Origin of the sequence: Streptomyces sp. G-G2, from assembly GCF_030063135.1 — a bacterium.
Classification (GTDB): Bacteria; Actinomycetota; Actinomycetes; order Streptomycetales; family Streptomycetaceae; genus Streptomyces.
The window spans coordinates 1-57,671 of the sequence record NZ_JASISO010000031.1 but is presented as its reverse complement, the minus strand read 5'-3'; the positions used below and the strand labels follow the sequence as shown (position 1 = coordinate 57,671).

Below are 57,671 nucleotides of genomic sequence, written 5' to 3'. Positions count from 1 at the left end.
TCCGGCGGCGCCCACGGGTCGTTGGGCTCGGGGCTGTGTTCGGTCATGCGGCGCCCCCCTCTCGTACAGCCATGCTACGGGCTGCCACCGACAGGGCCCGGGCTGCCTACGATGAACTCCGACCTGCCCGCACGCGCGCCCCGACGGAGACCCCTCATGCCCGATCTGCACCCCTTCATCGCGGGTCTGCCCAAGGCAGAACTCCACGTCCACCACGTCGGTTCGGCCTCGCCGCGCATCGTGGCGGAACTGGCCGCCCGGCATCCCGACTCGAAGGTCCCGACCGATCCAGAGGCGCTCGCCGACTACTTCACCTTCACGGACTTCGCGCACTTCATCGAGGTGTACCTGTCGGTCGTCGACCTGATCCGCACCCCGGACGACGTACGGGACCTGACGTACGAGGTCGCCCGGGACATGGCCCGGCAGAACATCCGGTACGCCGAACTGACCATCACCCCCTACTCCTCCACGCGGCGCGGGATCGAGGAGAAGGCCTTCATGGAGGCCATCGAGGACGCCCGCAAGGCCGCCGAGAGCGAACTCGGCGTCATCCTGCGCTGGTGCTTCGACATCCCCGGCGAGGCGGGCCTGGAGGCGGCGGCCGAGACCGCCCGCCTGGCCGTGGACCTGCGCCCCGAGGGCCTGGTCTCCTTCGGCCTCGGCGGCCCCGAGATCGGCGTCCCGCGCCCGCAGTTCAAGCCGTACTTCGACCAGGCGCGCGCCGCCGGTCTGCACAGCGTGCCGCACGCGGGCGAGACCACCGGTCCGGAGACGATCTGGGACGCCGTCCGCGAGCTGGGCGCCGAGCGCATCGGCCACGGCACCAGCGCCACGCGGGACCCCGAACTGCTGGCGTACCTCGCCGAGCACCGGATCGCGCTGGAGGTCTGCCCGACGTCGAACCTCGCGACCCGCGCGGTGACCGACCTCGACCGGCACCCGGTCAAGGAGATGGCCGCGGCGGGCGTGCTCGTCACCATCAACAGCGACGACCCGCCGATGTTCGGTTCGGACCTCAACAACGAGTACGCGGTCGCCGCCCGCCTGCTGGAACTGGACGAGCGGGGTCTGGCCCAGCTCGCGAAGAACGCCGTGGAGGCCTCCTTCCTGGACCAGGCGGGCAAGGCGGAGCTCAGCGCCGAGATCGACACGTACACCACCGCGTGGCTGGCTCCCTGACCGCTGCGGAGAATGGGGATCATGCGCACTCTGACTGCCGTCGGCCATCGCGGCGATCCCTACCGTGTCCGTGAGAACACCCTGCCCTCCCTCCGCTCCGCGTTCGCGCGCGGAGCGGACGCCGTCGAGATCGACGTACGCCTGACCCGTGACGGGGTGCCGGTGCTGCTCCACGACGAGACCCTCCAGCGGCTGTGGGGCCACGACGTACGGCTCGACGCCGTCACCGCCCCGCAGTTGCGCGAGCTGACCGGGGGCGGGGTTCCGACCCTGCGGGAGGCCCTGATGGCCACCGGCGCGGGGCGGGTGATGATCGACCTGCCCGGCGCGAGCACGGAGGCGGTACGGACCGTGGTGGGCCAGGTGCGCGAGTGCGGGGCGCGCGAGCGGTCGTACTACTGCGCGGGCCCGAACACGATGCTGGCCGTCCGGGCCGCGGACCCGGGCGCGGAGATCGCGCTGACGTGGACCACCCTGAGCCCGCCGCGCCGGGTGCTGACGGACGCGGTCGCGCCCGCTTGGCTCAACTACCGCTTCGGGCTGGTCGGCCGGGAGCTGGTGGACGCGGTGCACGCGGACGGGTTCCTGGTGTCGGCGTGGACCCCGGACACCAAGCGGTCGATGCGCGCCGTACTGGCGGCCGGGGTGGACTCGGTCACCACGAACCGGGTGGACGTGCTGGCCGCCGTCAGGGCCGAGCGGGCCGGCTCCGGCGGGTGATACGCACCTGGGAGCAACGGGTGCGGCGCGCTGGGGGGAACGGGTGCGGCGCGCCGACCCGCGGTGGCAGGACCTGGGGCTGACGGTGCTGCTGGCGCCAGGCCGCCTTCAAGCCGTAGCGGCCGCGGGTACGCCGTCCAGCGCCTCCAGGCGCTTGATCATGCGGCGGAGCACCAGCAGGGGGATCACCCCGAAGACGCCGAAGGACATGTCGATGACGCTCCACCAGACGGGGATGCCGCGGATCGGCCCGCAGATCAGGGCCAGCGGGACGATTCCGGCGCAGGCGATCATCCCGGCCTCGACGATCCAGATGTTGCGGACCGGGTCGCGGTGGACTCCGTAGAAGAACACCGCGATCACCAGGTGGGCGAAGGCTAGCCAGTCGGTTCCGTAGAGCAGGAAGGGGTACTGCGCATCGGCTCGCTCCAGTCCGTCACCAACCCGCAGCAGCCACTCGTCGGCCACCAGGGAGTTGGCCCAGTGCAGCTCACTGACCAGGGGGAAGGCCGTGAGCCCGCTGAGGACCAGGCAGACGATGAACAGGGCCAGCCAGGCCCGGATCCGGCGCAGGAGCACGCTTCTCTCGCTCATGGGACGAAGCGTACGCGGATTTCTGAACGCGTTCAGCCAACATACTGAACGCGTTCAATCTCAGAGGCCGACGATGGCGTTCCAGCGCTTCGCGAAGGACTGCCGCTCGGCGGTCGAGATGTCCCGGGCCACCACTAGCCGCTTGCGCATCTCGTCGTCGGGGAAGATCAGCGGGTTCGCGGCCAGTTCGGCGGTGTCCTTGTCGTCGGACCCGGCCAGCACCTCGCGGGCGGCGGGCACGGGGCAGACGTAGTTGACGGACGCGGCCAGCTTGGCGGCGATCTCCGGCTGGTAGTAGTGGTCGATGAGGGCCTCGGCACTGGCCTTGTGCCGGGCGAGGTTCGGGATGAGCAGGCTCTCCGCCCACAGCTCGGCCCCCTCGTCCGGGACGACGAACTCGATGTCGGGGTTGTCCGCCTGGAGCTGGATGGCGTCGCCGGAGTAGGCCTGGCAGGCGAGCACATCGCCCTTGCTCAGGTCCGAGGTGTAGTCGTTGCCGGTGAAGCGGCGGATGTGCTTCTTGCGCACCAGCTCCTCCACCTGATCGCACATCCGGTGGAAGTCGGACTCGGTCCACCGGGTGACGTCCGCGCCGTTGCCCTGCATCAGCAGGGAGAAGGACTCGTCGAGGCCGGAGAAGAGCGTGACCTTGCCCGCGAGGTCGGGGTGCCACAGCTCCTTGGTGGACCTGATCTCCCGGCCCAGAGCCTTGCGGTTGTAGGCGATGCCGGTGATCCCGGACTGCCACGGCACGGTGTGCAGGCGGCCCTGGTCGAAGGCGGGCGAGCGCAACTGCGCGTCGAGGTGCTTGGCCACGTTCGGCTGGGCCGCGCGGTCCATGGTCTGGGCCCATCCCAGCCGGACGAACCGGGCCGCCATCCAGTCACTGACCACCACGAGGTCGCGGCCGGTCTCCTGGTGGTTCATCAGGGCCGGGCTGACCTTGCCGAAGAACTCGTCGTTGTCGTTGATCTCCTCGGTGTACTTCACCTCGATCCCGGTCCGCTCCGAGAAGGCGTCCAGCGTCGGGCGCTTGGTCTCGTCCTCCTCGTCGGTGTCGATGTAGAGCGGCCAGTTGGCGAAGGCCAGGCTGCGGTCGTCACCGGATCGGTCCGGGCCTACCCGTCGGTCCTCCGGGACATAAGCGGCGGGCACACCACAGCCGGCGAGGCCGGCCAGCAGGCCCGCGGCACCGAGGCCGCGCAGCGCCGCGCGGCGGGAGAGAGCGAGTTCAGGCATGCGCACAGACTGGGCGAAACGCGAAGGGGCGGGCAATAGACATGTTGTCTACTGCCCGCCCCTGGAGCGCACGGCGGTGAACGATGCGCCGACGGGTCGGCGACCGGTCGAACGCGGCGCGGCACGGATCAGCCGCGGATCAGGACCGGATCAGTACGGGCACAGCCGTCGATCAGCCCGGGCACAGCGGTCGATCAGCCCTGACTCAGCCGTCGATCAGCCGTCGAGCGAGGTCATCACGTGCTTGATGCGGGTGTAGTCCTCGAAGCCGTAGGCCGACAGGTCCTTGCCGTAGCCGGACTTCTTGTACCCGCCGTGCGGCATCTCGGCGACCAGCGGAATGTGGGTGTTGATCCACACGCAGCCGAAGTCGAGGTTCTTTGACATGCGCATCGCGCGGCCGTGGTTCTTGGTCCACACCGAGGAGGCGAGGGCGAACTCGACGCCGTTCGCGTACTCCAGCGCCTGCGACTCGTCCGTGAAGGACTGGACGGTGATGACCGGCCCGAAGACCTCGTTCTGGATGATCTCGTCGTCCTGCCGGAGACCGGAGACCACGGTGGGGGCGTAGAAGTAGCCCTTCTCGCCCACCTGGTGGCCGCCCGCCTCGACCTTGGCGTGCGCGGGGAGCCGCTCGATGAAGCCAGCGACCTGCTTGAGCTGGTTCGGGTTGTTCAGCGGACCGTAGAGCACGTCCTCGTCGTCCGGCTGGCCGGTCTTGGTGTCGGCCGCGTTCTTGGCGAGCGCCGCGACGAACTCGTCGTGGATCGACTCGTGGACGAGGACGCGGGTGGCCGCGGTGCAGTCCTGGCCGGCGTTGAAGAAGCCCGCGACCGCGATGTCCTCGGCGGCCTTCGCGAGGTCGGCGTCCTCGAAGACCACGACCGGGGCCTTGCCGCCCAGCTCCAGGTGGACGCGCTTGACGTCCTTGGCGGCGCTCTCGGCGACCTGCATGCCCGCGCGCACCGAGCCGGTGATGGAGGCCATCGCCGGAGTGCTGTGCTCGACCATCGCCCGGCCGGTCTCCCGGTCGCCGCAGACGACGTTGAAGACGCCCTTGGGCAGGATCGAGTCCATGATCTCGGCCATCAGGAGCGTCGAGGCCGGGGTGGTGTCCGAGGGCTTGAGGACCACGGTGTTGCCCGCCGCGATGGCCGGGGCGAACTTCCACACGGCCATCATCATCGGGTAGTTCCACGGCGCGACCTGCGCGCAGACGCCGACCGGCTCGCGGCGCACGATCGAGGTCATGCCCTCCATGTACTCGCCGGCGGAACGGCCTTCGAGCAGCCGGGCAGCGCCCGCGAAGAAGCGGATCTGGTCCACCATCGGCGGCAGTTCCTCGCTGGCCGTGAGGCCCAGCGGCTTGCCGGTGTTCTGCGACTCGGCGGCCACCAGCTCCTCGGCGCGCGCCTCGAAGGCGTCGGCGATCTTGAGGAGCGCCTTCTGGCGCACGGCGGGGGTGGTGTCGCGCCAGCCCGGGAAGGCGGCCGCGGCGGCGGCCATGGCGGCGTCGACGTCGTCCTGCCCGGACAGCGGGGCGGTGGCGTACACCTCGCCCGTGGCGGGGTTGACCACCTCCGTGGTCCGGCCGTCGGCGGCGTCCTTGAACTCTCCGCCGATGTAGTTGCGCAGACGACGCAGTTCGCTGGTCACTACAGCCACACTCCTGATCACATGTCCAACGGTTGAGACAAAACCCCAGCCTAGCCCCTCGGGAGACGCTTTCGACAGAGCCGGACGCCACCAACTACGAAATCCGCGCAATCAGAGACCCCGAACAACGAATTACATCGGTCAAGGCTTGCGGAACAGACGACTCCTCGTGCACAGTGAAGCCGTGGCCAGTCGAAGCGCAGATTCCCGGAACAGACAACCGTCCCCTTCGGTCGATGCTGTGTCCCTGGCGATCATCGAGCAACTGCAGGAGGACGGACGCCGTCCTTACGCGGCGATCGGCAAGGCCGTCGGCCTTTCCGAGGCGGCTGTGCGCCAGCGCGTACAGAAGCTGCTCGACCAGGGCGTCATGCAGATCGTGGCCGTCACCGACCCACTCACCGTGGGCCTGCGGCGTCAGGCGATGGTCGGCATCAATGTCGAGGGGGACCTCGATCCGGTGGCCGACGCGCTGGCCGCGATGGCCGAGTGCGAGTACGTGGTGATGACCGCGGGCTCCTTCGATCTGATGGTGGAGATCGTCTGCGAGGACGACGACCACCTGCTCGACACGATCAACAAGAAGATCCGCGCGCTCCCCGGCGTGCGATCAACCGAAAGCTTCGTCTACCTGAAGCTGAAGAAGCAGACCTACATGTGGGGAACCCGATAACCGTGAGCCAGGACCTCTCCAAGACCGCGTACGACCACCTGTGGATGCACTTCACCCGCATGTCGGACTACGAGAACGCGCCCGTCCCCACCATCGTCCGGGGCGAAGGCACCTACATCTGGGACGACAAGGGCAAGCGCTACCTGGACGGTCTCGCCGGACTGTTCGTGGTCAACGCCGGTCACGGCCGCAAGGAACTGGCCGAGGTCGCCTACAAGCAGGCGCAGGAACTCGCGTTCTTCCCCATCTGGTCGTACGCGCACCCCAAGGCCGTCGAGCTGGCCGAGCGCCTCGCGCACTACGCCCCGGGCGACCTGAACAAGGTCTTCTTCACCACCGGTGGCGGCGAGGCCGTCGAGACCGCCTGGAAGCTCGCCAAGCAGTACTTCAAGCTGCAGGGCAAGCACACCAAGTACAAGGTCATCTCGCGTGCGGTGGCCTATCACGGCACCCCGCAGGGCGCCCTGTCCATCACCGGTCTGCCGGCCCTCAAGGCCCCCTTCGAGCCGCTGGTCCCCGGCGCGCACAAGGTGGTCAACACCAACATCTACCGCGCCCCGATCCACGGCGACAACCCGGAGGCCTACGGCCGCTGGTGCGCCGACCAGATCGAGCAGGAGATCCTGTTCGAGGGCGCGGACACCGTCGCCGCCGTCTTCCTGGAGCCGGTACAGAACGCCGGCGGCTGCTTCCCGCCGCCGCCCGGCTACTTCCAGCGCGTCCGCGAGATCTGCGACCAGTACGACGTACTGCTCGTCTCCGACGAGACGATCTGCGCCTTCGGCCGCCTCGGCACGATGTTCGCCTGTGACAAGTTCGACTACATCCCGGACATGATCACCTGCGCCAAGGGCATGACCTCGGGCTACTCCCCGATCGGTGCCTGCATCATCTCGGACAAGCTCGCCGAGCCGTTCTACAAGGGTGACAACACCTTCCTGCACGGCTACACCTTCGGTGGCCACCCGGTCTCCTCGGCCGTGGCCCTCGCCAACCTCGACATCTTCGACAAGGAGGGCCTCAACCAGCACGTGCTGGACAACGAGGACGCCTTCTTCTCGACGCTGAAGAAGCTGCACGACCTGCCCATCGTCGGCGACGTCCGCGGCAACGGCTTCTTCTACGGCATCGAGCTGGTCAAGGACAAGAGCACCAAGGAGTCCTTCACGGACGAGGAGACGGAGCGCGTGCTCTACGGCTTCCTCTCCAAGGCGCTCTTCGAGAACGGCCTGTACTGCCGCGCCGACGACCGCGGTGACCCGGTCATCCAGCTGGCCCCGCCGCTGATCGCCGACCAGGGCACCTTCGACGAGATCGAGGGCATCCTGCGCTCGGTGCTCACCGAGGCGTGGACCAAGCTCTAAATCAGGTCGCCGCTCAGCCGGTCCACACGGCCCGGATCCTCCGTTCGAGTGAGAACGAGGGGGTCCGGGCCGTGTGCTGTAGCCAGCCAAGACGTTCATCTCTTTACATCTCATTGCGGTGCCAGTGACTTCAGCCGGCTCCGCTTCGTTCCCCCGGACGGAGGTGTACGCCATGGTTGCTCCACCGGACAACGACGTGCTCTGGGCACGCTCTCTGCACTACTCCCACAGCGGTTCGCCCGGCCTCATCGGTGTCTCGGTCGGCGTGCGGCGCGGCGAGGTCCTCGCCGTGACCGGCCCCCGAGGCAGCGGCAAGACCACCCTGCTGCGCTGCCTCGCCGGGCAGCTCGTGCCCGAGCAGGGCGAGGTCTGGTTCGACGGGGTACCCGTGCACACCATGGGACCGTCGGCCCGGGAGCGCCTGCGCCGCGACCGGTTCGGCTGGATCGGCCCCGAGCCGGGCCTGCTGCCCGAGCTGAAGGTGTGGGAGAACGCCGCGCTGCCGCTGCTCATCGCGGGCGCCCCGCACCGCGCCGCCAAGCACGCGGCCTGCGAATGGCTGGACCGGCTCGACATCGGGGCCTTCGCCCGCAAGCGCCCCAGCGCCCTGACCCGCGCCGAGTCCCAGCGGGTGGCGCTGGCCCGCGCCCTGGTCGGCGAGCCCTCCGTGATCTTCGCCGACGACCCCACGGCCCCGCTGCACCGCGCCGAGCAGGCCAACCTGCTCCGCACGCTCACCACCGCCGCCCGCTCGCACGAGATCACCGTGCTGCTGGCCACCCACGACGAGCGGACCGCCGAGGTGGCCGACCGCCGGGTGGCCCTGCTCGACGGGCGCCCGGCCACGGCCCCGGGCTCCGAGGCCGAAGCCGACGCCGACGCGACCGCGACCGCAGCCGCAGCCGCAGCCGCCGAGACGAACGCGGACGCGCGGCTGGCGCTGACCACCGATGCGGAGGGTCAGGGCGCGTGCTCGCTCTCCGTCTGACCCGGGGCGCCCGGCCGCTCGTCCAGTTCCGGCGACTGCTGGTCGCGGCCGCCTCCGCCGGCACCGGCTTCCTGCTGCTGTACGTGCTCGCCGGGGCGCTCGACGGGCCCACCGGATCGTTCCCCCGGCTGCTGTGGGCCCTCGTACCGCTGGTCCTGACCGTGCACTTCGCCGTCGCGGTGGCCCGTACCGACCCGGCCACCCGGCCCCGCACGGGGATGGACGCGGCCGGGCTGGGGCCCGTGCGGCTCGCCCTCGTCGCCGCCCTCTCCACCGCCATCGCCTGCACCCTGGGCAGCGCCCTGGCGCTGGCCGTCTTCCTGCACCTGCGCGGGGAGGTGTCCGGACTGCCCTTCGACGGCGCCGGAGCCGCCCTGCTGCACGCGGACCAGCCGCTCCCGGTCGCCGCCGCCCTCACCCTGCTCGCGCTGGCGCCGCTGACCGCCTCGGCGGCCGCCGCGCTCGCCCTGCGGCCCCGGGCGCGGGCGCCCCGTACCCCGCAGGCCGAGCTGCCCTGGGGCATCTCGCTCACCGCCTGCGGACTGGCCGTCGAGGCGTACGCGGGACGCGGCAGCGCCGGGATGCTCATCGGCTGGGCCCTGACCGCGGCCGGGCTGTCCCTCGCCGGACCGGGACTCGCCTACGCCTGCGGAACCCTGGTCCAGGCGGTGCGCCCCGGCGCGCTGCGGCTGCTGGCCGGGCGGACCCTCCAGGAGGAGGCGCCGCGGTTCGGCAGGCCGCTGGGCGTCCTGTGCGCCGTGGCGGCGGCCGCGCTGAGCGCGCTCGCGCTGCGCGGCAGCGGCGGCCTGCACGTGCCGCTGGGCCCGCTGAGCGCACCGGCGGCCGCGCTGGTCGCCGTCTGCGCGGCCGGAACCCTGCTGGTCACCGCCGTCGAAGTGCGCCAGACCCGCGCGGGGGTCTACGAGAGCCTGCGCGGCCTGGGCGGCGCGGCCGGGATCCTGCGCGGGGCGGTGGCTCTGCGGACGGCGGCGCTGCTCGCCGTGTGCGTGCCGCTCAGCTGGGGTGTGGCGCAGCTGACGGTGCTGGCCCTGTCTCGCTGAGCCGGGGAGCCCTTAGTGTGGGCGGAATGGTTTTCCCAGACATCGAGATCGAGACCCTCGCCGAATTCGACCAGGTCGTCGCCCGCGGTGACCTGAGCGGCTACCGCGTCCAGTCGGTGAACCTGCTGGACCGGACCCTGGCCCTGCTGTCCTGCGACACCTCGGCCGCCGTGTTCCTCGGCTGCCCGATGGCGGCGGACGCGTCGGCGAAGGTGCGGGCCGACGGGGCGCTGGTCTTCCCTCCGGTGCCGGACCTGCCGTTCAACCCCTACCGGGGTCTGCTGTACACCCCGCAGGAACTGTTCGACGCGCTCCCCTCGGGTTACGAGGCCACCCCGGACGCCCAGACGTACGCCTGGCTCCAGGAGGCGAAGGCCGACGGGGACGTCTTCTCGTCCATGCTGCGCTCCATCCACGACGACGCGATCTCCGACGCCCTCGACGAGCACCTGACGGGGGCGCGGGTGGTGGGCGTGATGGGCGGCCACGCGATGGCCCGCGGCACCGCGGAGTACGCGGGCGCGGCCCGGCTGGGCCGGAGTCTGGCCCGCGCCGGTCTCACCGTGGCCACGGGCGGCGGGCCGGGCGCGATGGAGGCGGCCAACCTCGGCGCCTACCTGTCCCCCGCTCCGGACGAGGCCGTCGAGGAGGCGCTGGAGCTGCTGGCCAAGGCGCCGTCGTTCGTCCCGTCGGTCTCCGACTGGGCGCGGGCGGCCTTCGCGGTGCGCGAGCGCTTCCCCGCGGGCGGGGACTCGGTGGGCATCCCGACGTGGTTCTACGGCCACGAGCCGCCGAACGCCTTCGCGGGCCACATCGCGAAGTACTTCGCGAACGCCACCCGCGAGGACGGGCTCCTCGCCCGGTCCACCGCGGGCGTGGTCTTCCTGCCGGGCGCCGCCGGAACGGTCCAGGAGATCTTCGACAACGCCACCCCGAACTACTACGGGTCCCGGGGCGAGGCGACCCCGATGATCCTGGTGGACCGGGCGCACTGGACCGAGCGGCTCCCCGCCTGGCCGCTGCTGCGGGCGCTGGCCGCGGGCCGTCCGATGGAGTCCAGGATCGCCCTGGTCGACTCGGTCGACGAGGTTCCGGAGACACTCGCCGCATTCGGATAGTCGCGGGAGGCAACTCCGGAGCCGGTTCCCACGTCTGGCAGAGGTACGCGAAACCTGCCAGACGTGAACGGAGCCCTCTGTGCTCATCGGCCTGCTGACCGCTGTCGCCGCGTCCATCTGCTACGGCACGGGATCCGTCCTGCAAGCCGTCGGCTCCCGCAAGGCGGCCCGCGCCTCCGACATCGGCGCGGGGGTCACCCAGCACGGTGGCCCCAACCTCGCCTCCACCGCTCAAGCCGCGATGACCTGGGAGTTCATCGTCGGCACCATCCTGGACTTCCTGGGCTTCGGGCTCGGCGCGCTGGCCGCGCGGCTGCTGCCGCTGTTCCTGTCCCAGACCGTCATCAGCGCCAACCTGGTGATCACCGCCGTGCTGAGCGTGAAGATGCTCGGGATCAGGCTGACCCGCAAGGAGTGGACCTCCATCGGGGTGGTCTGCGGCGCGCTGGTGCTGCTGGCGACGGCCGCGGGCCACGAGGGCGGACACTACGCCCCGGCCGCGACGCACTGGTCGCTGCTGGCCGTGACCGTCCTGATCATCGCGGGCGGCACGGTGGCCGTACGGTTCCTGGGCGGGCGGGCCGCGATCCTGGCCGGTCTGCTGTCGGGCCTGGCGTTCGGCGCGCTGGGCGTCGGCGTACGGATCCTGGACGGGATCGACCCCTTCGACCTGGGCGCGCTGCTGACGGACCCGGCGCTGTACGCGATCCTGCTCGCCGGGACCGGCGGCATGTACCTGCACACGATCGCGCTGCAGATCGGCTCGGTGAACGGGGCGACGGCGGCGCTGGTCGTCGGCGAGACGGTGCTGCCGGGGGCGATCGGGGTCCTGTGGCTCGGGGACGCGTCCCGGCCGGGGCTGGCGTGGCTGGCCGTCCTGGGCTTCGTCCTGGCGGTCGCGGGCGCGGTGGCGGTGGCCTGGTTCGGCAACCACGAGGGGGCCGAGGCGGAAGCCGCATCCCCGGACCCGGTGCCGGTCGCCTGACCCGGCGGGGCCCCGGGGCTCCGGTCCTCGCCTGCCGGACGGGCTGGATGTGCCGCCGCGCGGCGCATCCGCCCTCGCCCCTGCGGAGCCGGGCCCGGGGCTACTCCGGAGCGGAGCCCGGGGGCTGCTCCGGCGGGAGGACGACCACCTCGGACGGGGTGAACGCGACCCGCACCCGGTCCCCCGGCGACGGCGCCCCGGCCAGCCCGCACTCGGCCTCCAGCCCCGGCCCGCCCCCCTCGGCGCGCAGCAGCAGCGCCACGTGCGTCCCCCGGAAGGTCCTGGACTCCACCGCGCACGGCAGCCCGTCGGGCCCCGGCACCACCCCCGCCGGGCGCACCAGCAGCAGGCACGGCCCCGCCGGGGACCCGGCCGGGACCGGGATCCGGCCCCACACCGTGTCGGCCACACCCCCCGAGACCACCGCCGGGACCACGTTCTCGAAGCCGAGGAACCGCGCCACGAACTCGGACGCGGGCCGCTGCCAGACCTCCAGCGGGGTCCCGGCCTGGGCGATCCGCCCGTCCCGCATGACCACCACCCGGTCGGCCAGCGCGAAGGCCTCGCCCTGGTCGTGGGTCACGGCCAGCACGGTCGTGCCGAGCCGGGAGAAGAGCCCGCGCAGCTCCAAGACCAGCCGCTCGCGCAGCCCCCGGTCCAGCTGGCCGAGGGGTTCGTCCAGCATCAGCAGCCGGGGCGAGGGGGCCAGGGCGCGGGCCAGGGCCACCCGCTGCTGTTCACCGCCGGACAAGGACGCCACCGCCCGGCGCTGCGCGCCAGGGAGGCCGACCAGTTCCAGCAGTTCGGCCACCCGGCCCTCGCACGACGGCCGCGCGTCGCCCCGCATCCGCAGCCCGAAGGCCACGTTCCCGCCGACGTCCCGGTGCGGGAAGAGCTGGTGGTCCTGGAACATCAGGCCCACCCCGCGCCGGTGCACCGGCACCGCGCGCTGGTCGGCGCCGCCGAGCCGCACCCGTCCGGCGGCGGTCTCCTGGAGTCCGGCGACCACCCGCAGCAGGGTGGACTTCCCGCTTCCGCTGGGGCCGAGCACGCACACGGTCTCGTGCTCGGCGACCGCCAGGTCGACCTCGTCCACGACGGCGCGCTCACCGAAGCGCACCGACACTCCGCTCAGTTCCAGCAGGGGCATCAGAACTCTCCGGAGGTGTTGTCGGGTCGCAGTCGCTCCAGCACCAGCAGGGACACCGCGCACACCAGCATCAGGATCGTGCTCAGGGCCATCGCCTGCCCGTAGTTCATCTCGCCCGCGCGCCCCAGCAGCCGGGCCACGGCCACGGGCAGCGTCGGGTGGTCGGGCCGGGCGATGAAGACGGTCGCGCCGAACTCGCCGAGCGAGACCGCGAAGGCGAATCCGGCGGCGATCAGCAGCGCCCGCCGCACCAGCGGCAGGTCCACCTCCCGCCAGGCCCGCAGCGGCGAGGCGCCGAGCACGGCGGCGGCCTCGCGCAGCCGTCCGTCCACGGCGCGCAGTACGGGCAGCATGGTCCGTACGACGAAGGGCACACCGACCAGCGCCTGGGCCAGCGGCACCAGGATCCACGAGGTCCGCAGGTCCAGCGGCGGCTCGTCGAGGGTGATCAGGAAGCCGAAGCCGACCGTGACGGCGGACACCCCGAGGGGGAGCATGAGCAGCGCGTCGAACCCGCGCACGAACCGCCCCCCGCGCCGGGTGAGTGCCGCGGCCGCGAGCCCCCCGATGACCAGGGCGATGGCGGTGGCGGCCAGCGCGTACTGGAGGGAGTTCCAGATCGCCTCCAGCGGCGGCACCAGGAACGTTCCGCCCCCGGCGCCCGCGTCCCCCAGGGCCCGGTAGAAGCCGAGGCCGTACCCGCCGGGCGCGTCGAAGGAGCGTTCCACGAGCACCCCGAGGGGCAGCACGATCAGCAGGGCCACCGTCAAAAGCACCCCGCCGAGCAGCAGCCGCTGACCGGGGCCGCGGGGCCGCCGCGCGGTCCGCGAGGGATCGACCAGGCGCAGCGCGGTCTCCCGCTTGCGCACGGTCCGGGCGTGCACGGCGAGGACGGCGCCGACGGCCACGAACTGCACCATCGTGAGCACGGCGGCGGTCGGCAGGTCCAGGAGCTGCGCGGTCTGCCGGTAGACCTCCACCTCCAGCGTGGAGTACGCCGGTCCGCCGAGGATCTGCACGACGCCGAAGGAGGTGAAGGTGAACAGGAACACCATGAGGGCGGCCGCGGCGACGGCCGGGCCGAGCGCGGGCAGCGTCACCCGGCGCCACGCGGCGAACCGTCCGGCGCCCAGCACCCGGGCGGCTTCCTCCTGGCGCGGATCGAGCTGCGCCCACAGGCCGCCGACCGTGCGGACCACGACGGCGTAGTTGAAGAAGACGTGGGCGAGCAGGATCGCCCAGACCGTGGTGTCCAGGCGTACGCCCCACAGCTCGTCCAGCATGCCGCCGCGCCCGACCAGGGCCAGGAAGGCGGTGCCGACGACCACGGTGGGCAGCACGAACGGAACGGTGACGACCGCGCGCAGCAGCTGCTTGCCGGGGAAGGCGAAGCGCGCGAGGACGTACGCCCCGGGCAGCGCGACGAGCAGGGTCAGCGCGGTGGAGGCGAGTGCCTGCCAGGTGGTGAACCACAGGACGTCGCCGATGTCGGGCCGGGCGAGCACCTCGCCGATCCGGCCGAACTGCCAGCCGTCCTCCGTCTTGAGGCCGCGGCCGACGATCGCGGCGACCGGGTAGGCGAAGAAGAGGGCGAAGAAGGCGAGGGGTACGGCCATCAGGGCGAGCCGCACCGCGACCGCCCGGCGCCCTTCGGCGCCGGGGGCCGGACCCCGCCCGGGACGCGCGGGCGGACCGGGGTCCGGCGCGCCGGACCCCGGTCCGGCGCCCCCCGGCGCAGCGCCGGACCCCTTCGCGGCGCTTACTTCACGACGAGCGAAGACCATGCCTTGACCCACTGCTCACGGTTCTTGGCGATGGCGTCCGGAGCGACCGTCTCCGGCTTCTCGATCACCACGCCGTGCTTCGTGAAGGCCTCGGGCAGCTTCGCGTCCTTGACCACCGGGTTCACGAACATCTGGAGGGGCATGTCCTCCTGGAACTTCTTGCTCACCAGGAAGTCGAGCAGGGCCTTGCCGCCCTCCTCGTTCTTCGCGCCCTTGAGCAGGCCCGCGAACTCGACCTGGCGGAAGCAGGTGCCGGTGGCCACGCCCGTGGGCGCCTCGGCGGGCTGCGGCTCGGCGTAGATCACCTCGACCGGCGGGCTGGAGGCGTAGGAGACGACCAGCGGACGGTCGCCCTTGGCCTTCTTGCCGCCAGCGGAGCCGGAGAACCGCTCGTTGTAGGCCTGCTCCCAGCCGTCGACGACCTCGACGCCGTTGGCCTTGAGCTTGGACCAGTAGTCCTTCCAGCCCGCGTCGCCGTACTTGCCGACGGAGGCGAGGAGGAAGCCGAGGCCCGGCGAGGAGGTCGCCGCGTTCTCGGTGACCAGCAGGTTCTTGTACTCCGGCTTGATCAAGTCGTCCAGCGTCTGCGGCGGGGCGATCTTCTTGTCGGCGAAGTACGCCTTGTCGTAGTTGACGCAGATGTCACCGGAGTCGACCGGGGTGACCCGGTGCGCCGTGTCGAGCTGGTACTCGGCGCCGACCTGGGCCAGGCCCTTGGCCTCGTACGGGGTGAAGATGCCGTTGTCGAGCGCGCGCGAGAGCAGGGTGTTGTCCACGCCGAAGAAGACGTCGCCGCGCGGCGAGCCCTTGGTGAGGATCTCCTGGTTGAGGGCGGCGCCCGCGTCCCCGCTCTTGAGGACCTTGACCGTGTAGCCGCTCTGCTGCTCGAACTCCTTGAGGACCGCGGGGGTCACGTTGAAGGAGTCGTGGCTGACCAGAGTGATCGTCTTCTGCTTCGGCGCGTCGCTCGCGCCCGTGGACGTGTCCTTGGCGTCGCCGCCGCCGCACGCGGCGAGCGTGCTGATGCCCAGCGCGACGGCGAGCGCGCTGCCCGCGATCTTCTTGGTGGTGTTCATGGAATGCTTCCTCCTGGGATGACCAGGAGAAGACGCGGCCCTGCCCGGCGCCTCGCGCCACAGGGGCGGGAGAGCGGTCGCCGGGCAGGGCGCAACAGCTTGAGTGATGACCGAACTTCCTACCCGGAATGACCCGGGCAAGGTTCAGAGGGTCTGCGGTGACGGTTACCGCACTCTCAGCGCTGTGGCGCTCCCCTGTCGGAATATGCAGTTGGTTCGGCCACAGGGTACCCCGTGGCCGAACCGCCGGAGGAAACCCGGAATCTAACGCTCCGATGCGGCGAGCTGGCCGCAGGCGCCGTCGATCTCCTGGCCGCGGGTGTCCCGTACGGTCACCGGGACGCCGTGGTTCGCGATCGCCTGGACGAAGGCCTTCTCGTCCTCGGGGCGCGAGGCGGTCCACTTGGAGCCCGGGGTCGGGTTCAGCGGGATCAGGTTCACGTGGACCCGCTTGCCCTTGAGCAGGCGGCCCAGCCGGTCACCGCGCCAGGCCTGGTCGTTGATGTCGCGGATCAGCGCGTACTCGATGGAGATGCGGCGGCCGGACTTGTCGGCGTACTCCCAGGCGGCGTCCAGCACCTCGCGGACGTTCCAGCGGGTGTTCACCGGCACCAGGGTGTCGCGCAGCTCGTCGTCGGGCGCGTGCAGCGAGACGGCCAGCCGGCACTTGAAGCCCTCGTCGGCGAACCGGAGCATGGCCGGGACCAGACCGACGGTGGAGACGGTGATGCCGCGCTGCGACAGGCCGAGGCCGTCGGGCTCCGGGTCGGTCAGGCGGCGGATCGCGCCGACCACCCGGTTGTAGTTGGCCAGCGGCTCGCCCATGCCCATGAAGACGATGTTCGACAGCCGCGCCGGGCCGCCGGGAACGTCGCCGTCGCGCAGGGCGCGCATGCCGTCGACGATCTGGTGCACGATCTCGGCGGTGGAGAGGTTGCGGTCCAGGCCCGCCTGGCCGGTGGCGCAGAACGGGCAGTTCATCCCGCAGCCCGCCTGCGAGGAGATGCACATGGTGACCCGCTCGGGGTAGCGCATCAGGACGGACTCGACGAGCGTGCCGTCGTGCAGCTTCCACAGGGTCTTGCGGGTGGTGTCCTCGTCGCACGAGATGTGCCGGACGACCGACATCAGGTCCGGGAGCAGCTCCTCCCGGAGCTTCTCGCGGGAGGCCGCGGGGATGTCCGTCCACTGCGCCGGGTCGTGGTTGTACCGGGCGAAGTAGTGCTGCGAGAGCTGCTTGGCCCGGAAGGGCTTCTCACCGATCGCGGCGACCGCTTCGCGTCGCTCCTCGGGGGTGAGGTCGGCCAGGTGCCGCGGGGGCTTCTTGACCCCGCGAGGGGCGACGAAAGTGAGCTCTCCCGGGACAGGACGGGGGGCCATGGCAGGTACTCCTCGGTAAAGACGAAAGGCGCACCGCAAGAAGCAGCGCGCCCTTCAAGGGTAACCGCCCGGGCGGTTCCGCCCCTCTCGGGCGGACTCTCCCGGTCCGTTCTCCGTGCCCGGTCCGTACGACCCGCTGGTCAGCCCGTACCGACGAACGCCGCCAGCAGCAGCCACACCACGGGCGCCGTCGGCAGCAGCGAGTCCAGCCGGTCCATGATCCCGCCGTGGCCCGGCAGCAGCGTGCCCATGTCCTTGATGCCCAGGTCCCGCTTGATCATCGACTCGCCGAGGTCGCCCAGCGTGGCGCTCACCGCGACCGCGAGGCCGAGCAGCAGGCCCTGCCACCAGGCTCCGTCGCTGATCAGGAACTCCATGCACAGCGCCCCCGCCAACATCGCGAAGGCCACCGCTCCGAAGAGCCCCTCACGGGTCTTGCCAGGGCTGATGCGCGGGGCCAGCTTGTGCTTGCCGAAGCGCCAGCCGACCGCGTAGGCACCGGTGTCGCTGACCACCGTCAGCAGCAGGAAGGTGACCACCCGCTGCGGCCCGTCGTCGGCGGTGAGCAGCATCGCGACGAACGTGGCGAGGAAGGGCACGTAGAACGCGGCGAAGACGCCCGCCGTGACGTCCTTGAGGTAGTCCTCGGGCGGTTCGGTCATCCGCCACACGAGCACCGCGAGCGCGGTGAGGGCCATCGCGACCCAGGCGCCCTCGGCCCCGCGGACGTATCCGGCGATGACCATGGCCGCGCCGCCGACCGCGAGCGGTACGAGCGGGGCCTTGATGCCCTTCTTCTCCTGGAGGCGGGAGGTCAGCTCCCACAGCCCCACGACGACCGCGACGACGACCACGCCGACGAAGACGGCCTTGACGATGAACAGCGAGGCGAAGATCACCGCACCGAGGCCGATGCCGACCCCTATGGCGGCGCGCAGGTCACGCCCGGCCCGCTTCTTCTGCGGGGGCTGCGAGGCGTCCTGCGGTGCCTGCGAAGGTGGGGTGGGCATGGGCTCCTGCGGCGGCGTCTCGGCGCGGAACTGGGGGCCGCCCGCTGCGGCGGCCCCCGGATCGCGTGCTTCCCGGTCGTCGAAGTCACGGCCGGCGGCATCGGGCACGATGGGCATGGGCCGAGTGTGCGGGCCCACCAGCGCATCGTATGCGGGACCCGCCGGAACCGGCTCCGCCCGCCAGGGAGAGTCGTTCATCAGACCTCGAGCAGCTCGGCTTCCTTGTGCTTGAGCAGCTCGTCCACCTGCGCGACGTACTTCGCGGTGGCGTCGTCGAGCTCCTTCTCGGCGCGGCGCACCTCGTCCTCGCCGGCCTCCTTGTCCTTCACCATCTTGTCGAGGGTGTCCTTCGCCTTGCGGCGGACGGCGCGGATGGAGATCTTGGAGTCCTCGGCCTTGGTCTTGGCGACCTTGATGTACTCCTTGCGGCGGTCCTGCGTCAGCTCCGGGAAGGTGACCCGGATGATGCGGCCGTCGTTGCTCGGGTTGACGCCGAGGTCGGAGTCGCGGATGGCCTGCTCGATGTTGCGCAGGGCCGACGCGTCGAAGGGCGTCACGATGGCCATGCGCGGCTCGGGCACCGCGAAGGAGGCGAGCTGGTTGATGGGCGTGATCGCGCCGTAGTAGTCGGCCACGATCTTGTTGAACATCGCCGGGTGCGCGCGGCCGGTGCGGATCGCCGCGAAGTCTTCCTTGGCGACGACGACGGCCTTCTCCATCTTCTCCTCGGCCTCGAGGAGGGTTTCTTCGATCACCACGTGCTCCTGCATGTCTTGAATGGATGGTTCAGGCTGGCGGGGCCGGCGCGGCCCCGGGCGCCCGTGTCAGGCCCGGGTGCCCTGGTCGCTGACGAGCGTGCCGATCTTCTCACCCTTGACGGCGCGGGCGATATTGCCCTCCGCGAGCAGTTCGAAGACCAGGATCGGCAGCTTGTTGTCGCGGCACAGCGTGATGGCGGTGGCGTCGGCGACCTTGAGGTCCCGGGACAGCACCTCGCTGTACTCCAGCGCGTCGAACTTCACCGCGTCCGGGTTGGTCTTCGGGTCGGAGTCGTAGACCCCGTCCACGCCGTTCTTACCCATGAGGAGCGCCTCGGCGTCGATTTCGAGGGCCCGCTGGGCAGCGGTGGTGTCGGTGGAGAAGTACGGCATGCCCATGCCCGCGCCGAAGATGACGACGCGCCCCTTCTCCAGGTGGCGCACGGCGCGCAGCGGAATGTACGGCTCCGCGACCTGCCCCATGGTGATCGCGGTCTGGACGCGCGAGTCGATGCCCTCCTTCTCCAGGAAGTCCTGGAGCGCGAGGCAGTTCATCACCGTGCCCAGCATGCCCATGTAGTCGGACCGGGCCCGGTCCATGCCGCGCTGCTGGAGCTCGGCGCCGCGGAAGAAGTTGCCGCCGCCGATGACGATCGCGATCTCCGAGCCGTCGCGGACGACGGCTGCGATCTCGCGTGCGATGGCGTGCACGACGTCGGGGTCGACGCCCAGGCCGCCGCCACCGGAGAAGGCTTCGCCGGACAGCTTCAGCATGAAGCGACGGCCCTTCTTCTCGTCGTCGCTCTTGTCGTGGGAAGCGGTGTGGGTGTCCACGCCCTGATTCATGGAGATCTCCTCGTGCACATACGAAGGAGGCCATTGCCGGTGGGTCCTCGCGGTTCCCTCTACGGCAATGGCCTCCTCGTCAGATCTGCGGTCGTCCGGCGCGAACGCGGACAACTGCCTCAGACCCTACCGGGGTCCGGTGTCCGCAGCGTACGGACGGACTCAGATGCCGACCTTGATGCGCGCGAAGCGCACCAGGGTGACACCGGCCTCGTCCAGAATCTTCTGGACGGACTTCTTGGAGTCCAGGGCGTAGGCCTGGCCAAGGAGCGTGTTGTCCTTGAAGAAGCCGTTGACGCGACCCTCGACGATCTTCGGGAGCGCGGCCTCCGGCTTGCCCTCGGCGCGGGTGACCTCTTCGGCCACGCGGCGCTCGGACTCGACGACGTCGGCGGGGACGTCATCCTTGGAGAGCCAGCGCGGGGAGAACGCGGCGATGTGCTGCGCGATGCCGCGGGCGACCTCGGCGTTCTCCTTGTCCAGCTCGACCAGGACACCGATCTGGAACGGCAGGTCGGGCATGGTGCGGTGCATGTACGCCGAGACGTAACCGCCGGTGAACTGCGCGAAGCGGTCCAGGACGATCTTCTCGCCGAGGGTGGCGTTGGCCTCGTCCACGAACGCCTGGACCGTCTTGCCGGGCTCGATCTCGGACGCGAGCAGCGCCTCGAGGTCGGCCGGGGTGGTCGCGGCGATGTGGGCGGCCAGCTGCTTGGTGACGGCCTGGAACTTGTCACCCTTGGCGACGAAGTCCGTCTCGCACTTCAGCTCGACGATGACACCGGAGGTGTTGTCGTCGGCGATGAGCGAGGCGACGGCGCCGTTCTCGGCAGAACGGCCCTCGCGCTTGGCGACGCCCTTCTGACCCTTGATACGGAGCGCCTCGATGGCCTTGTCGACGTCGCCGTCGGACTCGACCAGGGCGTTCTTGCAGTCCATCATGCCGACGCCGGTGAGCTCGCGGAGCTTCTTGACGTCAGCGGCGGTGTAGTTCGCCATGAGTCTGGGATTCTCTCTCGAAGTCGAAGATCTACGGACTGGGGGCCCCTCCCAGCGGTAGCTGGGAGATGGCGGAGGAGACGCGCTCGTGGCGCGGCTCCCCCGCCGTCATCGTCCGTGCTGGGAGTGCCCGGCGGGTGACCGCCGGGCACTCTCAGTGGGTCAGGCCTGCTCGGCGTCGGCGGCCGGAGCCTCGACGGCCGGAGCCTCGGCGACGACCTCGGCCTCGGCGACGGGCGCCTCGGCGGCCGGGGCCTCAGCCTCGACGGCCGGAGCCTCGGCGACGACGTCGGCCTCGACGGCGGCGGCCTCGGCCGGAGCCTCGGCAGCGTCGTCAGCCTTCTTGTCACCCTCGAGCAGGTCGCGCTCCCACTCGGCGAGCGGCTCGGCGGCGGCCTTCTCGCCCGGCTTCGAGTCGCCAGTGGCGGCACCGGAACGGGCGATGAGGCCCTCGGCGACGGCGTCGGCGATCACGCGGGTGAGCAGGGTGACGGAGCGGATCGCGTCGTCGTTGCCCGGGATCTTGTAGTCGACCTCGTCGGGGTCGCAGTTGGTGTCGAGGATCGCGACGACCGGGATGTGGAGCTTGCGCGCCTCACCGACGGCGATGTGCTCCTTCTTGGTGTCGACGATCCAGACGGCGCTGGGGACCTTCGACATCTCGCGGATACCACCGAGGGTCTTCTCCAGCTTGGTCTTCTCGCGCGAGAGCACGAGGAGCTCCTTCTTGGTGAGACCCGAGGCGGCGACGTCATCGAAGTCGATCGTCTCGAGCTCCTTCAGACGCTGAAGGCGCTTGTAGACGGTGGAGAAGTTGGTGAGCATGCCACCCAGCCACCGCTGGTTGACGTACGGCATACCCACGCGCGTCGCCTGCTCGGCGATGGCCTCCTGGGCCTGCTTCTTGGTACCGACGAACATGACGGAACCGCCGTGGGCGACGGTCTCCTTCACGAACTCGTAGGCGCGGTCGATGTACGACAGCGACTGCAGCAGGTCGATGATGTAGATGCCGTTGCGCTCCGTGAAGATGAAGCGCTTCATCTTCGGGTTCCAACGACGGGTCTGGTGACCGAAGTGGACGCCGCTTTCCAGCAGCTCCCGCATCGTGACGACGGCCATGGCCATCTCCTTGTTTCTCGGTTTGGTTCCTGACGCCCCACCGCGCCCTGCCCCCTGTCGAGGGGACCGAGAGGTGCTGTCACCTGGCCATGAGCGGCTGGTGCTGGGGCGTGCGAAGTCGACCCGGTGACCCGGATCGCCACAAGAAGTGTACGGGACCCGGCGGTGTGCCGGGTGACGCCGTTTTCCACAGTGCCCCGGCTGTCCACAGGCCCCCGCACGAGCGGCCCCCGCGCGGGAACGTGAGGGCATGAGAACCCTGATCCTGCTGGTCATGGCCCTGCTGGCAGCCCCCATGACGGCCCCCTCGGCGCTGCCGTCGCCCGCGCCCCGGGCCGGGCGCGGGGCGGTCCGCCCACTGCCCGCGCCCCTGGCCGTGGTGCGGTGGTGGGATCCGCCGCCCACCCCGTACGCGGCCGGCCACCGGGGCGTGGACCTGGCGGCCGCGGTGGGCGCGCAGGTCCGCGCGGTGGGTCCGGGGCAGGTGCACTACGCGGGTCAGGTGGCGGGGCGCGGGGTCCTCTCGCTCACCCTCCCGGGCGGGCTGCGCACGACCTACGAGCCGGTGCGCCCGCTCGTCGCGGAAGGTGACACGGTCAGCGCGGGCCAGCCGGTCGCGGTCCTGGAGGCCGGCGGGCACTGCGCCGTCCCGTGCCTGCACTGGGGGCTGCTGGCGGGCGGGACCTACCTGGATCCGCTGACCCTGCTGCCGCGCCCGAGCCCACGGCTCCTGCCCACCGCCCGGGGAGACGCCTCGGGCGGGCCCGTCGGGGCGGCGCTCAGCCCTGGACGCCCCGCAGGGCCATGGCGACGGCCGTCTCGGTCACCTCGGCCGGGTCCTCGCCCGAGCCCAGCTCGATCCGGCGCACGGCGGCGTCCACCACGCCCTGGAGCAGCATCGCGGCCATCCTCGGCCGCTCCTGCCCGAGGGCCGCCAGCGCTTCGACGATCATCGCGATCAGGCCTCCGTGGGCGGCGCGGATCTTCTCTCGCGCCCCGACGTCCAGCTCGCTGGCCGAGATCGCCACCACGGCCCGGTGCCGCCGGTCCCCCACCAGTCCCAGCTGGCTGCGGACGTACGCCTCGATCTTCGCCTCCGGAGTGGGGGCCCGCTCCATCGCGGCCTCGATCTCGGCGGCCCAGACGGGGAAGTCCACCGCGCACAGTTCCTCGACGACGGCCGCGCGGGAGCGGAAGTACTCGTAGACGGAGGACCGGGCGAGGCCCGTCCTCTCGGCGAGGGCGGGGAAGCTCAGCGCTTCGGTCCCGCCTTCGGACAGCAGGGAACGCGCGGCGTCCAGCAGGGCGCCTCGCTGCATCGTCCGGTGCTCGGCCACGGAGGCCGCTCGAATCCTGGGCACGCGACCACTCTACGGAGGTGCCGGGGACTCAGCGCCCGACATCCGCCAGCTTGGCCCGGAGCTGGAGGACCGACTTGGTGTGGATCTGGCTGACCCGGCTCTCGGTGACGCCCAGGACGTTGCCGATCTCGGCCAGGGTGAGGCCCTCGTAGTAGTAGAGGGTCACCACGGTCTTCTCCCGGTCCGGCAGGGTGTTGATGGCCCGGGCGAGCAGCCTGCGCAGCTCGCGGTCCTCGGCCACCTCGACCGGGTTGTCGGCGGCGGTGTCCTCCAGCGTGTCCATCAGCGAGAGGCGGTCACCCTCCCCGCCGACGTGCAGCAGTTCTTCCAGGGCGACCACGTTGGCCAGGGACAACTGGCTGAAGACCGCGTGGAGTTCCTCCAGCGCGACGCCCATCTCGTCGGCGACCTCACCCTCGGTCGGGGTGCGCCGGAGCTGGGCCTCCAGGGTGGCGTAGGCCCGCTCGACGGCCCGCGCCTTCTGCCGGACCGAGCGCGGGATCCAGTCCAGGGCGCGCAGTTCGTCGATCATCGCGCCGCGGATCCGGGTGATCGCGTACGTCTCGAACTTGATGGAGCGTTCGATGTCGAACTTCTCGATGGCGTCGATCAGTCCGAAGACTCCGGAGGAGACGAAATCGGCCTGCTCCACATTGGGCGGCAGGCCCACGCTGACGCGCCCGGCCACGTACTTCACGAGCGGCGAGTAGTGCAGGATCAGCTGTTCCCGCAGACGCTCGTCGCCCGATTCCTTGTACGAGCGCCAGAGCACGTCCAGGGACGAGGGCGCGGTGGTCCGCACGCCGCCACGGGCAGCGGGGGGCACCGCAGCGCGGTCAGACCCTGTGGTGTGCTGGGGCATGCTTCGCCTTTGCCGGAGCCGGAATCCTTGGGAGCGTAGCGTGACGAAAGTGTCGCGGTGCGCGAAGAGTACGGGATCGCGCGGGGCCATCGGGGCGTCCCGCCTCGCGCGGAAGGCCCGGGACCGGCGCCTCGCGCACGGTCCCGGCGACAGCCACCGGGAACACCGCGTCTCTCATCGGCTTCACTCTTTCACCGGAACGCCCCAGGTCAACGACCGCCTCGCCGGGCGCCACCGGTTTGAGTGGCTCCTCCCGTCGTGCGCACGGTCAACTGCCAGCCGTCGCCCTGCCGTTCGACGAACCCCAGAGAGTGAAGTTCGTACAGTCTGCCGATGACTTCATCGGTGCCGGTGCCCGTGGCACGTGCGATCCAGTCCGCCGGTACGGACCGCCCGGCCGGGAGTGCGTCGAGCACCAGGGCGGTCTCAGGGTGCAGCAGGTCCCGGGCGAACACCGGGCCGCGCCGCTCGGGAGCCAGCTCGCCCATTTCGCCGACGAGTTCGACCACCTCGTCGGCGTCGGTCACCAGCACCCCTTCCCCGCGCAGCAGTTCGTGCACTCCGGCCGAGAGCCCGCTGGTGGCGGGCCCCGGGACGCCCATCGTGAACCGGCCGAGCCGCTGCGCCCCCCGGGCGGTGACCAGCGAGCCGCTGCGGTGGGCGGCCTCGACCACCACGGTCCCCCGGGTCAGCGCCGCGATGACCCGGTTGCGCAGCACGAACCGGCTGGGGGTGGGATGGCTGCCGGGCGGCAGCTCTCCGATCACCAGGCCCTGCCCGGCGATCCGGCCGAGCAGCCCGGCATGCCCCCGGGGGTAGCCGACGTCCACCCCGCAGGCCAGCACCGCCGCCGTGGCGCCGCCCGCGGCGAGGGCCCCGCGATGGGCCGCGCCGTCGATCCCGTACGCCGCCCCGGACACCACGACCCAGCCCCGCTCGGCGAGTCCGGCCGCCAGGCTCTGCGCCATGTGGGCGCCGTACGGGGTGCAGGCACGGGCGCCGACCACCGCGACCGACCGCAGGGCCCAGGTCCGCAGGTCCGGGCCGCCCCGCAGCCAGAGCCCGACCGGGCGGGCGTCGCCCAGGTCGTCGAGCTGGGTCGGCCACTGCGCGGAGCCCGGGCAGACGAACCGTCCGCCCACCCCGGCCACCGCGGCCAGGTCCCGCTCCGGGTCCGCCTCCCGCGCCCGTCGGCGGTATCCGTCGAGCCGCCGCTCGCTCGTCCCGGCCGGTGGTGGCGGACCGGTGCCGGGCGCGGTCAGCTCCCGCAGCACGGCGACGGCCCCCCGCTCCCTCAGCCAGCGCCCGCCCAGCTCGTCCCCGGGCTCCAGCACCCGGGTGAGCGCGGCCCGCGCCCACAGCTCCTCCCTCCCCGGCGGGGCCGCTTCCGGCGGGCTCATGACCGGCGCCCCTGCCCGAACGGCACCCCGCGGGCGATGCCGGTGCGCAGTTCCAGGGCGACCGCCACGTCCCGGGCGTCGGGGCGGTCCCTGGCGGCCAGGTCGGCCACCGTCCAGGCGACCCGCAGCACCCGGTCCAGGCCGCGCGCGGTGAGCAGCCCCCGCTCCAGGTCCCGCTCGGCCTGCTCCAGGGCGCCGGGGGCGGACTGCCAGCGGGTGCGCAGCTCGTGCCCCGGCACCTCGGCGTTGATCCGCCAGGGGGTCCCGGTGAACCGCTCCGCCGCCCGCGCCCTGGCCTCGGCCACCCGCCCGGCCACGACCCCGCTGTCCTCGCCCCGGCCGTCCGGCGCCAGGAGGTCGGACCGGCTGACCGGCTCCACCTCGACCCGCAGGTCCACCCGGTCCAGCAGGGGCCCGGAGAGCCGCCCCTGGTAGCGCCGGACGACCGAGGGCGGACATTCGCAGCCCGCGCCGTGCAGGTTGTGCCGACCGCACGGGCAGGGATTGGCGGCGAGGACCATCAGGAACCGGGCCGGGAGCCGCATCACCCCGGCGGCCCTCGCGATCACCACTTGGCCGGACTCCAGCGGCTGGCGCAGCGCGTCCAGCACCCGCCCGCTGAACTCGGGCGCCTCGTCCAGTTTTCCGGCCTATGAGAGTGCTGTTCGTGATGTCCGTAGAGGGGTGTGACCTGGGACATCGCGACCTCGTTTGCCGACCGGCGTCGTGATGTTCGCGATGTCAGAACAGTCGGCATGGAGGACACGTGGCACAGAGACTGGCGATGGGTCAGCTCAGAGTGCAGAAGGTGCGGCACCGGGACGGGAGCCGTTCGTACACCATCTTCGACTCGATGAGCGGGCTGCATCCGGCGGCGGAGCGGTACCTCGCGCCGTACGCGGGCAGGGGCTCGGACCGGACGTATGCGTATCTGCTCGTCGATCACCTGCGGTGGCTCGAGTATGAGGGGCTGACGCCCGAGGCCGTGGGCTTCCGGGATCTCCAGCGGTACATGAAGGCGGTCGGGGCGAAGGTCTCGATGCCGTACGGATCGCCGTGGCGGGTGGGCAAGCGCCCGTATCAGAACGACGCTCTGCGGGGTGCCGCGGCCTGTCTGAAGGGCTTCTACCTGCGGCAGGCCGAGCTGGGCATCAACACGGTGGTCGCCGAGGCTCTGGACCTGGAACGCCTGCCGACGCAGCGCGACAAGGACCGTGCTCTGCTGGGCCACCTCACGCGGAGCATGGACGCGAACCCGCTCGCGCCGAAGGAGCTGCGGCGTCGGCACAAGAAGATGCTGCCGGACGGAGCCCGCGAGGTCCTGCTCGAGGAGGTGAACTCGGCCCGCGACCGGATGACCGTGGAGTGGCTGAGCGACGGCGGCCTGCGCATCGGCGAGTTCTGCGGTCTTCACCTCGCTGACCTGCACCTGCGGGAAAACGCCGCCTGCGGCGAGTGCCGCACTCCGCACGCGCACGTCTGCCACCGCGAGGGCCTGGTCACTGATGCCCGCGCGAAGACGAAGTGGCCCTGGGAGTTCGAGGGCGGGGTGGTACGGGGCGGGCTGATCAAGCGGGTCAGCCCGGCGATGATCCACTCCTACTTCGACTACATGATGGGCGAGTACCCGCGCGGCGCCGCCCACGGCATGCTGCTGGTTCAGCAGCACGGGCCCGACAAGGGTCTGCCTTGGGCACCGGAAGGCGCCCGCAAGATGCTCAAGCGCGCCGGCTTCCGCGCCGGTCTGGGACTGATCCGCCCGCACATGTTCCGCCATACCTGGGCGAACGCCGTGCTGGACGCCGCGGAGGGCAACCTGGTCATCGTCCGTGACGCCGGCGGCTGGGCCTCGACCCAGACGGTCGATGAGATCTACGCGCACGTCGATGTCAACGACCCCGCCTTCAACGTGGCCCTGATGACGGCGTGGGGTGAGATGCAGTGAGTGACACTCTGCTGCCGCTGCACACCATCGTTGATCCCGCCCGGCGCCGGGAGACTCGCGACCGCCTGGAGGTGCTGACCGCCCTGCTCGGCGGCCCGCACGTTGAGCCGATCTTCCGCGAGGCACTGATCCACGTTCCCGCGGACCACCCGGTCTTCGGATGGCTCTGCCGGGTGGACGACTGCCACCACTCCCGCACCAACGCCCGCGATCTGTGCCACCCCCACAAGATGGAGTGGGAACGCGGCCGCCAGGCCAATCCGCAGTGGACGCGCCGCGAGTTCCTGCGCGAGGCGAAGCCCGCCAAGTTCTACGACCGCATGGGCGAGCCCCCGGTCTGCCGGATCTGCCTGGTCCGTCCGGCCCGCCACCACGGGCTCGAGCTGTGTCTGGCCCACCGGGGTCGTTGGAAGAAGGCTGAGGCCGCGGAGTCCGCTCTCGTCTTCGAGGACTGGCTCGCGACACAGACCGAGCCGTTCCACGGCTACGGCGACTGCGTCGTCGCCTCCTGCCAGTCCCTGGCCAGCAGCCCTCTCGGACTCTGCTGGGTCCACGAGACCCGCTACGAGGCGGAGGGCCGCCCCGGTCACGCCATGAGGCCGCCGAAATGGTTCAACCGCTACGAGATGGTCGGCCGTCCCGTCCCGATTCTCTACGGGGACAAGGCCGCGTTCCTGCGTTGGTGCAACACCACGCACCCCGTCTCGCGGGCCGGAACGATCAATCTCCAGGGGCTGCCGGCGCTGGTGAGAGCCGAGTTCCAGTGGGCGTTGTTCGCTCATACCCAGCGGGGCGCCCACACCTACTGGCCGACCTGGTGGATCCAGCAGTTGGTGAACCTGGTCCGCGAACGCCGCGTCGGCTCGCTGACCGAGCTCGCCGAGGAACGCAGTCAGCTGGACTCCCGAAAGCGGTTCATCCTGCACGAGGCCCTGACCGAGCTGCGGATCATCTACTTCACGATGCAGGAGACGAAGGAGGCCGGCTACATCGAGACCGAGCACTTCGGAGTCAAGTTCCCCCAGCGTCACAGCAACTGGGACCTCACCGATGTCCCTCAGCGATGGCTGCGTGACCTGCTCTGGGAACACCTCGCCGACCGGCTCCGATCTCCGAAGGGCCCACGCAGCACCGGCCCCCTGGACAACGACCGGCGGGCCTGCGTCGAGCTGGGCGCCTTCCTGGAGATCACGGCCCCCCAGGGCGGGCACGATCCGCAGCTGCTGGAGGCGGATCACATGGAGCGGTTCGTCGCCGACTACAACCGGCGGATCCGCGAGAACCTGCCGGCCCTGGGCGTCCGCGGCCACAAGGGGAAGCCGAGCATGGTCACCGAGAACACCGGCCGGTTCATCTTTAACCACGCCCGGGCACTCTTGCGGCGGGCCCTGGACACCGGACGGGCAGAGGAGATCGGTCTGTCGCGGAAGTTCGTCGTCGCACTGCCAGGCGGCCGAACCCCCACCCTCAAGGCCCGGCGCCCGTTTCCAGACCCGGTCGCCCGGGCCCTGGCCGACCAGTCGAACCTCCAGATGCTGGCCGATCGCTACGACCCGAACAACCACGGCCTCCGCGACGCCTGGGAAACCCTGGTGTTCACCGGCCGCCGCGCGAATGAGGTGCTGCAGCTGAGGGTGGACTGCCTCGCAATCCACCGAAAAGTTCCGTTCCTCTGGCACGACCAGACCAAGGTCGGCAATCTCGACGAGGCGATCCGGATCCCGGAGACGATCTACCTGCGGCTGCAGAAACGCCAGCAGATCACTCTCGAGCGGTTCGAGGACCGTCACGGCCGGCCACCCACCTCGAAGGAACGAGCGGAACTGGCCCTGTTTCCTTCTCGCAGCCGCAACCCGAAGGGCGCGATCTCGATTTCGTACACCTTCTTCCACACCGGCTTCAACAGCTGGCTCGAAGACCTCGACATCGGCGCCTGGGTCCCCCACCAGGCACGTCACACGCTGGCCACCAACCTCCTCAAGCACGGCGCCGGCCTGCACCACATCAAGAAATACCTCGGCCAGGTCTCCCAGAAAATGGCCGAACACTACGCGAAGGTCGCCTCTTCGGAACTCGACCAGGTCTTGGAACGGGTCTGGGTCGGCGGCCCCGGCTCGGCCAACCCGGGCAAGCTCCTCGTCTCCCCGGCCGACGGCATGACGAAGGCCGAAGCCGAGGCTATGGCCATGGACCTGGCCCGCCGCAGCACACCGGCCGAGGGCGGCTTCTGCACCTTCCAGCCCGTGGTCCGCGGGGACGCCTGCCCCTGGAACATGGACTGCCACAACTGCGACAAGTTCGTCATGTCTGGCGCCGACCTCCTCTACTGGCGCCGCAAGGCCGAGCAGTGGCGGACCTTGGCCGAGGGCGCCCGGGACGATGCCACCGCCGACTACCTGCACGCCTACTTCGAGCCCACCGCCCGCGCGATCGACGGCCTGGAGAAGGCCCTGGCCGCCCTCGGCCTGCTCGAGGACGCACTCGCGCTGGACCTGCGACGCCCCCAGGACTACTTCCATCGGCTCTGGAGCCTCGCCTTCAGGGCCAGCGACCTCGCCGACGCCCACGACGAAGACCTCAGCGACTTGACGGAGATGACCGAATGACCTCCCCCACCGTTCCAGCGGCCCGAACCTCCCGAGCCTTGGAGGCCCGGCGACAGAAGACGGCGGGCGGGCTGGCCAGGATCAAGGACACCCTGGACCAGATGATCAAGACCCGATCCGTCATCACGATGGCCGCGGTCGCGCGGACCGCGGACGTCTCGCGCACGTTCCTCTACGAGCACGCCGACGCCCGGGCTCTGGTCGACGAGGCTATGAACCAGGCCGCCGGCAGGCGGGTCCAGGACCGCCAGACCGTCCAGGACGAACTCGAAGCGTCCTGGCGCGAGCGGGCCCTGAACACCGAGGCCGCCCTCAAGAGCGCTCACGCCGAGATCCTCGCCCAGCGCGAGCAGATCGCCGAGCTGATCGGGCAGGTTCGGGACCTGCGAAGTGAATGGTCCCAAGAGGACATCACCCGGATCATCACGGACAACGGCAACCTGAAGAAGCGAGTCCGCGAGCTGGCTGCCGAGGGCAAGTGCCTGACCGGGAAACTGTCCGCCGCCCGCGACAACGTCCGTTTCGCCGACAAGCGGATCGCTGACCTCGAAGTCCAGCTAACCGAGCGAACCGTGTCATCCTCAAACAGGCCGTAGGCGGACGTCGGTAGGGCACGCCATACGCCCGACCTCTTCAATTCCTGTCCCTGTGCGAAGCGTTGACCCTATCCTTTAACGTCCGTTCTGCGGGGTTAAAGGATAGGCACGACTTTCGCGGCAGCGGCCTCAGCCCGTCGCTGGGGCAAGCAAGTGAGATCCAGTAGCGGGTAGCATCGCGACCTGAACATTGTGGAGGACTTCTTCCAGATCTCGCCGATCCTCGCTAGTAGCGTAGATCACCTGACATCCACTGGCCGCTGCCCTCTCCAGCCGCTTAACAAAGGCAGCAAGGCTTCTACGGTCGGTCTCTTGCTGGCGAGGCTCGTCGAGCATAAGTAGCCTAGCGTGCCGATTCCGGGGTGAGGAGATAGCTGCCTCGAATAGGGACAGGTAATATGCCCACTTCGTTCGGATCATGTCTGAGGCACTGATTCCCATCGACAGGTCGAACGTGAGCTCCACTCCATCGTTTACTGGGATGAGGGCTGATTTATCGATCGACAAGTCGGAGGGTGGAACGCTGCGGAGGCCATAATCCTGAACCTGAGCTTGGAAGCTTGAATTCATCCTGGAAACGATCTGCTGATCGGTGCGACTAAGCGTTCCATCGCGCAGATCAGCCAATCTGTCGCGGACGTCTTGCCAACGAAGCGCCAATTCATCGAAGTACTCATCAGCCTCGTCGGCCAAGTCGAGCAAGCGTTGCGCTCTTTCAATAGAGGAGGCGAGGAGGATTTGCTGCTGGACTTGTGCACGGCTGGGCACCGCCGAAGGACCAGCAAGCTCGTCTCGGAGTGCTCTAGCTTGCCGCATGGCCCCGTGCAATGCAGCCTGGAGAGAACTTCGGTTTCGTTCGAGGCTTGCTCTGCGCCGTTCAGCGCTCTGAGTCGCCGCACGAACCGTTTCTCTTTCCGCTTCGATCTCTGCGATGGTTTGGTCAAGATCGGCTGCGATTCCCGTTGCCGTTTCCCTCCCATCGAGCAGCTGTCCGCAAGTGGGGCAAACATCGTTCGACACCGACGCAATCCCCAATGTGCTGCCTAGGCCGCGGAGCTTCCGGAGGTCCGCGAGGCGATTTCGCTCAATATCGAGACTTGCCGAGCGAGTGGCAAGCGCATCAGAGTCCGTACGCGAGAGATTTAGCTGTTCATTAATAAGCCGGATACGCCCGCCTACTTCACGCACCGAGGTCTCCGCTGCCGACAGCTCTTCCCGGGCCTGGTGTGTGTGTTCACCCGCCGGCTCGATGCCATCTTGTTCCAGATCGGCCAAGCGCTGGCGCCAGACACCAATCTGACGCTCCAGCGGAACCCAAGACTCTTCCTCCATCACCTCGATCACACAGTGTTGCCGACGAGCAGGCGTGACTGGGTTTTCTTGATGCAGGAAGACGCGGCAGTTCAGACTCTTTGCCGCTTCGCCGAGGCGATCGCTGGCGGATTGCCACCGCTTCTTGACGTCATCTTCCTCGCTCTTCACCGCAGCCAAAGCGGTAAGTCGCTCCAAGGCTGACAACCCAAGGACGTACTCAACGGAGCGTCTCAACACATCGCGGATACCCAGATATGTAGGCATCCGAGGTGCAACTCCCGACCACCCAGACTTCTGCTCGACGTAGAAGAGTGGAAAGAGGGCCTCGAGATATAGTGAAACTTCAGAAGCGTTGAACCCCGGGACGGTCGGAAGATCCCAGCCCAAAAACTCGGCCAGCTCTCTATGAAACCCAAGCTCTCGGAAGGCAGCCCCAGGTTGCCGAACGAACATGTCGACGCGGCTTACCCCATCGAGCTCGGCCCGGCTGCCAGCCTTCCACGTCATGACTAGCGATGCGTCGATGCCATCACCACGCACGAACCGCTTGCATCGCATATGAGCACCTTGCTCATTTGCGATGGTTAGGGACACCCAGGATTCACGTACCGGCGAACGGGTTCCGTCGGGAAGATCTGCGACCGTCAGGAGCGCGGGGCCGAACGGAGGCTTCCTGCTCGAGGAAAACATTCCTTCAAGCCCCAGGGCGTAAACGATCCCCTGCAACAAGGTGGACTTACCGAAACTGTTCGGGGCGGCAATCACGTTCAGGCCAGGCGAGAGGTTCGTCTCATATCGAAGAAGACCACGGTCGGTCCTAGACGAGATTTCCACACTTACAAGTCGAATCCGCACGCTTAAGCCCCCGCTTCCCCGCGACTAGCCGCCTTAATAACTCCCAGCCTATCCCACATACCTGAGGTGGAGATTGGTCTAAGGGGAGCAAGAAAGCGCTTCTCTTCCTCCAGAAGTTCCATATCTGCGTGAAGCAGGCTCAGATATCTCTTTCCGAGCAGAGTAAGACCGTATCGAACTTTCCCTTTTTGTTCGACGAGCCCTTCCGAGCGCGCAATCTTGAGGGCGTCATCAAGTGGCGGGAAGAATTTTCGGAGCGGAGTTTTTTGCGGGTCACTGCTCTGCCACGTGGACAGAAACATCTCGGTGCTCGCGCGATCACTTATGGCCCACAGAAGACAGTTCAGCTGTTCTACGGTGGCAGAGCTTCCTCTGCAACTGCCGAGAATTAGCACGAGAGCAGTTACCCGCCATCCTGCTGTGCTCGTCGTGGGAACAGGCAACGGGACACGACGCAGCTCGATGGGAGCGAGGGGATTGCGGTTCGGAAACTCTTTGAGCGCGACTAAGTCCGCCGGCGGCTTTTCCTGATTAATTGACTCAAGAGGGATGCTGTCGGGAAGAGTCGACCACATTATGCCGCTCTCCTAAAGCGCAGTGGGCAGCGAATTAGCCAACTTGAGACCGCATGCCAAGCGATCTCCTCACAAAGTACATTAGATAGACCTGGCGCGTCATTCTTGAGGCCGTCCGCCAATCTGCGTACCAGGGTCTCGATCACTTCAGTGCCGGGCTTTTCCATCGCGGAAACAGTCATCGTCAAGGTGTTAAGGACAGACTTAAGTCTGCGCTCTACCGCCGCATAAAGCGGTGGGTACTCCACCTTGAGACGCTCCATCTGAGCTTGGCCTCGAAAATAGACCCTAAGCATCCCGTCGCGGTAGTCGGTAAGCCATTCTGGATCAGATGCGAGGGAAGGCACGACGGAGAGTTTGGTGGAGACTCGGTCAGCTATCTCGTTACCCTCGCCAGCGCTCCATAGCGTTTCATCCGGATCTGGGACATCAAGATGCAGTTCCGTCTCTACCTGCCCGACGAGCCGAGCACGCTCGGGAGCGAACTCCTCATCAGTGATAACCAACACCTTGAAATCATCAGCCAGCCACTTCGGGCGCGGAAGGATGGCTGACACGTCTTTCTTCTTTTTCTGCGCATGCTCAACCAGCGAGCGGCTGTCGAACTCAGGAGTCATTAGGACCCAAGTATGCAAGCGCACGTCGCCAAGGAGGCGACAGGTGCCTTCGACGTCGTCACAAAGACGCTTGATGTCTTTTGTGATCTTGCGTTTCTGGGAAGTTGTCTGTGATTCCAGACTGTAAGCGTCTTCCGGGACATAACATTGATAGCCAACCCCGTCGAAGCGGAAAGCCTCCAAGCCGCCGTCTCCGCCATCGCGAGCGGGAATGAACTGGATGTTCGAGTCGTAGCGCATCGACAGGAGGCGCCGGCAGTACACCTCCCATTCGCCCCCACTCCACTGCTCTCTGATCACGTGGGCACTCTAACTGCGCAACGCTCGCCACATCCATGGGTTGGCCACAGCGAGTACCAGCTCGTGAGCTTTAAGTAGGCCATGAATCGAACGCCTGAACTAAGCTTCATGAAGTGGTGTTCGCTCTACTCCGTGCGGGTGACCCAACCGCCGCGTGCCTCAACGTCGCGGACATGTCCGGTACGTTCGACTGCAGGTCAACACCCCTACGCGGCCTGGCTCAGCCGGAAAACTTCTTGAAGAGCACCCCGCGGTGGGCCAGCGAAACCGCCCCGGGCCGGGGCAGGCCGTTGCCGCCGCCCACCAGGGACTGCATGGTCGCCGAGTGGTGCGGGGCGCAGTAGGGCGCGGTGGTGATCAGGGGTTCGCCCGGCGGCAGGATGCCCGCGACCGAGTGGACGGCGGTGACCTCCAGGGAATCCCGCCGGGTGAGCGGCGGCATGATCCCGGGCAGCCGCTCGGCCAGCATGGTCTTGCCCGCGCCCGGTGGCCCGGTCAGGAAGAGGTGGTGCCCGCCCGCGGCGGCCACCTCCAAGGCCCGTCGGGCTCCGTGCTGTCCCGCCACGTCCGCGAGGTCGGGCAGCCCGGACGCCCCGTACCCCCCGCTCGCCAGCCCCGTCCCGAGTCCGGCCCCCGGCACCACCAGTCCGGCGGTCATGGCGTCGGGGCGCCCGAAGGCGTCCGGCGGCCCCTCGTCCGGCACCTCACCGTCCGTCAGCACCGCGATCAGCTGCCGCAGGCTCCGCACCCCCAGCACGGACACCTCGGGCACCAGCGCCGCTTCGGCCGCGCTCTGCTGGGCCACCACCACCCGCCGGTACCCCGCTTCGGCGGCGGCGAGCACGGCGGGCAGGATCCCCCGCACGGGCCGGACCCGCCCGTCGAGCCCGAGTTCGCCGATGAGCAGCAGGTCCGCGATCACCGCCGGGTCCACCCGCTCCGCGGCCCCCAGGACGGCGACGGCCACGGCGAGGTCGAACCCCGAGCCGGATTTCGGTACGGAGGCCGGGCTGAGCCCGACCGTGAGCTTCTTCTGCGGCCATTCGGCGCCGGAGTTGACCAGGGCGGCCCGCACCCGGTCCCGGCTCTCCACCAGCGTCTTGTCGGGGAGCCCGACCAGGGTGAAGGCGGCGACCCCCGGCTCCAGGTCGGCCTGGACCTCGACCACCACGCCCTCGACGCCGACGAGCGCCACCGAACAGGTTCGCGCGAACCCCATCAGGCCGCCCCCCTGACGTGTTCCACCACGGGCGCTCCGCGCCGGGGCACCACCACCGCGACCAGGTCGATGCGGACCCCGCCCGCGGGCGGTCCCCCGTGGTCGGCGAGCCAGCGCCCGGCGAGCCGCCGCAGCCGGTCGGTCTTGCCGGGCCGTACCGCGGCCATCGGATGCTCGAACATCGGGCTGCCGCCGCGCGCGGCCCGGCGGGTCTTCACCTCGCAGACCACCAGGGCGTCCCCGTCCCGGGCGACGATGTCGATCTCACCGGCCCGGCAGCGCCAGTTCCGCGCGATCACGCTCATGCCGGCCTCGGTCAGCCGCCGGGCGGCCAGCTCCTCGCCGTACCGCCCGAGCGCCTGCCGTGCCGCCGTGCGTCCCGGGGACGCGCCGCCCGCCACCGCGGGCCCCACGTGCGCACGTCCTGACACCGCACGTCCTGACACCGCACGTCCTGCCGGCGTCGGCCGAGCCGACGCCTCCCCCTGTGCCACGCCCTTCGCGTCCATCCGGCACCACCTCCGGTACCGACGGTCCCGCGTCCGCGTCCCCCTTGTGGATCTTGGTGGACAACCGGGGCGTTGTGGACAACTCACTCACCCATGAGGGTGAGTCAACTGCCCGGGAGCTCCAAGTCGCTCTTGTTCAGCTCCTCGATGTTCACGTCCTTGAACGTCAGCACCCTTACCTGCTTCACGAATCGGGCCGGTCGGTACATGTCCCAGACCCAGGCGTCCGCCATCGAGACCTCGAAGAAGACCTCGCCCTGGACCGAATGCACCTGCATCTCGTAGTCGTTGGTCAGATAGAAACGACGTTCGGTCTCGATCACGTACTTGAACAGCCCGACGACGTCGCGGTACTCCCGATAGAGCTTCAGCTCCATCTCGGTCTCGTACTTCTCGAGGTCCTCGGCGCTCATGGCATGTTCCCCTTCAGCCGTGCGTCCCCCTATTGTGCGCCAGGCCCGTCCGCCCCTAAACGATTTCCGGGGCCAGGATCACCGGCGCACCCGGCGGACCCTCGACGAGCAGCGTGCGCAGCAGCTCGGCGAGTCTGGTCGGGTACACCGTCTCATGGGCCGCAAGCAGTTCCTCGGAGGTCCACCACCTGGCGCCGGTGACGCTGCGCCGCTCCAGCTCGGTGAAACCGTCCGTGGCGACCTCGGTGCGCTCGGTCCGCGCCAGGAAGTACCACTCGTCCTGCTCCCAGCGGCGCCCGTCGAAGGAGAAGGCGCAGTGCCGCTGCCAGAGCACCGGCCCCAGCTCGACCTCGGTGATCCCGGTCTCCTCGGCCAGCTCCCGCAGCGCGGCCCGTTCCCGGGTCTCGGCGCCCTCCAGGCCGCCGCCGGGGGTGAACCACCAGCTCCGGGCCGGATCGTCCGGTTCGAAGCCGTGCAGCAGCAGGATCCGGTCCGCCGGGTCCAGCAGGACCACCCGCGACACCGCGCGGACCTCAGCCCCGGGCACCGGCGCGCTCCCGTCGCCGCCCCGAGCGCCCGAGGAGCCTCGCCAGCGGCCCGTAGGCGGCCCCGAGGACCACCAGCGCCGCCCCGGCCGCCACCGCGGCCACCTGGAGGCGCAGCGGCCCGGGGCTGGAGATCCCGCCCGGCAGCGCCGCGTACGCCGTCGGCCGCGCCAGCATCGAGGCGTCCGGCCACGCCCGGGCGTCCACCCGTGCGCTCACCGCGGACCGCGGGACCATGCCCTGACCGGCCTCCTGGAGATGGGCGCGGGAGTCCAGGGAGATCGCACGCCGGTCGCCCAGCAGGAAGAGCTTGCCCTCCGGCACGGTCACCTCGAAGGCGATGTCCGAGGCCTTGCCCGAGCCCGCCCCGGGCTGCGGGGAGGCCGGGTCGGCGAGGTAGGGCTCGACCAGTTCCTTGCCGTTGAGGATTAGTCGCCCCGCGGCGTCGCAGCAGCGCACGGTGTCGCCCCCGACCCCGACGACCCGCTTGACCATCGGCGAGTCGCTCCACACGGAGTCCATGAAGATCACCACGTCCCCGCGACGCACTTCGGAGCCGTCGATGCGCTGCGCGAGCACCCGGTCCCCGGCCCGCACCGTCGGAACCATCGACTCGGTCGGCACGGTGTACGGCTGGTACACCAACGCGCCCCAGACGAAACCGCCCAGGAAGAGGGCAAAACCGATGGCCACGGCGATCCCCGACAAAACATTGCCGAGCCCGCCGCGGCCATCTCTGCCACGTATCGAACCTTGTGAACCGCCCATTCCAGCGCCCCCAGCACCTCGGAGATCGTCGACCTGGGCGGCACCCTACCCGGCGGTAGGCCCGTTGGTCAGCTTCCGCCTGCGCCACAGCACGATCGGCACCGCCGCCGCGAGTCCCAGTCCGGCCGGGGCGGCCGCGCCGAGCGCCGTCGCCGCGGGCTTCTTGTTGATGCCCGGCTGGTCGAAGGTGTCCGGCACCGGCAGGGTGTCCCAGCGGGTGACCGGCCAGGCGACGACCACGGCGCGCCCGACGACCTGGTCGACCGGGACGAAGCCCCGGGTCGGGTCCTCCTGGTGGTAACGGGAGTCCTGCGAGTTCTGCCGGTGGTCGCCCATCACCCAGATCTTGCCCTTGGGCACGGTGAGCGGGCCGAACGGCTTGTCGTCGCAGGGCGTGTTGCCCGGGAAGATGTACGGCTCGTCGAGCGACTTGCCGTTGACGACGACCGGGCCGCCCTTCTTGCACTCCACGGTGTCCCCGCCGACCGCGATGGTCCGCTTGATCAGGTCCTTCTCCTCGGCCGAGGGCATCAGGCCGATGAAGCTGAGCACCTTCTGAGCGACATTCGGCTCCGGAGTGGGCTCGCCGTCCAGCCAGTTCGCCGGGTCGTGGAAGACCACGACCTCACCGCGCTCCGGCTCCGAACCGAACCAGGGCGTCAGCTTGTCCACGAGGACCCGGTCGCCCTTCTGCAGCGTGTTCTGCATGGACTCGGACGGGATCGAGAACGCCTGGACCAGGAAGGTCTTGATCAGCAGGGCCAGCACCAGGGCGATGCCGATGAGGAGCGGCAGCTCCTTCCAGAAGGAGCGGTGCGCGGGCGGGGCGCCCTCGTCGTCGTGGGTCTCGTTCTCGACGGCTGCCTCCGGCCGCTGCTCCTCGGGCTCATCGCGTCCGGATCGCGCTCCTACCGCCACGTCCCCCACATCCACTCCTCACTCCGATGTGCCGCCCGCGCCGAACCGGCGGGGGCCCTCCCCTCCCTTAACGAGCGGGAGTTCCCTAAGTTAGGCGCGGGAGACCTAGGACACACTATGCGAACGGAGCCCCCCGTCACCGACCACGTCGGCCGCGACGCCCGCGCCCGTCCCCGGCGCCCCGGCGGCCCCGACGCTCCTGGTCCGGTACGGACAGGAACGTGGCGGGCTGGTCGAAACCGCTCCAGTGCCCGTACGGCCAGGCGATCACGATGGCGCGTCCCACCACACCGCTCTCGGCGATCGTGCCGTTGAAGGCCTCGTCGAGGTGGTAGCGGGAGTCGGCGGAGTTCGCCCGGTGGTCACCGAGCACGAAGAGCCGCCCCCGCGGGACCTTCACCTCGAACAGGAGCTCGGAGGGGGAGTTGCCGGGACTCACGTACGGCTCGTCGAGCGGTGCGCCGTTGACGGTGACCCGGCCCCGGGCGTCACAGCACTTGACGGTGTCCCCGCCGACCCCGATGACCCGCTTGATCAGGTCCTGTTCGTCGGCCGAGGGCAGCAGCCCGATGAAGGTCAGGCCCTGCTTGATCTGCTTGACGACCACCGGGTCCGGCGCGGCCCTGGCCGCCTCGCCGCGCAGCCAGCCGCCGGGGTCCTTGAAGACCACGACGTCACCGCGCTCCACCTTGGCGCCGAACCAGGGCGTCAGTTTGTCCACGAGGACGCGGTCCCCGACCCGGATCGTCTGCTCCATCGAGCCCGACGGAATGTAGAAGGCCTGGACGAGGAAGGTCTTGAGCACCAGGGCGATGCACAGCGCCACCACGACCAGCAGCGGCAGCTCGCCCGCCCGGCGCGTGCGCCTGCGCCGCCTGACCTTGCGGGCCAGCCTGCGGCGCTCGGCCCGGCCGCCGAGTACGGCCAGATCCGGATCCGGCACGGCCGCCTCCACCGGCTGGACGCCACGGTCCGGGACCGGCCCCCGCACCGCCTCGCCGTCGGGCCCCCCGTCCGGCCCGCCGTCCCGCGCACCGCGCGCCCCGGCACCGAGCGGCCCGTTCCGGGACGGATCGCCGCCGTGCGGACCGTGGCCGTGCGGGCCGTCGCCGTACTGATCTTCGCCGCGCCCCCGCCCGTGGCTACCCATGCCCGCCGCCCAAGGAGTTCCAGCGCGAGAGCGGCCAGCCGATCCAGTCGGCCCGCCCGATCACCTTGTCCACCGGCACCATCCCGCCGCCCGGCTCCCCGAGGTGCTCCCGGGAGTCCCGGGACTGGGAGCGGTGGTCACCCATGACCCACAGGGTGCCCAGCGGTACGACGATCCGGAAGGGCACCTTGGACGCCGTGTCACCGGGGTAGAGGTAGGGCTCCTCGACGGGCTTCCCGTTGACCGCCAGCCGTCCGCCCGGGTCGCAGCACACCACGTCGTCCCCGCCGACGCCCACGACCCGCTTCACGAAATCGGTGTCGGAGGGTTCGGCCAGCCCGAGGGCCGACGCCGCCCCGTGCAGGGCCTCGCCGATGGGGTTCCCGTCGTCACCGGGGCGTTCCGGTACGAAGGAGCCCGTGCCGTCGAAGACGACCAGGTCCCCGCGCTTCGGCCCGCCCGACCGGTACGCCAGCTTGTTGACCAGCACCCGGTCCCCGACCGCCAGGGTCGGTTCCATCGACCGGCTCGGGATCAGGAAGGGCTGGAGCACGAAATTGCTGAGCAGCAGCAGGAAGACCGTACAGATGACGCCGAGCACCCCGGCCCGGCGCCAGGTGAACCAGCCGGGGCGGCTGAACCGGGTCCCGGAGAACGCGAAACGCGACCGCCCCTCCCCCTCACCGGGGGAAGAGTGGCCGCGTTCGTTGTGAGATGCCTCGGTGTCCATATCGGGGGCGAGCCTATCCGGCCGCCTCCGGACTCCGAAGAGGACCTCAGCGGTCGCGCTTCTCCTTGATCTTCGCGGCCTTGCCGCGGAGCTCACGGAGGAAGTACAGCTTGGCGCGACGCACGTCACCGCGGGTGACGAGCTCGATCTTCTCGAAGATCGGCGAGTGCACCGGGAAGGTGCGCTCCACGCCGACGCTGAAGGAGACCTTGCGGACCGTGAAGGTCTCGCTGACGCCAGAACCCTGGCGACGGATGACTACGCCCTTGAACTGCTGGATACGCGAGCGGCTGCCCTCGATCACGCGGACGTGAACGTTGACGGTGTCACCCGGGCGGAAGGCCGGGAGGTCCGAACGCATGGTGCCGGCGGTGACGGCATCGAGCACGTGAGACATGTTCTTCGTCTGCTTTCTTCGCACGACGCCACAGGCCGCCGAGCGGGTTTCCGGAGAGAATTCGGGTGCTGTCTGCGCCGACGTGCGACGGTCCCCCTGTGGCAGGGGCGCGCGCGGGCGTACAGCAGCCGCCTATTCTTCCACGGCTTCGGGCCTGCGCCAAAATCGGCCGTCGGGGGCCGGTGACCAGCCGAGGACCGAGAGGACCTCGCGGTCCTTCTTGTCGAAACCGGTCGCCTCGCAACGCTCGATCAGGTCGGGCCTGTTGAGGGCGGTACGGCGGAAGGCCTCGTCCCGGCGCCAGCGGGCGATCTTCCCGTGGTGCCCGCTGAGCAGCACGTCGGGGATGCCGCGTCCGCGCCACTCCGGGGGCTTGGTGTAGACGGGCCCCTCCAGCAGATTCGCCATGTCGCCGGGGGCGAAGGAGTCGTCGCGGTGGGATTCGGCGTTGCCGAGGACCCCGGGGAGCAGTCGCGCCACGGCCTCGGTGATCACCAGGACCGCCGCCTCGCCGCCCGCGAGGACGTAGTCACCGATGGAGACCTCGTAGACCGGCATCCGGGTCGCGTACTCGTCCGTCACCCGGCGGTCGATGCCCTCGTACCGGGCCGGGGTGAAGATCAGCCAGGGCCGCGCGGCCAGCTCGACGGCGAGTTCCTGGGTGAACGGGCGCCCGCTCGGCGTGGGCACGACCATGACCGGGCCGTGCGCCCCGGCGTCGTAGCCGTCGGCGAGGGCGCTGTCCAGGGCCTCGCCCCAGGGATCGGTCTTCATCACCATGCCGGGGCCGCCGCCGTACGGGGTGTCGTCGACCGTGTTGTGCCGGTCGTACGTCCATTCCCGCAGGTCATGCACGTGCACGTCGAGCTGGCCGCGGGCCCGCGCCTTGCCGACGAGGGAGACGTCCAGGGGGTCGAGGTACTCCGGGAAGATCGTGACGACGTCCAGCCGCATCAGGCATCGCCCTTGGCGGAGCGGTCGGTCCCGTCGCCGTCAACGGCGGAGTCGCCGGCCTCATCCCCGTCGGCCCCATCGCCGTCGGCGGCGGTGTCGTCACCGTCGCGCGCGGACGCGATCTCCGCGCGGTCGTCGATCAGCCCCGGCGGCGGGTCGATGACCACGCGCTGCTCCGCCAGGTCGATCTCCACGACGATCTCCTCGACGAAGGGGATCATCACCTCGGTGCCGTCCGGCCGCTCGACGATGAACAGATCCTGCGAGGGCAGGTGGGAGATCTCGGTGATCCGGCCGACCTCCGTGCCGTCGGTGAGGACCACGTCCAGGTCCATCAGCTGGTGGTCGTAGAACTCCTCCGGGTCCTCCGGAACCGCCTCGGGGTCCACGTCGGCGATCAGCAGGACGTTGCGCAGCGCCTCGGCCGCGGTGCGGTCCTTGCATCCCGCGAAGCGCAGCAGCAGCCTGCCGCTGTGCACCCGGCCGGCCTCGATCGTCAGCGGACCCGCCGACGCCGGTTCGGTCCGCAGGACGGCGCCGGTACCGAGCCGCAGCTCCGGCTCGTCGGTGCGGACCTCGACGGTGACCTCACCCTTGATTCCATGGGCGCGGCCGATCCGCGCGACTACGAGCTGCACGCTGTGTCTCTCCTGTTCAGACGACGACGGGCCGGGAAGGGCACAGATGCCCTCCCCGGCCCGTGCCGGTGTTTCATTCCTGCAATGGACTCAGCGGACCTGGTCCACGTCGACGAGGTCGACCCGGATCCCACGGCCGCCGATGGCGCCCACGACGGTTCGCAGGGCACGTGCGGTGCGACCGTTGCGGCCGATCACCTTACCGAGGTCATCGGGGTGGACCCGGACCTCGAGCACCTGCCCACGACGCAGGGTGCGCGAGGCGACCTGCACGTCGTCGGGATTGTCCACAATGCCCTTCACGAGGTGCTCAAGAGCCTCCTCGAGCATGATCAGGCCTCGGTCGACTCGGCGGTGGCCTCAGCCTCGTCCGCCTTCTTGTCGGCCTTCTTCGCCTTCTGCGTAATGGCCTCGCCCTTGGTCTCGCCGATGCCCTCGAGGGCCTTGGCGAACTCGTCGAAGGTGCGACGCTTGCTTTCCTTGGTCTCCGGCTGCAGCAGCGGCGCGGGGGCCGGGAGGCCCTTGTGCGCCTGCCAGTCACCGGTGAGCTTCAGGATCGCGAGCACGGCCTCGGTCGGCTGGGCGCCGACGGAGAGCCAGTACTGCGCACGCTCGGCGTCGACCTCGATGCGCGAGGGGTTGTACGTGGGGTGGTACAGACCGATTTCCTCGATCGCACGACCATCGCGGCGGGTGCGCGAGTCGGCGACGACGATGCGGTAGTGCGGCTGGCGAATCTTGCCGAGGCGCTTGAGCTTGATCTTGACTGCCACTGGAGTGGTGTCTCCTGAACTTGACGTGGTTGGGCACATGAGATGCCACGTGGGGTTGCGGTACTCGGGTGCCCGATGGACGCGTCAGCCGTAGGAGAGAGGGGTCCTGTTCGACTGTCGAGTACAGCTAGCCATTGTGCCACATGCCTGCGGCCCTTCCACCCGGGGCCGCCCGCACCCGCCCCGGACCCGGCGGTGCTCAGGAGGCCGCGGCCGCGACCGCTACCTCGGGGATGCGGAAGGGCTTGCCGCAGCCCCCGCACACGATCGGGGCCTGGGCGAGCACCGACGGTACGACCCGGACATTGCGCCCGCAGTCGCAGACGGCCTTGACGCGCACGCCGCCGCCGGAGGAGCCGTGCCGTGCGGCCGGTCCGCGGAAGCTGCGCTTGGTGTCGGCGGAGGTGGCCGCGGTGTGGGCCTTCAGGGCGCGCTGGAGGCGCTCCATGGTCGGCCGGTACCGCTTCTTCGCCTCGGGATTGAGGGCGACCAGCGAGAAGCCACTGCTGGCGTGCGGCTCTTCGGAGTGGTCCAGGCCCATCTCCTCGGCGATCGCGAGGAATCTGCGGTTGTGGTAGCGGCCGGCACGCGAGGTGTCTCGGACGCCGCGGGCTGCGGCGATGCCGTGGACTGCCTCGTGCAGCAGTCGCTCGAAGGAGAGTTCGCCGCCACAGGCGGACGAGGACTCTCCGATCAGGGACTCGGGCGCGGCAAGGTCAGGCAGCTCGGGGTGGTACCGCTGAATATCGGCCCACGCCTGCGCCAGCTCTGCGGCGAGAACAGGTGGTGTCGTGCTCACGTCGTGACAACGAGCCGGGGTGCCCCGGTGTTCCGATTCCGGGCCATTCCAAATTTTTTGCACGTACCAGTCAGTTCAGTCTCATGCGTCCTGATGAGGCCGGGTGCGCATAACTCCGGAGGAGTCGGTACGTATGGGTGTGCCCCCGGAGGTGGTCAGTCACCGTCCGGGGGCACACCCAGCGTCACTTCAGGTCACATCAGTAGGAACGCGCCACGATCGCGACGGTCCCCGGGGCGTCGTCCGCCAGCGGTACCGACCCGTCCTCGGCGACCAGGCAGCGTACGGAAACGGCCTGCTCGGCGAGCTTCGCCTCGCCCGCCGGACCGAGGTCCGCCCACGGGATCCGCGCCCAGCCACCGGCGATGGCGGCCTCGGCGGCCTCCCCGATGGTCGCGACGTCGGAGGTACGGGACTCACGGCGCTCGCGGGACTCGCGCAGCAGCTGCGCCTGGTCCTCCTCCAGCACCTTGGGCAGCAGGTCGGCCAGGGCCGTGATCTGCACCGGCTCCTTGCCGCCCGGGATCCGGCGGGCCAGCATCGCGGTGCCGGCCTCCAGGTCGCGGGGGCCGATCTCGATGCGGACCGGTACGCCCTTGAGCTCCCAGTCCACGGCGCGGCGGCCGAAGGGGGTGTCGACGCGGTCGTCGACCTGCACGCGCAGGCCCGCGGCCTTGAGCTGGGCGCCCAGCTCGCGCACCTTCGCGACGGCCTCGTCGCCCTTGATCGCCATGACGACGACCTGGACGGCGGCCAGCCGCGGCGGCACCCGCAGGCCGTTGTCGTCGCCGTGGGACATGATCAGGCCGCCGACCATGCGGGTGGAGACGCCCCAGGAGGTCTGCCAGACGAGCTCCTGCTTCCCCTCCTTGGAGAGGTACTGGGTGTTGAAGGCCTTGGCGAAGTTGGTGCCCAGCTCGTGGCTGGTGCCCAGCTGCAGCGCCTTGCCGTCGCCCATCATGCCCTCGAGGGTGAGGGTGTTGATGGCACCCGCGAAGCGCTCCTTGGCGGTCTTGCGGCCGAGCACGACGTCGATGCCGAGCACGTTCGTCATGAAGTCGCCGTAGACGTCGCGGTGGATCCGCGCGGCGTACTCACGGGCGTCCTCGTAGGTGGCGTGGGCCGTGTGACCCTCCTGCCAGAGGAACTCGCTCGTACGGAGGAAGATGCGCGGACGCATTTCCCAGCGGACCACGTTCGCCCACTGGTTGATCAGCAGGGGCAGGTCGCGGTAGCTCTGGACCCACTTCGAGAAGTAGTCGTTGATGATCGTCTCGGAGGTGGGCCGGACGACGACCGGCTCGTCCAGCTCCTTGCCGCCGCCGTGCGTGACGATCGCCAGCTCGGGGGCGAAGCCCTCGACGTGCTCGGCTTCCTTCGTCAGGTACGACTGCGGGATGAACAGCGGGAAGTACGCGTTCTGGGCGCCCGCGTCCTTGATGCGCGCGTCCATCTCCTGCTGCATCCGCTCCCACAGGCCGTAGCCGTACGGCCGGATGACCATGGTGCCGCGTACCGGACCGTTGTCGGCCAGCTCGGCCTTGTTGATCAGATCCTGGTACCAGCGGGGGAAATCCTCCGCCTGGGGGGTGAGAACGGGTGCCTTTGCCATGGCGCGAATGGTACGGCGCCGGGCGCGCCGAGCGTGAATCGGGTCCGGCGCTCCTCTGGACGCGGGGGCGAATGGGGAGTTCCCTGGCAACGGGGGCCAAGGGGGCGACATGGAATCAGGAGCGCTCTTTCGATGACACCGACGCCGACGGCGACGCTCGTCGCCCGGGACTGGGCGGAAATCCAGGAACGGATGCTGGTACCGCTGTACGAGGCGGTTTACGACCGGCTGGAGGTCGGGCCGGGTGACCGGCTGCTCGGCCTGGACTGCGGAGCCGGGCTCGGCCTGCTGCTGGCCGCGGGCCGGGGAGCCCGGGTGACCGGGGTCGAGGGACGGCCCGCGCTGCGGGCCCTGGCCGGGGAACGCGTCCTGGAGGTGCTGGCCGCGCCGCCCGCGCCCGCGCCGGACCGGCGCCCGTACGACCTGCTCACGGCCGTCTGCCCGGATCCCAGGGAGCTGCCGGGCGGGCTGGCGGTGCTGCGGCGGGGCGCCGCGGTGGTGCTGGCCGACTGGGGGCCGCCCGAGCGGTGCACCGTGCCGTCGGTGCTCGGCGGGGGTCCGGCGCCGCTCGACCTGGACGCGCTGGTGGAGGCGGCCGGGCTGCGGCCGGACGGCTCGGGGCGGGTGTTCTGCCCCTTCGGGTACGCCGACATGGAGAGCGCGGCCCGCGGGCTGCTCTCCACCGGGCTGTACGACGGCTCGGACCCGGTGCTGGCCGAGAAGGAACTCACCGAGGCCCTCCACCCGTACGAACGGGCGGACGGGACGGTGTGGTTGCCGAACATCTTCCGGTACGTGGTCGCCCGGACGGAGTAACCGGGCGGCGGCGCGGTGGCGGGCGCGGCCCTATCTCGCCAGCCGGGTGATGCCCGCCGCCTCGTACGCCGCCACCTCTTCCAGGGTCTCGTTCGCGAGCAGCGCCTCGACGAGCGCGTCCAGCTTGTCGCGGTTCTCGCGCAGCAGGCGGCAGGCGGTCTCGTAGCACTCGTCGACGATCCGCCGCATCTCGGCGTCCACCGCGTCCAGGGTGGCGGGGGCCGCCGAGAGGCCGTAGGCGCTCTGGGCGTCCGCGGGGATCGCGGTCAGCCTGCCGACGCGTTCGCTCATGCCCCAGCGGCCGACCATGCCCCGGGCCAGGTTCGTCACCTGTTCGAGGTCGTTCTCGGCGCCGGTGGTGATGACGTCGTAGACGATCTGTTCGGCGGCCATGCCGCCGAGCGCGCCGATGATCCGGCCGCGCAGGTACTCCTCGGTGTACGCGTACCGGTCGGCGTCCGGGGTGGACAGGGTGACGCCGAGGGCCCGGCCGCGCGGCACGATGGTGATCTTGCGGACCGGGTCGGCGCCCGGCTGGAGCATGCCGAGCAGTGCGTGTCCGCCCTCGTGGTACGCCGTCCTGCGGCGCTCCTCCTCGGGCATGACCAGCGGCCGCTCCGCGCCGAGCTGAACCTTCTCCAGGGCGTCGGAGAGGTCGGTCTGGGTGACGGCCTTCTGCTCCCGCTTGACGGCGAGCAGCGCGGCCTCGTTGGCGAGGTTGGCGAGTTCGGCGCCGGTCATCCCCGGGGTCGTACGGGCCACCTGGGCCAGGCTGACCTCCTCGGCCAGCGGGATGTCCCGGGTGTGGATGCGCAGGATCGCCTCGCGGCCGCCCCGGTCGGGCGGGGAGACCACGACGGTGCGGTCGAAGCGGCCGGGCCGGGTGAGGGCGGGGTCGAGGACGTCGGCCCGGTTGGTGGCGGCGAGGACGACCACTCCTTCGGAACCGGAGAATCCGTCCATCTCGGTGAGGATCTGGTTCAGGGTCTGTTCGCGTTCGTCGTGCCCGCCCATGCCCGAGCCGCCGCCCCGGGCCCGGCCGATGGTGTCGATCTCGTCGATGAAGATGATCGCGGGGGCGACCTTGCGGGCCTCGGTGAACAGTTCGCGGACCCGTGAGGCGCCGACGCCGACGATCATCTCGATGAACTCGGAGGCGGAGGCGGAGAAGAAGGGCACTCCGGCCTCGCCGGCGACCGCGCGGGCGAGCAGGGTCTTGCCGGTGCCGGGCGGCCCCGCGAGCAGGACGCCGCCGGGCATCCGGGCGCCCATCCGGTGGTAGCGCTCGGGGTTCTTGAGGAAGTCGACGACCTCGCTCAGCTCGCCCTCGACCTCGTCGATGCCCGCGACGTCCTCGAAGGTGGTGCGCTTGCCGCCCTCCAGCTCGACCGGCTTGGGCGGCTGTTTGCGGCCGAGTCCGCCGGGGCCGCCCATGCCGCCGCCGCTCATCCGGCGGGCGATGAGCACCCACAGGCCGACGAGCAGCAGCATCGGGGCCAGTGAGATCAGCAGGTTGGCCAGGAAGCTGCGGTGTTCGACGACCGGGGAGGCGGTGACGACGACGCCCTTGCCGGTGAGGTTGGCCCAGAGCTGGTCGTCGGCGAAGGCGGGACGCTGGGTGACGAACTTGGTGTAGTCGCCGTCGCCGTCGGGGACCGGGGCCTTGGCCTTCAGCTGGCCCTGGATGGCATCGCCCTTGGAGTAGATCTTCGAGACGTTGCCGTTCGTGACCTGCTTGCTGAACTCGGTGTACGAGATGGTCGGCTCGTCGCCCTCGTTGAAGAAGGACAGCACCAGGTTGGTCAGCAGGTAGACGACGAGGGCGGTCAGCACCAGGCCGCGCCAGCCTCCGGGCATCTTCTTCTTGACGGGCGGGGCGGGCGGGGCGCCCTCGGAGCGCCAGGGCGTGTCGGCCCGGTCGCGCGGCGGTACGGGGGTGGGGCTGGGCACGGGGCCTCCTTCTGCCGTCCTCCCGGCCGACATTAGGCCACGAACCGGACCGGTGCCCGATCGACGCGAAGGGCCCCGGCCGCTTGTCGCGACCGGGGCCCTTCGAGGTGCGTACGGCTTCTGACGTGCCGCTCGCATGCTGCTTCCGTGCTACTTCATGAACTTCTTGAACTCGTCCGGGAGTTCGAAGTCCTGGCCCGGGGCGCCCGCCGGGAGGCCGAAGGGGTTGCCCGCGTCGCCGCCCGGCTCGACGGCCTGCGGTCCCTGCTCCTTGCGGACGGCGGCCGCGGCCTCCTCTTCCTTGCGCTTCATCGGGTTACCGCTCTTGCGCTTGCCCTTGGCCTGCTTGATCTGCTTCTTCTGACGGCCGGGGCCGCCACCCATGCCCGGCATGCCCGGCATCCCGGGCATGCCGCCGCCCTGAGCCATGCGGGACATCATCTTGCGGGCCTCGAAGAACCGCTCGACGAGCGACTTCACGGCGCTGACCTCGACGCCAGCACCCTTGGCGATACGGGCGCGGCGCGAGCCGTTGATGATCGTCGGGTCCTGGCGCTCGGCCGGGGTCATCGACTTGATGACGGCCGCGGTGCGGTCGACGTCACGCTCGTCGATGTTGTTGATCTGGTCCTTGATCTGCCCCATGCCGGGCAGCATGCCGAGCAGCTTGGAGATGGAGCCCATCTTGCGGACCTGCTCCATCTGGGCGAGGAAGTCGTCGAGCGTGAACTCCTTCGGCCCCTTCGCCAGCTTGGCCGCCATCTTCTCGGCTTCGGCCTGGCTGAAGGTCTTCTCGGCCTGCTCGATCAGGGTGAGCATGTCACCCATATCGAGGATCCGGCCCGCCATGCGGTCCGGGTGGAAGGCGTCGAACTCGTCGAGCTTCTCGCCGTTCGAGGCGAAGATGATCTGCTTGCCGGTGACGTGCGCGATGGAGAGCGCGGCGCCGCCGCGGGCGTCGCCGTCGAGCTTGGACAGCACCACGCCGTCGAAGCCGACGCCGTCGCGGAAGGCCTCGGCGGTGTTGACCGCGTCCTGGCCGATCATCGCGTCGACGACGAAGAGGATCTCGTCGGGGCTGACGGCGTCGCGGATGTCCGCGGCCTGCCGCATCAGTTCCTCGTCGATGCCGAGGCGGCCCGCGGTGTCGACGATCACGACGTCGAACTGCTTGGTACGGGCGTACTCGATGGAGTCCTTGGCGACCTTGACCGGGTCGCCGACGCCGTTGCCGGGCTCGGGCGCGTAGACCGAGACGCCCGCGCGCTCGGCGACCACGCTGAGCTGGTTGACGGCGTTGGGGCGCTGGAGGTCGCACGCGACGAGCAGCGGGGCGTGGCCCTGGCCCTTGAGCCAGAGGCCGAGCTTTCCGGCGAGGGTGGTCTTACCGGCGCCCTGGAGGCCCGCGAGCATGATCACGGTGGGGGCGGTCTTGGCGAACCGCAGGCGGCGGGTCTCGCCGCCGAGGATCCCGACGAGTTCCTCGTTGACGATCTTGAGGACCTGCTGGCCGGGGTTGAGGGCCTTGGAGACCTCTACGCCGAGGGAGCGCTCCTTGACCTTCGCGATGAAGGACCGGACGACGGGGAGGGCGACGTCTGCCTCGAGGAGGGCGATACGGATTTCCCGGGCCGCAGCGTCGATGTCCTGCTCGGAGAGGCGACCTTTGCCCCGGAGGCTCTTGAAGGTCGCGCTGAGGCGGTCGGAAAGCGTATCGAACACGGTAGTCGCGATTCCTCGGGTCGGGGGCGTGTGGTCGCCCCCCAGGGTATCGGGCCCCGCCGCGTGCTGAACCCTGCGGGGCGGACCCGCGCCGCAATCCCCGGCGGGGCTCGACATGTCCGCGCCTCGATCGCCGACGGGGCTCGAAGACACCCTCGGACGCCGGGCGGCCCGGAGTCGCCCCCGGCAGGGCGGCGCGCACGGGCCGCGGCTACGTCAGGGCCGACTGGACCGCCGCGGCCAGGGACGCCGCTTGCGCGGCGGGCAGGGGTTTGCCGTCGACGTCCGTCACGTACAGGGTGTCCACCGCGTTCGCGCCCAGCGTGGACACGTGCGCGCTGCGGACCCTGACCCCGCCCGCGTCCAGCGCCCGCCCGATCCGGTGCAGCAGCCCCACCGCGTCCGGCGCCCGTACCTCCAGCACCGTCGCCAGCGAGGACACCTCCGGGACCACCGCGACCCGGGGCGGCGGCGGGACGACCCCCCGGCGCCGGGGGTAGGCGGCCTCCCGGTCGGCCAGTTTCGCGGGGACGTCGAGGGAGCCGTCCAGGGCCCGGATCAGGTCGGTCCGCAGCAGCGCCCCCTGCGGCAGGGACCCGTACTCGGCGGCGACCCGCCACCGCAGCACCAGCACCTCCCCCAGCTCGTCCGGGAGTTCCACGGTCCGCAGGTCGGCGGCCCGGACGGTGAGCCGGTGCAGGGCCAGTACCCCGGCCGCCGCGGGCAGTACCCCCGGCTGGTCGCGGACGGCCACGATCAGCTCGACCCCGACCGCGTCCTCCTCCTGGCGGGCGTACAGGGCCAGCGCGGGCTCCCCCGTGCGCAGCGCCTCCACCGCGAGCCGCTCCTGCTCCGCGCCCGGCGGCCGCGCGGTCACGCCCGCGTCGGCGGCGACGGCGTCCCCGGCCAGGACCGCGCCGACCCGGTTCACCAGGTCGGCGACGAGCGAGCCCCGCCAGGTGCTCCACGCGGCGGGCCCGGTGGCCAGCGCGTCGGCCTCGGTCAGGGCGTGCAGCAGCTCCAGGGTGCCCGCCGACCCCACCGCGTCGGCGACGGAGCGGACGGTGGCGGGGTCGTCCAGGTCGCGCCGGGTGGCGGTGTCGATGAGCAGGAGGTGGTGACGTACCAGCGTGCTCAGCACGGCGACGTCGTCCGCGTCGAAGCCGACCCGTACGGCCATGTCGCGGGCGATGGTCTCGCCCACCACCGAGTGGTCCCCGGGCCAGCCCTTGCCGATGTCGTGCAGCAGGGCGGCCATGAGCAGCAGGTCGGGGCGGCCGACCCGGCGGGTGAGGGCGGACGCGCGGACGGCGGTCTCGATCAGGTGCCGGTCGACGGTCCAGGTGTGGACGGGGTTGCGCTGGGGGCGGCAGCGCACCCGCTCCCAGTCGGGCAGCAGCCGGGTGATCAGGCCCTCGGCCTCCAGCGCCTCCCAGACGGCCACGGTGGGCTCGCCCGCGCCGAGCAGGGTCAGCAGCTGCTCGCGGGCGTCGGCGGGCCAGGGCACGGGCAGCGGTTTCCCGTGCGCGGCCAGGCGGCGTACGGCGTGCAGCGAGACGGGGAGTCCGGCCTGCGCGGCGGCGGCCCCGAGCCGCAGGGCGAGCACGGGGTCCCGTTCCGGCCGGGCGGCCAGGGCCAGGACCGCCTCGCCGTCCTGTTCCACGATCCCGTCGGCGAGCGGCGCCCGCTCCACGGCGGCCGTCCCCCGGGTCCCGAGCAGCCCGCGCAGCCGCGGCCGCGAGGCCCGCGCCCGCAGCACCCGGCCGACCTCGCGCCAGGTGACGTCCCCTGCGTAGGAGACGACCCGCGCGGCTTCGTACACCTCCCGCAGCAGCGCGTCCGCGTCCAGCAGTCCGAGCCGCGCGGCGACCTGGTCCTGTTCCTGGAGGGAGAGCCGGTCGGTGGCCCGCCCGGTCACCAGGTGGAGCGCGTCGCGGGCGTCGAGGAGGCGCCGCCGGGCCTCGGCCAGACCCTCGCGCGGGGCGTCGGCCAGCCAGGAGGCGGCCACGGCCCGCAGCGCGGTGACGTCGCGGAGCCCGCCGCGGGCCTCCTTGAGGTCGGGTTCGAGGAGGAAGCGCAGCTCCCCGCACCGCTCGGCCCGCTCCCGGCACAGCGCGTGCAGCTGCGGGAGCCGTTTGACGGCCTGGTTCCGCCAGTCGGCGAGGACGGAGGTGCGCAGCCCGGCGAGGAGTCCGAGGTCTCCGGCGACGGGGCGCGCGTCCAGCAGTCCGAGGTGCGCCTTGAGGTCCTCGGCGGCCGTCTTACGGGCTTCGCCGGGGGTGCGTACGGAGTGGTCGAGGGCGACGCCCAGGTCCCACACGGGGTACCAGATCCGGTCGGCGAGGACGCGCAGCGCCTTGGGGTCCGCCTTGCCGTCGTGCAGCAGGAGCAGGTCGAGGTCGCTGCGCGGGGAGAGTTCACCGCGCCCGTATCCGCCGACGGCGACCAGGGTGGCGCCGCGGACCCCGCTCTCCCGTACGGCTTCGGCGAACAGGGCGTTCAGCCAGCCGTCGGTCAGCCCGGAGAGGGCGGAACGCCGCTCGGGCCCGGACCGCGACTCCTCCTGGAGGAGTCGCAGCCGGGCCGCGGCGTATCCGCCGGGTCCCGGGTCGGCCGTACCGGTCGTGTCGTCGACGCTCGTCACCCGGGGCTCCTGTCAGCTAGTGCCGCGTCGGGCAGTGTTTGCCCGTTGAGGAGCGGCGTACGGTGCGTGCCCTCGGCGTGCCGGCCGGAAGCCCTCGTACTGGACGTACGTGGGCTTCCGGCCGGTGCGGCGAGAGTGCGTGCGGGGCGTCGCGACGGGGCGAACGTCGCCTGACGCGGCACTAGAGCGCGTCAGCGCCGCGCTCGCCGGTGCGGACCCGGACGACCGAGTCCACGGGGACACTCCACACCTTGCCGTCACCGATCTTGCCGGTCCGGGCGGCCTCGACCACGACACGCATGACGTCCTCGGCCGCGTCGTCCTCGACGACCACCTCGATGCGGATCTTCGGGACGAGGTCGACGGTGTACTCGGCGCCCCGGTAGACCTCGGTGTGCCCGCGCTGGCGGCCGTACCCGCTGGCCTCGGAGACGGTCAGGCCGTGGATCCCGAAGGTCTGCAGGGCCTCCTTGATCTCGTCGAGCCGGTGCGGCTTGACGATCGCGGTGATGAGCTTCATGCATCCACCTTCTTGCTGGCAGCGGCGACGTGGGCGGAACCGGCGGGCCGGGACGAGGCACCGCCACCGGCTCCGCTGAAGTCGTATGCGGTCTCGGCGTGCTCGACCTGGTCGATGCCCGAGACCTCGTCGTCCTCGGTGACACGCATGCCCATCGTCTTGTCGAGGAGGAAGGCGAGGACCGCGGACGCGACGAGAGAGTACGCGAGGACCGAGAAGACTCCGACGGCCTGCTTGCCGAGCTGGGCGAGCCCGCCGCCGTAGAAGAGACCGGCCGCGTCGGACTGCACCCCGCCGGTGGCGAAGAGGCCGATGAGGAGGGAGCCGAGGACACCGCCGACCAGGTGTACGCCGACCACGTCGAGGGAGTCGTCGAAGCCGAACCTGTACTTGAGGCCCACCGCCATGGCGCAGACGACACCGGCGATGGCGCCGATCGCGATGGCGCCGAGCGGGGAGCAGGAGCCGCCGGAGGGGGTGATGGCGACGAGGCCCGCGACCGCGCCGGAGGCGGCGCCGAGGGTGGTGAAGGAGCCGTGGCGCAGCTTCTCGTAGCCGAGCCAGGCGAGCATGGCGGCGGCGGTGGCGACCTGGGTGTTGACGAACATGACGGCGCCGACGCCGTCGTCGTTGCCGAGCCAGGATCCGGCGTTGAAGCCGAACCAGCCGAACCAGAGCAGGCCCGCGCCGAGCATCACCAGGGGCAGGCTGTGCGGGCGCATCGGGTCCTTCTTGAAGCCGACGCGCTTGCCGATCACCAGGATGACGCCGAGGGCGGCGGCGCCCGCGTTGATGTGGACGGCGGTGCCGCCCGCGAAGTCGATGACGCCGAGCTCGAAGAGCCAGCCGCCCGCGCCCCAGACCCAGTGGGCGACGGGGAAGTAGACGAGGGTGACCCACATGGTGATGAAGAGGGCCCAGGCGCTGAACTTCACCCGGTCGGCGAGGGCGCCGCTGATCAGGGCCGGGGTGATGATCGCGAACATGAGCTGGAAGACCGCGAAGACGTACACCGGGATGGTGTAGCCGTCCCACAGCTCGGTGACGCCGATGCCGCTGAGGCCGACGTAGTCGGAGGTCCAGCCGATCAGTGAGCCCTTGTCGGTGCCGAAGGCGAGGCTGAAGCCGTAGAGGACCCAGAGGATCGTGACGATCCCGAGGCTGATGAAGCTCATCATCAGCATGTTGAGACTGCTCTTGACGCGGACCATGCCTCCGTAGAAGAAGGCGAGACCCGGGGTCATCAGCATGACCAGGGCGGAGCAGATGAGCATGAACCCGGTGTTCGCGGCAGACAGCGTCGGGGCGTCTGCCGCGAGGGTCGTGATGGCTGATGCCATCGGCGTCTCCTCGTCGTCGGTACGGTCGCGTGCGGGCGATCGTGGAAAACCTGAGCGGCGTTAAGGGGGCCCGGCCTGGAGAGCGGGCGGGGCTGGCCGGTTATGGCCCTGAGATTCGCGCAGGCCGGTTTCCGGCGGCGCCGCTGGGTGTTTCGCGCCGATGACGAAGGCGTGGTGACTGTTACGGGGTGATGAACAGGGGCGGCCCGTGGTCCGGCCAGGGCGGTCTTCCGGCGACCTGGCACAGGGCCCCGCGATCGGGCCGCACAGGAGGGTCGCCGCGGCCCGGGGCCTCGGGTGCGGCCCGGGTGGCCCGGACGAACCTCAGACGGCCTCGGCGGACTCCGGGAGGCGGGCCGCGAGGTGGTCGGTGAGGCGGACCACGTCGGCGACGTGACCGTACTCACGGGCGGCGGTGTCGACGGTCTTGCGCAGGCGGGTGTTCACGCGCTCGGACCGCACCTTTTTCGCCACGTCGAGGGCCTGGCCGACGAGGACGGCCGACTGCTCGGGCTCGCGCTGGAGCAGGTGGACGGTGGCCATGCCGATGAGGTTGAGGGCGTAGGAGCGCTGGTGCTCGTCGTCCGTGGCGAAGAGCTCGACGGCCTTCTGCATGACGGGTTCGGCGAGCGAGGCGTAAGTGGGGCTGCGCCCGGCGACGTAGGCGAGGTCCCGGAAGGAGTGGGCGTTCTCGCCGTTCAGTTCGGCCTCGGAGAAGAAGCGGATCCAGTCGGGCTCGGTCTCGCCGCCGAACTCGACGTCCCCGAAGGTGTCCTCAGCCATCCGGACGGCCCGCTTGCAGCGGCTGGGCTGGCCCATGTTGGCGTAGGCGCGGGCCTCCATCGCATACAGCATGGCCTGGGTGCGGGGACCGGCGCAGTCGCGGCTGCCGTACTGGGCGAGGTGGATGAGTTCCAGGGCGTCCTCGGGGCGGCCGAGGTGGATCATCTGGCGGCTCATGTTGGAGAGGATGTACGAGCCGAGCGGCTTGTCCCCGGCTTCCTTGGAGGCGTGCAGGGCCAGGACGAAGTACTTCTGGGCGGTGGGGTGCAGCCCGATGTCGTAGCTCATCCAGCCCGCGAGTTCGGCGAGTTCGGCCGCGACCTTGAAGAGGCGTTTCATGACCGGGGCCGGGTGACTCTCCTGGAGCAGATCGGTGACCTCGTGGAGCTGGCCCACGACGGCCTTGCGCCGCAGGCCGCCGCCGCACTGGGCGTCCCACTGGCGGAACATCACGGTGGTGGCTTCGAGGAGGTCGAGTTCGGGCTCGGAGAGCCGGGGCGGCCGGTAGCCGCCGAGGGCGCCGGGCCGGGTGCCCGCCGGTCCCGCTTCCCGCGATCCCGGGTCGGCGGCCGGGGCGGGGACGAGCCAGCGCTGCATGGGCTCGATGAGGGCGGGACCGGCGGAGAGCGCGAGCGAGGTCCCGAGGAACCCGCGGCGGGCCAGCATCAGGTCGCTGCGGGAGAACTCGCCGAGCAGGGTGACGGTCTGGTCGCCCGCCCAGGGCAGGTCGACGCCGGAGACGGAGGGGGTCTGGTGGGCGGAGCGCAGACCGAGCTGCTCGATGGCGACGACGCTGCCGAAGCGTTCGGAGAACAGCTCGGAGAGGATCCGCGGGACGGGTTCGCGGGGCTGTTCGCCGTCGAGCCAGCGGCGCACCCGGGAGGTGTCGGTGCTGATGTGGTGGGCGCCCATCTGGCGGGCCCGGCGGTTGACCTGGCGGGCGAGTTCGCCCTTGGACCAGCCGCTGCGGACGAACCACGACGTCAGCTGTTCGTTGAGCCGGGGATCCTCACCGCGGCCGGGCGCGGCCGGGTCCGCGTCGGCTCCGCTTGCGCCACTGCCGCTCACTGGAACGCCCCCATCCGCTCAACCTCTTCCACGCACACCCTGGCCGGACCCGGGTGGCCCTCCGTGGGCCTTCACAAGCCCTTCACAGATTGCCTCCGGCATACCCACGGGCGGGCGGCCTTCGGGGGTTCGTGCACTGAAAGTAATCCTACGATCACCCCTACGGCGAGGCTGTTTCCGGAATCGCCACCATTCGCCACCCCTTCGAATGAACTCGCCACGCGCCAAGCACGATTCACTTGACACGGGACGACCCGTAGTCGGCGCAGCCGTGTACGCCGGGGCGCGCACGGCGAGGAGTGCGCCGGACGCGGCCTTCGGACCGCGGGGTCGGCGACCGCGTCGCGGTGAGGTCGTAACCCCCGGCGCGTTCGACCCGTTGGAGGGGGCATGGGCATGGGCTTCACGATCGGCGGCAGCCGGAGCACCAAGGAGTTCCGGTCCGGCACTCGGCGCCGGGGCCGGATGTCGGAATGCACAGCGGTGGCCGAGTACACGGGACTGTGGGGCTGGGACGCGGTCCCCGGCGCCCGGGCCGCGGCGCCCGGCCGGGACTGCTCCTGCGGGGACCCGCGGTGCGCGGCCCCCGGGGCGCACCCGCTGGACATCGGGGCGGCGGTCCGCGCGGGCGCCACCCTGGACGAGGTCACGGACACCTGGGGCGGTTTCCCGGGCGCCGCGGTGCTCCTGCCCGCGGGCCGGTCCTTCGACGTCATCGAGGTCTCCGCGGAGGCCGGGCGGCAGGCGCTGGTGCGCCTGGAGCGGATGGGCCTGCCACTGGGCCCGGTGACCGCGACCCCCGACGGGCGGGCCCAGTTCTTCGTGGCCCCCGGGGCGGCGGGTGAGCTGCCGCAGCTGCTGTACCGGATGGGCTGGGACGACGCGGACCTCGACCTGCGGGCCCTGGGCCAGGGCGCCTTCGTCACGGCGCCGCCCTCCGACCACGCCGGGCTCGGGCCGGTGGTCTGGCTGCGGCCGCCCACCCTGGACTCCGCGGGCCGCCCCCCGCAGGCCCGGCTGCTGCTGGGCACCCTGGCCTACATCTGCCACCGCTTCCAGCGGTAGACCCCCTCCGCACACGGCAGGGCCCCCGCACCGGTGGGCGGTTTCTAGCGGTCGTTGCAACACGTGGTCGGTTGTCTAGATGAATGAGTCCAAGGGATGACCTGCGGACATAGGACGAGGGCATCCAGAGTCTGTGTGTGAAGACCGACTTGGACACCCTCGCCACAGCACTCTATGCCCGGATCGACGACGAGTTGAAGGC

The 57,671-nt window shown here is 70.4% G+C and carries 50 protein-coding genes and 4 pseudogenes (1 of these 54 running past the window's edge); 14 read left to right on the top strand and 40 right to left on the bottom strand.

Going from position 1 to position 57,671, the window contains the following annotated elements; translation table 11 throughout:
- Positions 1–47 carry the 5' end (the start) of a DUF4190 domain-containing protein gene (locus QMF80_RS23790; RefSeq protein WP_283456492.1) on the bottom strand. It extends 709 nt beyond the left edge of the window, so 47 of the gene's 756 nt are visible here — the first part of the coding sequence; it begins with the start codon at positions 45–47; the stop codon falls past the left edge of the window.
- A gap of 109 nt (positions 48–156) precedes the next feature.
- On the opposite strand from QMF80_RS23790, the gene QMF80_RS23785 reads away from it, so the two are divergent.
- Together QMF80_RS23785 and QMF80_RS23780 are read left to right on the top strand one after the other, a co-directional pair.
- Entirely contained in the window at positions 157–1,182 is a 1,026-nt protein-coding gene (locus tag QMF80_RS23785) for an adenosine deaminase (RefSeq protein ID WP_283456490.1), read from the top strand.
- A 21-nt stretch (positions 1,183–1,203) separates the two neighbouring features.
- A complete protein-coding gene (locus QMF80_RS23780) occupies positions 1,204–1,902 on the top strand; it encodes a glycerophosphodiester phosphodiesterase (RefSeq protein WP_283456487.1) in 699 nt (232 codons plus the stop codon).
- Positions 1,903–2,010: 108 nt separating this feature from the next.
- Here the strand turns inward: QMF80_RS23780 and QMF80_RS23775 are convergent, their stop codons facing one another.
- The 3 genes from QMF80_RS23775 to QMF80_RS23765 form a co-directional block, all read right to left on the bottom strand.
- Positions 2,011–2,496 carry a hypothetical protein gene (locus tag QMF80_RS23775; protein ID WP_283456485.1) on the bottom strand — a complete coding sequence of 162 codons (486 nt, stop codon included), beginning with the start codon at positions 2,494–2,496 and terminating at the stop codon, positions 2,011–2,013.
- Positions 2,497–2,556: 60 nt separating this feature from the next.
- Positions 2,557–3,735 (bottom strand): polyamine ABC transporter substrate-binding protein, encoded by a 1,179-nt coding sequence (locus QMF80_RS23770; RefSeq protein WP_283456483.1) that lies wholly within the window; start codon positions 3,733–3,735, stop codon positions 2,557–2,559.
- 216 nt (positions 3,736–3,951) lie between these two features.
- The gene (locus QMF80_RS23765; RefSeq protein ID WP_283456480.1) at positions 3,952–5,391 is read right to left on the bottom strand and encodes a gamma-aminobutyraldehyde dehydrogenase; all 1,440 of its coding nucleotides are present in this window, start codon (positions 5,389–5,391) and stop codon (positions 3,952–3,954) included.
- Positions 5,392–5,560: 169 nt separating this feature from the next.
- On the opposite strand from QMF80_RS23765, the gene QMF80_RS23760 reads away from it, so the two are divergent.
- The 6 genes from QMF80_RS23760 to QMF80_RS23735 all read left to right on the top strand — a co-directional run bounded on the left by QMF80_RS23760 (position 5,561) and on the right by QMF80_RS23735 (position 11,580).
- Positions 5,561–6,064 carry an Lrp/AsnC family transcriptional regulator gene (locus QMF80_RS23760; protein ID WP_283456478.1) on the top strand — a complete coding sequence of 168 codons (504 nt, stop codon included), beginning with the start codon at positions 5,561–5,563 and terminating at the stop codon, positions 6,062–6,064.
- Positions 6,049–7,428 carry an aspartate aminotransferase family protein gene (locus QMF80_RS23755; RefSeq protein ID WP_283456476.1) on the top strand — a complete coding sequence of 460 codons (1,380 nt, stop codon included), beginning with the start codon at positions 6,049–6,051 and terminating at the stop codon, positions 7,426–7,428. The genes QMF80_RS23760 and QMF80_RS23755 overlap by 16 nt, the downstream gene beginning before the upstream one ends.
- 163 nt (positions 7,429–7,591) lie before the next feature.
- On the top strand, positions 7,592–8,416 hold the full coding sequence (locus QMF80_RS23750) for an ABC transporter ATP-binding protein (protein ID WP_283456474.1): 825 nt from the start codon (positions 7,592–7,594) through the stop codon (positions 8,414–8,416).
- The gene (locus tag QMF80_RS23745; protein ID WP_283456472.1) at positions 8,398–9,477 is read left to right on the top strand and encodes a hypothetical protein; all 1,080 of its coding nucleotides are present in this window, start codon (positions 8,398–8,400) and stop codon (positions 9,475–9,477) included. Before QMF80_RS23750 ends, QMF80_RS23745 begins: the two co-directional genes overlap by 19 nt.
- A gap of 26 nt (positions 9,478–9,503) precedes the next feature.
- Positions 9,504–10,595 carry an LOG family protein gene (locus QMF80_RS23740; protein ID WP_283456470.1) on the top strand — a complete coding sequence of 364 codons (1,092 nt, stop codon included), beginning with the start codon at positions 9,504–9,506 and terminating at the stop codon, positions 10,593–10,595.
- A gap of 79 nt (positions 10,596–10,674) precedes the next feature.
- Positions 10,675–11,580 carry a DMT family protein gene (locus tag QMF80_RS23735; RefSeq protein WP_283456468.1) on the top strand — a complete coding sequence of 302 codons (906 nt, stop codon included), beginning with the start codon at positions 10,675–10,677 and terminating at the stop codon, positions 11,578–11,580.
- Between the two features lie 100 nt (positions 11,581–11,680).
- Here QMF80_RS23735 and QMF80_RS23730 read toward each other — a convergent pair whose 3' ends face one another.
- The 9 genes from QMF80_RS23730 to rpsB form a co-directional block, all read right to left on the bottom strand.
- On the bottom strand, positions 11,681–12,730 hold the full coding sequence (locus QMF80_RS23730; RefSeq protein WP_283456466.1) for an ABC transporter ATP-binding protein: 1,050 nt from the start codon (positions 12,728–12,730) through the stop codon (positions 11,681–11,683).
- Positions 12,730–14,346, bottom strand: coding sequence for an ABC transporter permease (locus tag QMF80_RS23725; protein ID WP_283456571.1), 1,617 nt, complete (start codon positions 14,344–14,346; stop codon positions 12,730–12,732). Before QMF80_RS23725 ends, QMF80_RS23730 begins: the two co-directional genes overlap by 1 nt.
- A gap of 143 nt (positions 14,347–14,489) precedes the next feature.
- The gene (locus tag QMF80_RS23720; RefSeq protein ID WP_283456464.1) at positions 14,490–15,590 is read right to left on the bottom strand and encodes a thiamine ABC transporter substrate-binding protein; all 1,101 of its coding nucleotides are present in this window, start codon (positions 15,588–15,590) and stop codon (positions 14,490–14,492) included.
- Positions 15,591–15,854: 264 nt separating this feature from the next.
- Complete coding sequence (rlmN, locus tag QMF80_RS23715; protein WP_283456462.1) at positions 15,855–16,970, bottom strand: dual-specificity RNA methyltransferase RlmN; 1,116 nt, start codon at positions 16,968–16,970, stop codon at positions 15,855–15,857.
- Positions 16,971–17,110: 140 nt separating this feature from the next.
- On the bottom strand, positions 17,111–18,178 hold the full coding sequence (locus QMF80_RS23710; protein WP_283456459.1) for a phosphatidate cytidylyltransferase: 1,068 nt from the start codon (positions 18,176–18,178) through the stop codon (positions 17,111–17,113).
- Entirely contained in the window at positions 18,178–18,735 is a 558-nt protein-coding gene (gene frr, locus QMF80_RS23705; RefSeq protein ID WP_283456569.1) for a ribosome recycling factor, read from the bottom strand. Before frr ends, QMF80_RS23710 begins: the two co-directional genes overlap by 1 nt.
- 69 nt (positions 18,736–18,804) lie before the next feature.
- Positions 18,805–19,584, bottom strand: a complete 780-nt coding sequence (pyrH, locus tag QMF80_RS23700) for a UMP kinase (RefSeq protein WP_283456458.1) — start codon at positions 19,582–19,584, stop codon at positions 18,805–18,807.
- Positions 19,585–19,746: 162 nt separating this feature from the next.
- A complete protein-coding gene (tsf, locus tag QMF80_RS23695; RefSeq protein WP_283456457.1) occupies positions 19,747–20,583 on the bottom strand; it encodes a translation elongation factor Ts in 837 nt (278 codons plus the stop codon).
- A gap of 162 nt (positions 20,584–20,745) precedes the next feature.
- Positions 20,746–21,705, bottom strand: coding sequence for a 30S ribosomal protein S2 (gene rpsB / locus QMF80_RS23690; protein WP_283456456.1), 960 nt, complete (start codon positions 21,703–21,705; stop codon positions 20,746–20,748).
- A 250-nt stretch (positions 21,706–21,955) separates the two neighbouring features.
- On the opposite strand from rpsB, the pseudogene QMF80_RS23685 reads away from it, so the two are divergent.
- Positions 21,956–22,342: pseudogene (locus tag QMF80_RS23685) on the top strand (peptidoglycan DD-metalloendopeptidase family protein); the annotation flags it as partial.
- A 142-nt stretch (positions 22,343–22,484) separates the two neighbouring features.
- Here the strand turns inward: QMF80_RS23685 and QMF80_RS23680 are convergent.
- The 4 genes and pseudogenes from QMF80_RS23680 to QMF80_RS23665 form a co-directional block, all read right to left on the bottom strand.
- A complete protein-coding gene (locus QMF80_RS23680) occupies positions 22,485–23,042 on the bottom strand; it encodes a TetR/AcrR family transcriptional regulator (RefSeq protein WP_283456567.1) in 558 nt (185 codons plus the stop codon).
- A 52-nt stretch (positions 23,043–23,094) separates the two neighbouring features.
- Positions 23,095–23,928, bottom strand: coding sequence for an RNA polymerase sigma factor WhiG (whiG, locus tag QMF80_RS23675; protein WP_283456454.1), 834 nt, complete (start codon positions 23,926–23,928; stop codon positions 23,095–23,097).
- A gap of 209 nt (positions 23,929–24,137) precedes the next feature.
- A complete protein-coding gene (gene dprA, locus QMF80_RS23670; protein WP_283456452.1) occupies positions 24,138–25,328 on the bottom strand; it encodes a DNA-processing protein DprA in 1,191 nt (396 codons plus the stop codon).
- Positions 25,325–25,969 (bottom strand): annotated as a pseudogene (locus QMF80_RS23665) (ATP-binding protein); the annotation flags it as partial. The gene dprA and the pseudogene QMF80_RS23665, both read right to left, overlap by 4 nt.
- Before the next feature lie 125 nt (positions 25,970–26,094).
- On the opposite strand from QMF80_RS23665, the gene QMF80_RS23660 reads away from it, so the two are divergent.
- The 3 genes from QMF80_RS23660 to QMF80_RS23650 are packed head-to-tail and all read left to right on the top strand — an operon-like array spanning position 26,095 to position 30,475.
- Entirely contained in the window at positions 26,095–27,273 is a 1,179-nt protein-coding gene (locus QMF80_RS23660) for a tyrosine-type recombinase/integrase (protein ID WP_283456450.1), read from the top strand.
- The gene (locus tag QMF80_RS23655) at positions 27,270–29,879 is read left to right on the top strand and encodes a tyrosine-type recombinase/integrase (protein ID WP_283456447.1); all 2,610 of its coding nucleotides are present in this window, start codon (positions 27,270–27,272) and stop codon (positions 29,877–29,879) included. The genes QMF80_RS23660 and QMF80_RS23655 overlap by 4 nt, the downstream gene beginning before the upstream one ends.
- A gap of 38 nt (positions 29,880–29,917) precedes the next feature.
- Positions 29,918–30,475, top strand: a complete 558-nt coding sequence (locus QMF80_RS23650) for a DUF6262 family protein (RefSeq protein WP_283456444.1) — start codon at positions 29,918–29,920, stop codon at positions 30,473–30,475.
- A 129-nt stretch (positions 30,476–30,604) separates the two neighbouring features.
- Here the strand turns inward: QMF80_RS23650 and QMF80_RS23645 are convergent, their stop codons facing one another.
- The 17 genes and pseudogenes from QMF80_RS23645 to proS all read right to left on the bottom strand — a co-directional run bounded on the left by QMF80_RS23645 (position 30,605) and on the right by proS (position 45,561).
- Positions 30,605–32,623, bottom strand: a complete 2,019-nt coding sequence (locus QMF80_RS23645) for a hypothetical protein (RefSeq protein ID WP_283456442.1) — start codon at positions 32,621–32,623, stop codon at positions 30,605–30,607.
- 595 nt (positions 32,624–33,218) lie between these two features.
- Entirely contained in the window at positions 33,219–34,136 is a 918-nt protein-coding gene (locus tag QMF80_RS23640) for a hypothetical protein (protein ID WP_283456440.1), read from the bottom strand.
- Between the two features lie 223 nt (positions 34,137–34,359).
- Positions 34,360–35,355: pseudogene (locus QMF80_RS23635) on the bottom strand (ATP-binding protein); the annotation flags it as partial.
- The gene (locus tag QMF80_RS23630) at positions 35,355–35,756 is read right to left on the bottom strand and encodes a YraN family protein (RefSeq protein WP_283456565.1); all 402 of its coding nucleotides are present in this window, start codon (positions 35,754–35,756) and stop codon (positions 35,355–35,357) included. The gene QMF80_RS23630 and the pseudogene QMF80_RS23635, both read right to left, overlap by 1 nt.
- Before the next feature lie 212 nt (positions 35,757–35,968).
- A complete protein-coding gene (locus QMF80_RS23625; RefSeq protein ID WP_005311352.1) occupies positions 35,969–36,277 on the bottom strand; it encodes a DUF2469 domain-containing protein in 309 nt (102 codons plus the stop codon).
- Between the two features lie 55 nt (positions 36,278–36,332).
- Positions 36,333–36,824 (bottom strand): NUDIX hydrolase, encoded by a 492-nt coding sequence (locus QMF80_RS23620; protein ID WP_283456400.1) that lies wholly within the window; start codon positions 36,822–36,824, stop codon positions 36,333–36,335.
- A complete protein-coding gene (lepB, locus tag QMF80_RS23615; protein ID WP_283456398.1) occupies positions 36,811–37,590 on the bottom strand; it encodes a signal peptidase I in 780 nt (259 codons plus the stop codon). The genes QMF80_RS23620 and lepB (QMF80_RS23615) overlap by 14 nt, the downstream gene beginning before the upstream one ends.
- A 45-nt stretch (positions 37,591–37,635) precedes the next feature.
- Positions 37,636–38,508, bottom strand: a complete 873-nt coding sequence (gene lepB, locus QMF80_RS23610; protein WP_283456397.1) for a signal peptidase I — start codon at positions 38,506–38,508, stop codon at positions 37,636–37,638.
- Positions 38,480–39,658: pseudogene (lepB, locus tag QMF80_RS23605) on the bottom strand (signal peptidase I); the annotation flags it as partial. The pseudogene lepB (QMF80_RS23605) and the gene lepB (QMF80_RS23610), both read right to left, overlap by 29 nt.
- Positions 39,651–40,388 (bottom strand): signal peptidase I, encoded by a 738-nt coding sequence (lepB, locus tag QMF80_RS23600; protein WP_283456395.1) that lies wholly within the window; start codon positions 40,386–40,388, stop codon positions 39,651–39,653. The pseudogene lepB (QMF80_RS23605) and the gene lepB (QMF80_RS23600), both read right to left, overlap by 8 nt.
- Positions 40,389–40,434: 46 nt before the next feature.
- Entirely contained in the window at positions 40,435–40,785 is a 351-nt protein-coding gene (gene rplS, locus QMF80_RS23595) for a 50S ribosomal protein L19 (RefSeq protein WP_283456394.1), read from the bottom strand.
- 132 nt (positions 40,786–40,917) lie between these two features.
- Positions 40,918–41,739 (bottom strand): tRNA (guanosine(37)-N1)-methyltransferase TrmD, encoded by an 822-nt coding sequence (trmD, locus tag QMF80_RS23590; RefSeq protein ID WP_283456391.1) that lies wholly within the window; start codon positions 41,737–41,739, stop codon positions 40,918–40,920.
- Positions 41,739–42,377 carry a ribosome maturation factor RimM gene (gene rimM, locus QMF80_RS23585; RefSeq protein ID WP_283456389.1) on the bottom strand — a complete coding sequence of 213 codons (639 nt, stop codon included), beginning with the start codon at positions 42,375–42,377 and terminating at the stop codon, positions 41,739–41,741. The genes trmD and rimM overlap by 1 nt, the downstream gene beginning before the upstream one ends.
- 90 nt (positions 42,378–42,467) lie before the next feature.
- Positions 42,468–42,707 carry an RNA-binding protein gene (locus QMF80_RS23580; RefSeq protein ID WP_283456387.1) on the bottom strand — a complete coding sequence of 80 codons (240 nt, stop codon included), beginning with the start codon at positions 42,705–42,707 and terminating at the stop codon, positions 42,468–42,470.
- Positions 42,708–42,709: 2 nt separating this feature from the next.
- Positions 42,710–43,150 carry a 30S ribosomal protein S16 gene (rpsP, locus tag QMF80_RS23575; RefSeq protein ID WP_283456385.1) on the bottom strand — a complete coding sequence of 147 codons (441 nt, stop codon included), beginning with the start codon at positions 43,148–43,150 and terminating at the stop codon, positions 42,710–42,712.
- Between the two features lie 199 nt (positions 43,151–43,349).
- Entirely contained in the window at positions 43,350–43,949 is a 600-nt protein-coding gene (locus tag QMF80_RS23570) for a hypothetical protein (RefSeq protein ID WP_283456382.1), read from the bottom strand.
- Positions 43,950–44,148: 199 nt separating this feature from the next.
- A complete protein-coding gene (proS, locus tag QMF80_RS23565; RefSeq protein WP_283456381.1) occupies positions 44,149–45,561 on the bottom strand; it encodes a proline--tRNA ligase in 1,413 nt (470 codons plus the stop codon).
- Between the two features lie 132 nt (positions 45,562–45,693).
- On the opposite strand from proS, the gene QMF80_RS23560 reads away from it, so the two are divergent.
- Complete coding sequence (locus QMF80_RS23560) at positions 45,694–46,377, top strand: methyltransferase type 11 (RefSeq protein ID WP_283456379.1); 684 nt, start codon at positions 45,694–45,696, stop codon at positions 46,375–46,377.
- A gap of 30 nt (positions 46,378–46,407) precedes the next feature.
- Here the strand turns inward: QMF80_RS23560 and ftsH are convergent, their stop codons facing one another.
- The 6 genes from ftsH to nsdA form a co-directional block, all read right to left on the bottom strand.
- Positions 46,408–48,360 (bottom strand): ATP-dependent zinc metalloprotease FtsH, encoded by a 1,953-nt coding sequence (gene ftsH / locus QMF80_RS23555; protein WP_283456377.1) that lies wholly within the window; start codon positions 48,358–48,360, stop codon positions 46,408–46,410.
- A gap of 117 nt (positions 48,361–48,477) precedes the next feature.
- Positions 48,478–50,049 (bottom strand): signal recognition particle protein, encoded by a 1,572-nt coding sequence (gene ffh, locus QMF80_RS23550; protein WP_283456375.1) that lies wholly within the window; start codon positions 50,047–50,049, stop codon positions 48,478–48,480.
- A gap of 211 nt (positions 50,050–50,260) precedes the next feature.
- Entirely contained in the window at positions 50,261–52,693 is a 2,433-nt protein-coding gene (locus QMF80_RS23545; protein ID WP_283456373.1) for a [protein-PII] uridylyltransferase, read from the bottom strand.
- A gap of 181 nt (positions 52,694–52,874) precedes the next feature.
- Entirely contained in the window at positions 52,875–53,213 is a 339-nt protein-coding gene (locus QMF80_RS23540) for a P-II family nitrogen regulator (protein WP_283456371.1), read from the bottom strand.
- Positions 53,210–54,553 (bottom strand): ammonium transporter, encoded by a 1,344-nt coding sequence (locus QMF80_RS23535; protein WP_283456369.1) that lies wholly within the window; start codon positions 54,551–54,553, stop codon positions 53,210–53,212. Before QMF80_RS23535 ends, QMF80_RS23540 begins: the two co-directional genes overlap by 4 nt.
- Before the next feature lie 324 nt (positions 54,554–54,877).
- Entirely contained in the window at positions 54,878–56,404 is a 1,527-nt protein-coding gene (nsdA, locus tag QMF80_RS23530) for a transcriptional repressor NsdA (RefSeq protein WP_502962905.1), read from the bottom strand.
- Between the two features lie 396 nt (positions 56,405–56,800).
- On the opposite strand from nsdA, the gene QMF80_RS23525 reads away from it, so the two are divergent.
- A complete protein-coding gene (locus tag QMF80_RS23525; RefSeq protein WP_283456367.1) occupies positions 56,801–57,469 on the top strand; it encodes a bifunctional DNA primase/polymerase in 669 nt (222 codons plus the stop codon).
- Positions 57,470–57,671: the final 202 nt, after the last annotated feature.

What these genes read in the sequence shown, in the direction of transcription:
- QMF80_RS23785 (WP_283456490.1), top strand. Translation starts at nt 157, where the DNA reads ATGCCCGATCTGCACCCCTTCATCGCGGGTCTGCCCAAGGCAGAACTC.
- QMF80_RS23780 (WP_283456487.1), top strand. Translation starts at nt 1,204, where the DNA reads ATGCGCACTCTGACTGCCGTCGGCCATCGCGGCGATCCCTACCGTGTC.
- QMF80_RS23775 (WP_283456485.1), bottom strand. Translation starts at nt 2,496, where the DNA reads ATGAGCGAGAGAAGCGTGCTCCTGCGCCGGATCCGGGCCTGGCTGGCC.
- QMF80_RS23770 (WP_283456483.1), bottom strand. Translation starts at nt 3,735, where the DNA reads ATGCCTGAACTCGCTCTCTCCCGCCGCGCGGCGCTGCGCGGCCTCGGT.
- QMF80_RS23740 (WP_283456470.1), top strand. Translation starts at nt 9,504, where the DNA reads ATGGTTTTCCCAGACATCGAGATCGAGACCCTCGCCGAATTCGACCAG.
- QMF80_RS23730 (WP_283456466.1), bottom strand. Translation starts at nt 12,730, where the DNA reads ATGCCCCTGCTGGAACTGAGCGGAGTGTCGGTGCGCTTCGGTGAGCGC.
- QMF80_RS23725 (WP_283456571.1), bottom strand. Translation starts at nt 14,346, where the DNA reads ATGGCCGTACCCCTCGCCTTCTTCGCCCTCTTCTTCGCCTACCCGGTC.
- QMF80_RS23720 (WP_283456464.1), bottom strand. Translation starts at nt 15,590, where the DNA reads ATGAACACCACCAAGAAGATCGCGGGCAGCGCGCTCGCCGTCGCGCTG.
- rlmN (WP_283456462.1), bottom strand. Translation starts at nt 16,970, where the DNA reads ATGGCCCCCCGTCCTGTCCCGGGAGAGCTCACTTTCGTCGCCCCTCGC.
- QMF80_RS23710 (WP_283456459.1), bottom strand. Translation starts at nt 18,178, where the DNA reads ATGAACGACTCTCCCTGGCGGGCGGAGCCGGTTCCGGCGGGTCCCGCA.
- pyrH (WP_283456458.1), bottom strand. Translation starts at nt 19,584, where the DNA reads ATGAATCAGGGCGTGGACACCCACACCGCTTCCCACGACAAGAGCGAC.
- tsf (WP_283456457.1), bottom strand. Translation starts at nt 20,583, where the DNA reads ATGGCGAACTACACCGCCGCTGACGTCAAGAAGCTCCGCGAGCTCACC.
- rpsB (WP_283456456.1), bottom strand. Translation starts at nt 21,705, where the DNA reads ATGGCCGTCGTCACGATGCGGGAGCTGCTGGAAAGCGGCGTCCACTTC.
- whiG (WP_283456454.1), bottom strand. Translation starts at nt 23,928, where the DNA reads ATGCCCCAGCACACCACAGGGTCTGACCGCGCTGCGGTGCCCCCCGCT.
- dprA (WP_283456452.1), bottom strand. Translation starts at nt 25,328, where the DNA reads ATGAGCCCGCCGGAAGCGGCCCCGCCGGGGAGGGAGGAGCTGTGGGCG.
- QMF80_RS23625 (WP_005311352.1), bottom strand. Translation starts at nt 36,277, where the DNA reads ATGAGCGCCGAGGACCTCGAGAAGTACGAGACCGAGATGGAGCTGAAG.
- lepB (WP_283456398.1), bottom strand. Translation starts at nt 37,590, where the DNA reads ATGGGCGGTTCACAAGGTTCGATACGTGGCAGAGATGGCCGCGGCGGG.
- lepB (WP_283456395.1), bottom strand. Translation starts at nt 40,388, where the DNA reads ATGGACACCGAGGCATCTCACAACGAACGCGGCCACTCTTCCCCCGGT.
- rplS (WP_283456394.1), bottom strand. Translation starts at nt 40,785, where the DNA reads ATGTCTCACGTGCTCGATGCCGTCACCGCCGGCACCATGCGTTCGGAC.
- trmD (WP_283456391.1), bottom strand. Translation starts at nt 41,739, where the DNA reads ATGCGGCTGGACGTCGTCACGATCTTCCCGGAGTACCTCGACCCCCTG.
- QMF80_RS23580 (WP_283456387.1), bottom strand. Translation starts at nt 42,707, where the DNA reads ATGCTCGAGGAGGCTCTTGAGCACCTCGTGAAGGGCATTGTGGACAAT.
- proS (WP_283456381.1), bottom strand. Translation starts at nt 45,561, where the DNA reads ATGGCAAAGGCACCCGTTCTCACCCCCCAGGCGGAGGATTTCCCCCGC.
- QMF80_RS23560 (WP_283456379.1), top strand. Translation starts at nt 45,694, where the DNA reads ATGACACCGACGCCGACGGCGACGCTCGTCGCCCGGGACTGGGCGGAA.
- ftsH (WP_283456377.1), bottom strand. Translation starts at nt 48,360, where the DNA reads ATGTCGGCCGGGAGGACGGCAGAAGGAGGCCCCGTGCCCAGCCCCACC.
- QMF80_RS23540 (WP_283456371.1), bottom strand. Translation starts at nt 53,213, where the DNA reads ATGAAGCTCATCACCGCGATCGTCAAGCCGCACCGGCTCGACGAGATC.
- QMF80_RS23535 (WP_283456369.1), bottom strand. Translation starts at nt 54,553, where the DNA reads ATGGCATCAGCCATCACGACCCTCGCGGCAGACGCCCCGACGCTGTCT.
- QMF80_RS23525 (WP_283456367.1), top strand. Translation starts at nt 56,801, where the DNA reads ATGGGCTTCACGATCGGCGGCAGCCGGAGCACCAAGGAGTTCCGGTCC.